Annotated in this window: 47 protein-coding genes (2 of these 47 running past the window's edge); 18 read left to right on the top strand and 29 right to left on the bottom strand. The window is 63.9% G+C overall.

Going from position 1 to position 57,671, the window contains the following annotated elements:
• The 4 genes in view from CBW66_RS00970 to CBW66_RS00955 are tightly spaced (at most 32 nt apart) and all read right to left on the bottom strand, a layout consistent with a single transcriptional unit that may run on beyond the window.
• On the bottom strand, positions 1 to 847 hold the 5' portion of the coding sequence (locus tag CBW66_RS00970) for an FAD:protein FMN transferase (RefSeq protein ID WP_086136236.1). It extends 182 nt beyond the left edge of the window; the window shows 847 of its 1,029 coding nt (coding positions 1-847); the start codon lies at positions 845 to 847; the stop codon falls past the left edge of the window.
• 26 nt (positions 848 to 873) lie between these two features.
• The gene (locus CBW66_RS00965; protein WP_086136235.1) at positions 874 to 1,698 is read right to left on the bottom strand and encodes a DUF4198 domain-containing protein; all 825 of its coding nucleotides are present in this window, start codon (positions 1,696 to 1,698) and stop codon (positions 874 to 876) included.
• A gap of 12 nt (positions 1,699 to 1,710) precedes the next feature.
• Entirely contained in the window at positions 1,711 to 2,226 is a 516-nt protein-coding gene (locus CBW66_RS00960; protein ID WP_086136234.1) for a DUF2271 domain-containing protein, read from the bottom strand.
• A gap of 32 nt (positions 2,227 to 2,258) precedes the next feature.
• Positions 2,259 to 2,912, bottom strand: a complete 654-nt coding sequence (locus CBW66_RS00955; RefSeq protein ID WP_086136233.1) for a PepSY-associated TM helix domain-containing protein — start codon at positions 2,910 to 2,912, stop codon at positions 2,259 to 2,261.
• A gap of 263 nt (positions 2,913 to 3,175) precedes the next feature.
• On the opposite strand from CBW66_RS00955, the gene CBW66_RS00950 reads away from it, so the two are divergent.
• Together CBW66_RS00950 and CBW66_RS00945 are read left to right on the top strand one after the other, a co-directional pair.
• Positions 3,176 to 3,673, top strand: a complete 498-nt coding sequence (locus CBW66_RS00950; protein WP_086136232.1) for a pyridoxamine 5'-phosphate oxidase family protein — start codon at positions 3,176 to 3,178, stop codon at positions 3,671 to 3,673.
• Positions 3,674 to 3,760: 87 nt separating this feature from the next.
• Positions 3,761 to 4,363 carry a DUF2239 family protein gene (locus CBW66_RS00945; RefSeq protein ID WP_086136231.1) on the top strand — a complete coding sequence of 201 codons (603 nt, stop codon included), beginning with the start codon at positions 3,761 to 3,763 and terminating at the stop codon, positions 4,361 to 4,363.
• A 9-nt stretch (positions 4,364 to 4,372) separates the two neighbouring features.
• Here the strand turns inward: CBW66_RS00945 and CBW66_RS00940 are convergent, their stop codons facing one another.
• From CBW66_RS00940 to CBW66_RS00880, 13 genes are all read right to left on the bottom strand, one after another.
• Positions 4,373 to 4,639, bottom strand: coding sequence for a hypothetical protein (locus CBW66_RS00940; protein WP_086136230.1), 267 nt, complete (start codon positions 4,637 to 4,639; stop codon positions 4,373 to 4,375).
• Between the two features lie 194 nt (positions 4,640 to 4,833).
• The gene (locus CBW66_RS00935) at positions 4,834 to 5,202 is read right to left on the bottom strand and encodes a KGG domain-containing protein (RefSeq protein ID WP_086136431.1); all 369 of its coding nucleotides are present in this window, start codon (positions 5,200 to 5,202) and stop codon (positions 4,834 to 4,836) included.
• 205 nt (positions 5,203 to 5,407) lie between these two features.
• Entirely contained in the window at positions 5,408 to 6,082 is a 675-nt protein-coding gene (gene pdeM / locus CBW66_RS00930) for a ligase-associated DNA damage response endonuclease PdeM (protein WP_086136229.1), read from the bottom strand.
• Complete coding sequence (locus CBW66_RS00925; RefSeq protein ID WP_086136228.1) at positions 6,079 to 8,544, bottom strand: ligase-associated DNA damage response DEXH box helicase; 2,466 nt, start codon at positions 8,542 to 8,544, stop codon at positions 6,079 to 6,081. The genes pdeM and CBW66_RS00925 overlap by 4 nt, the downstream gene beginning before the upstream one ends.
• A gap of 7 nt (positions 8,545 to 8,551) precedes the next feature.
• The gene (locus CBW66_RS00920) at positions 8,552 to 10,183 is read right to left on the bottom strand and encodes an ATP-dependent DNA ligase (RefSeq protein WP_086136227.1); all 1,632 of its coding nucleotides are present in this window, start codon (positions 10,181 to 10,183) and stop codon (positions 8,552 to 8,554) included.
• Positions 10,176 to 11,216: a ligase-associated DNA damage response exonuclease gene (locus CBW66_RS00915; protein WP_086136226.1), complete on the bottom strand. Its 1,041-nt coding sequence runs from the start codon at positions 11,214 to 11,216 to the stop codon at positions 10,176 to 10,178. Before CBW66_RS00915 ends, CBW66_RS00920 begins: the two co-directional genes overlap by 8 nt.
• Positions 11,217 to 11,303: 87 nt before the next feature.
• Positions 11,304 to 12,995, bottom strand: a complete 1,692-nt coding sequence (locus CBW66_RS00910) for an ATP-dependent DNA helicase RecQ (protein WP_086136225.1) — start codon at positions 12,993 to 12,995, stop codon at positions 11,304 to 11,306.
• Positions 12,996 to 13,101: 106 nt separating this feature from the next.
• Entirely contained in the window at positions 13,102 to 13,500 is a 399-nt protein-coding gene (locus CBW66_RS00905) for an MAPEG family protein (protein WP_034750597.1), read from the bottom strand.
• Positions 13,501 to 13,547: 47 nt separating this feature from the next.
• Complete coding sequence (locus CBW66_RS00900; protein ID WP_086136224.1) at positions 13,548 to 16,946, bottom strand: response regulator; 3,399 nt, start codon at positions 16,944 to 16,946, stop codon at positions 13,548 to 13,550.
• Entirely contained in the window at positions 16,943 to 18,067 is a 1,125-nt protein-coding gene (locus CBW66_RS00895; RefSeq protein WP_086136430.1) for a hybrid sensor histidine kinase/response regulator, read from the bottom strand. Before CBW66_RS00895 ends, CBW66_RS00900 begins: the two co-directional genes overlap by 4 nt.
• A 106-nt stretch (positions 18,068 to 18,173) precedes the next feature.
• Entirely contained in the window at positions 18,174 to 18,782 is a 609-nt protein-coding gene (locus CBW66_RS00890; protein WP_086136223.1) for a chemotaxis protein CheB, read from the bottom strand.
• 1 nt (position 18,783) lies between these two features.
• Complete coding sequence (locus CBW66_RS00885) at positions 18,784 to 19,608, bottom strand: protein-glutamate O-methyltransferase CheR (RefSeq protein WP_200899269.1); 825 nt, start codon at positions 19,606 to 19,608, stop codon at positions 18,784 to 18,786.
• 123 nt (positions 19,609 to 19,731) lie between these two features.
• A complete protein-coding gene (locus CBW66_RS00880; RefSeq protein WP_086136222.1) occupies positions 19,732 to 20,724 on the bottom strand; it encodes an aldo/keto reductase in 993 nt (330 codons plus the stop codon).
• Between the two features lie 85 nt (positions 20,725 to 20,809).
• On the opposite strand from CBW66_RS00880, the gene CBW66_RS00875 reads away from it, so the two are divergent.
• Together CBW66_RS00875 and CBW66_RS00870 are read left to right on the top strand one after the other, a co-directional pair.
• Complete coding sequence (locus tag CBW66_RS00875; protein ID WP_230491983.1) at positions 20,810 to 21,700, top strand: LysR family transcriptional regulator; 891 nt, start codon at positions 20,810 to 20,812, stop codon at positions 21,698 to 21,700.
• A gap of 67 nt (positions 21,701 to 21,767) precedes the next feature.
• Complete coding sequence (locus CBW66_RS00870) at positions 21,768 to 22,277, top strand: GAF domain-containing protein (protein ID WP_086136427.1); 510 nt, start codon at positions 21,768 to 21,770, stop codon at positions 22,275 to 22,277.
• Here CBW66_RS00870 and CBW66_RS00865 read toward each other — a convergent pair whose 3' ends face one another.
• Together CBW66_RS00865 and CBW66_RS00860 are read right to left on the bottom strand one after the other, a co-directional pair.
• Positions 22,278 to 22,865: an O-methyltransferase gene (locus tag CBW66_RS00865; RefSeq protein WP_086136221.1), complete on the bottom strand. Its 588-nt coding sequence runs from the start codon at positions 22,863 to 22,865 to the stop codon at positions 22,278 to 22,280. It abuts the gene before it with no gap.
• A 38-nt stretch (positions 22,866 to 22,903) separates the two neighbouring features.
• Positions 22,904 to 23,794: a DMT family transporter gene (locus tag CBW66_RS00860; RefSeq protein ID WP_086136220.1), complete on the bottom strand. Its 891-nt coding sequence runs from the start codon at positions 23,792 to 23,794 to the stop codon at positions 22,904 to 22,906.
• A gap of 95 nt (positions 23,795 to 23,889) precedes the next feature.
• On the opposite strand from CBW66_RS00860, the gene CBW66_RS00855 reads away from it, so the two are divergent.
• Positions 23,890 to 24,669 (top strand): helix-turn-helix transcriptional regulator, encoded by a 780-nt coding sequence (locus tag CBW66_RS00855; protein WP_086136219.1) that lies wholly within the window; start codon positions 23,890 to 23,892, stop codon positions 24,667 to 24,669.
• 81 nt (positions 24,670 to 24,750) lie between these two features.
• Complete coding sequence (locus tag CBW66_RS00850) at positions 24,751 to 27,213, top strand: tetratricopeptide repeat protein (RefSeq protein WP_086136218.1); 2,463 nt, start codon at positions 24,751 to 24,753, stop codon at positions 27,211 to 27,213.
• 137 nt (positions 27,214 to 27,350) lie between these two features.
• Here the strand turns inward: CBW66_RS00850 and CBW66_RS00845 are convergent, their stop codons facing one another.
• The 4 genes from CBW66_RS00845 to CBW66_RS00830 are packed head-to-tail and all read right to left on the bottom strand — an operon-like array spanning position 27,351 to position 29,879.
• On the bottom strand, positions 27,351 to 27,995 hold the full coding sequence (locus CBW66_RS00845; protein ID WP_086136217.1) for an FABP family protein: 645 nt from the start codon (positions 27,993 to 27,995) through the stop codon (positions 27,351 to 27,353).
• A gap of 56 nt (positions 27,996 to 28,051) precedes the next feature.
• On the bottom strand, positions 28,052 to 28,456 hold the full coding sequence (locus tag CBW66_RS00840) for a hypothetical protein (RefSeq protein ID WP_086142913.1): 405 nt from the start codon (positions 28,454 to 28,456) through the stop codon (positions 28,052 to 28,054).
• A 2-nt stretch (positions 28,457 to 28,458) separates the two neighbouring features.
• Positions 28,459 to 29,262, bottom strand: a complete 804-nt coding sequence (gene map / locus CBW66_RS00835) for a type I methionyl aminopeptidase (protein ID WP_086136215.1) — start codon at positions 29,260 to 29,262, stop codon at positions 28,459 to 28,461.
• A 17-nt stretch (positions 29,263 to 29,279) separates the two neighbouring features.
• Positions 29,280 to 29,879: a TetR/AcrR family transcriptional regulator gene (locus CBW66_RS00830; protein ID WP_086136214.1), complete on the bottom strand. Its 600-nt coding sequence runs from the start codon at positions 29,877 to 29,879 to the stop codon at positions 29,280 to 29,282.
• A gap of 124 nt (positions 29,880 to 30,003) precedes the next feature.
• Between CBW66_RS00830 and CBW66_RS00825 the strand changes: the two genes are divergently transcribed.
• On the top strand, positions 30,004 to 31,518 hold the full coding sequence (locus tag CBW66_RS00825) for an AMP nucleosidase (RefSeq protein WP_086136213.1): 1,515 nt from the start codon (positions 30,004 to 30,006) through the stop codon (positions 31,516 to 31,518).
• Positions 31,519 to 31,614: 96 nt separating this feature from the next.
• Here the strand turns inward: CBW66_RS00825 and CBW66_RS29205 are convergent, their stop codons facing one another.
• The 4 genes from CBW66_RS29205 to CBW66_RS00805 form a co-directional block, all read right to left on the bottom strand.
• The gene (locus tag CBW66_RS29205) at positions 31,615 to 32,532 is read right to left on the bottom strand and encodes a serine hydrolase (RefSeq protein ID WP_216356458.1); all 918 of its coding nucleotides are present in this window, start codon (positions 32,530 to 32,532) and stop codon (positions 31,615 to 31,617) included.
• A 444-nt stretch (positions 32,533 to 32,976) separates the two neighbouring features.
• Positions 32,977 to 33,963, bottom strand: coding sequence for a hypothetical protein (locus tag CBW66_RS00815; protein WP_086136210.1), 987 nt, complete (start codon positions 33,961 to 33,963; stop codon positions 32,977 to 32,979).
• A 527-nt stretch (positions 33,964 to 34,490) separates the two neighbouring features.
• The gene (locus tag CBW66_RS00810; RefSeq protein ID WP_086136209.1) at positions 34,491 to 34,961 is read right to left on the bottom strand and encodes a DUF1854 domain-containing protein; all 471 of its coding nucleotides are present in this window, start codon (positions 34,959 to 34,961) and stop codon (positions 34,491 to 34,493) included.
• 2 nt (positions 34,962 to 34,963) lie between these two features.
• Positions 34,964 to 37,246, bottom strand: coding sequence for an ABC transporter ATP-binding protein (locus CBW66_RS00805; protein WP_086136208.1), 2,283 nt, complete (start codon positions 37,244 to 37,246; stop codon positions 34,964 to 34,966).
• A 467-nt stretch (positions 37,247 to 37,713) separates the two neighbouring features.
• Here CBW66_RS00805 and cphA (CBW66_RS00800) point away from each other — a divergent pair, with 467 nt between their 5' ends.
• Positions 37,714 to 39,891, top strand: a complete 2,178-nt coding sequence (gene cphA / locus CBW66_RS00800) for a cyanophycin synthetase (RefSeq protein ID WP_086136207.1) — start codon at positions 37,714 to 37,716, stop codon at positions 39,889 to 39,891.
• Positions 39,892 to 40,072: 181 nt separating this feature from the next.
• Entirely contained in the window at positions 40,073 to 42,643 is a 2,571-nt protein-coding gene (cphA, locus tag CBW66_RS00795) for a cyanophycin synthetase (protein ID WP_086136206.1), read from the top strand.
• 59 nt (positions 42,644 to 42,702) lie between these two features.
• On the opposite strand, the gene CBW66_RS00790 is transcribed toward cphA (CBW66_RS00795), so the two are convergent.
• Positions 42,703 to 43,140, bottom strand: coding sequence for a YbjN domain-containing protein (locus CBW66_RS00790; RefSeq protein WP_086136205.1), 438 nt, complete (start codon positions 43,138 to 43,140; stop codon positions 42,703 to 42,705).
• Positions 43,141 to 43,443: 303 nt separating this feature from the next.
• Here CBW66_RS00790 and CBW66_RS00785 point away from each other — a divergent pair, with 303 nt between their 5' ends.
• The 8 genes from CBW66_RS00785 (at position 43,444) to CBW66_RS00750 (ending at position 56,330) form a co-directional block, all read left to right on the top strand.
• A complete protein-coding gene (locus CBW66_RS00785) occupies positions 43,444 to 46,101 on the top strand; it encodes a TonB-dependent receptor (protein WP_230491985.1) in 2,658 nt (885 codons plus the stop codon).
• A gap of 299 nt (positions 46,102 to 46,400) precedes the next feature.
• Positions 46,401 to 46,673, top strand: coding sequence for a hypothetical protein (locus tag CBW66_RS00780; protein WP_139841526.1), 273 nt, complete (start codon positions 46,401 to 46,403; stop codon positions 46,671 to 46,673).
• Positions 46,674 to 46,717: 44 nt separating this feature from the next.
• The gene (locus CBW66_RS00775; RefSeq protein WP_086136203.1) at positions 46,718 to 47,605 is read left to right on the top strand and encodes a MurR/RpiR family transcriptional regulator; all 888 of its coding nucleotides are present in this window, start codon (positions 46,718 to 46,720) and stop codon (positions 47,603 to 47,605) included.
• Between the two features lie 83 nt (positions 47,606 to 47,688).
• Positions 47,689 to 49,011: an aspartate aminotransferase family protein gene (locus CBW66_RS00770; protein ID WP_086136202.1), complete on the top strand. Its 1,323-nt coding sequence runs from the start codon at positions 47,689 to 47,691 to the stop codon at positions 49,009 to 49,011.
• Positions 49,012 to 49,378: 367 nt separating this feature from the next.
• Positions 49,379 to 51,598 carry a serine/threonine-protein kinase gene (locus CBW66_RS00765; RefSeq protein WP_086136201.1) on the top strand — a complete coding sequence of 740 codons (2,220 nt, stop codon included), beginning with the start codon at positions 49,379 to 49,381 and terminating at the stop codon, positions 51,596 to 51,598.
• Between the two features lie 29 nt (positions 51,599 to 51,627).
• A complete protein-coding gene (locus CBW66_RS00760; protein WP_139841525.1) occupies positions 51,628 to 52,152 on the top strand; it encodes a hypothetical protein in 525 nt (174 codons plus the stop codon).
• 444 nt (positions 52,153 to 52,596) lie between these two features.
• Entirely contained in the window at positions 52,597 to 55,290 is a 2,694-nt protein-coding gene (gene mutS / locus CBW66_RS00755) for a DNA mismatch repair protein MutS (RefSeq protein ID WP_086136199.1), read from the top strand.
• Positions 55,287 to 56,330 (top strand): hypothetical protein, encoded by a 1,044-nt coding sequence (locus tag CBW66_RS00750; RefSeq protein ID WP_086136198.1) that lies wholly within the window; start codon positions 55,287 to 55,289, stop codon positions 56,328 to 56,330. The genes mutS and CBW66_RS00750 overlap by 4 nt, the downstream gene beginning before the upstream one ends.
• A 308-nt stretch (positions 56,331 to 56,638) precedes the next feature.
• Here CBW66_RS00750 and CBW66_RS00745 read toward each other — a convergent pair whose 3' ends face one another.
• Entirely contained in the window at positions 56,639 to 57,184 is a 546-nt protein-coding gene (locus tag CBW66_RS00745; RefSeq protein ID WP_086136197.1) for a peptidylprolyl isomerase, read from the bottom strand.
• Positions 57,185 to 57,277: 93 nt separating this feature from the next.
• Here CBW66_RS00745 and CBW66_RS00740 point away from each other — a divergent pair, with 93 nt between their 5' ends.
• A protein-coding gene (locus CBW66_RS00740) for a cupin domain-containing protein (RefSeq protein ID WP_086136196.1) crosses the window boundary here: on the top strand, positions 57,278 to 57,671 show its start. 728 nt of this gene lie beyond the right edge of the window; the window shows 394 of its 1,122 coding nt (coding positions 1-394); it begins with the start codon at positions 57,278 to 57,280; its stop codon lies off the right edge, out of view.

Here is a 57,671-nt window from a genome sequence, read left to right as displayed (position 1 = left end):
TGACGGAAGCGAGTTGATTGGCGATCGGCATGCCGCTGCGCGGATCGATCGTGTGCGAAAAGCGCGCCGTGCCATCCTGAAAGAAACGCCGGTAGTCGCCCGACGTCGCCACGGACAGGCCGTGCAGCGCCAGCAGCATTTCCGCCGGATGCTGATCCGCATCGGCGCCATCGACCTGTTCCAGCATGACCCACCAGGGCTGGCCGTCGGGCTTGCTGCCAGCGCCGCGCAGCTCGCCGCCCACTTCGACCAGGTAATGGCCGATGCCCTGGCTGTCGAGGTAGCGGGCCAGGCGGTCCACGCCATAGCCCTTGGCAATGGCCGACAAATCGAGCTGCAAGCCACCCGGCTGGCGCGCGCGGCGGGCCGGCAGGTCCAGTTCCAGGCGGCGGCGCTGGCGCTGTGCCAGCAGCAGGGCCACTGTATCGTGCTTGGGAGGAAGAAAACCGGGCTCGTCGTAGCGCTTGCGCGGACCGAAGCCCCACAGGTTAACGAGGGCGCCCGCGCACGGATCGTAGGCGCCGCCCGACGCGTGCGCCACGTGCATGGCAAAGCCCAGCACCTCGCAAAACGCGGCGGACAGACTGTGCCAGCTGCCGGGCTCGGCGCGGTTGAAGCGGCCCAGATCGGACTCGTCGCTCCAGTGGCTCATTTGCGCGACGACAATATCGAGCTGCTGCTGCAAGCCCAGCTGCAAGTCGGCGCTGCCCGCGCGTCCCGGCATGGCGGACTCCAGCAGGCGCACCGACCAGCTGGTGCCCATCGTCATGCCGCGCAGATCCCGGATCGCGGCGCCGGGCGGCGCGACCTGGTCGGAAATATGCTGCGGCAGCAGGACCCGGCGCATCGAAGCTCTCGCGTAGGGGCCGCCGCTTACTGCGGCAGCACTTCCACGGTGGCCGCGTACGTCATGCGGCGCTCGGGCATGGCCGGCGGCTGGCCGGCCACGGCCGGTGCGGCCGCTGGCCAGGTGCTGCTCAGGTAATACATGCCGGCCGCGGGCAAGGTGAACGTGATCTCGCCCTTGGCATCGGTGCTCTGGCGGATTTCCCCCAGCACGCCACGGTAGCGCACGCCGCCCGGCACCAGACTGAAGGCCTGGTTGGCCGCCGGCTTGCCATCGACCAGGAAGCGCCATGTGGCTTTTTCGCCCGCGCGCAAGTCGTTCGGATGGGTGACGGGCACGAATTCCAGGCCCACGCCCGTCGGCTTGAACACTTCCGTGCTGGTTTCGCCATTGCTGAAGAAGGTTTCCAGACGGCTTGCCGTGCGCGTGACTTTTACGTCTTGCGCATCGGCCGGCACGTCTTTCTTGAACGTCTCTTCGTTGCCGCGGAAGCGTTTCTGCTCGCCGTTGAGCTTGTAGCTGGCCATCACATTCTGCGACACGATGGCAGCCTTGTACGTGCCCGGCTTTTCCATCTTCACATCGAACACGCTGCGCAAGCGGCCCGTGACCGTATTCGCCGGCGTCACTTTCGCGCCATCCGGGCCGGTCACTTGCAGCGCATCCAGGCGCAACGGCTGGTGGTCGATCTCGAACAGGCCATCGGAGACGGCGGCATCCACCGTCACCCAGGCGTCCTTGCTTTCCACCATCGTGCTCGACGGCACCATCCAGCCCCGGTGGGCATGGGCGTTCATGGCCAGGCCGGCCAGCGCCAGGGCGATCAGCGGTTTATTCAGTTGCTTCAACATGGTAGAGGCGCCTTAAGGTTTGAGTTGGACGACGACATTGCCGAGTTCTTCCTTGCCCTTGCCAGGAACGGACTGGGCCGATTTCAGCGGCCACTGGAACGGCACACGCACCAGTTCGCGTCCGCCCGCTTCGCGCGCCGCCTCCACCACCACCTGGTATTCGCCGGCCGGCAGCTTGTCGAGCAAGGCCTTGGCGCCAGGGAAAGTCAGCGTATGCTCGCCCGGCGCGCGCGTGGCGCCGCTGACGCCGTCCACGGGCATGGTCAGGTCGCGGCCGCTCTTGCGCCACCATTGACGCATATCCTTCAGCCATTTCTCGCCCGCCTTGTCCTTCTTTTTCACGTCATACAGCACAGCCAGATTGCCAACGACCTTTTGATCGGCCGTTTCCAGCCACGCCGCCACGTAGGGGCGGTGGTATTCCGCCACGTTCAGTTGCGGAATTTCAATCTTGAGGGACAAGTCGGCAGCCATCGCCGACGTACCGATCAGGGGAAGGCCAAGCGCCAGGGAGTAGCGTAATTTCATGGTGTGCCTGTAAAAAGGAAAAATAAAAACGATCAGTGGATAAACAACAAGGCGATCGCGCAAGGTATCAGAATACCGAGGCCAACCATCGGCCAGGTAAATGGCCGGTTGGCCGCGTGGAAGTTCAAAATCAATAGCCCCGTCAGGCAAAACACGATGCAGGCGCCGGCAAAGATGTCGATGAACCAGCTCCAGGCCACGCCCGTGTTGCGGCCCTTGTGCACGTCGTTGAGCCAGGACACCCAGCCCCGGTCCGTCAATTCATATTCGGCGGCCCCGTCTTCCAGGCCGATGCGCACCCAGGCGTCGCCGCCCGCCCTGGGCAGGGGCAGGTAGACTTCGTCGATCGACCATTCGGCGGCACGCCCGCCCGCATTGAGCGACCACTGCTGCTTGAGCCAGGTTTCGGCGGCGGCCGGCATCGGTGCGTTGGCGCCGTCATGCCCGGCGGCATACGCGGCCAGTTCCTTGATGAGCGGTGCCGGCAACTGCGCCTGCTGGCGCGTGATCGACGGCTTGGCCTCGATCTGGCCGGCGTGGTTCAGGGTGATGCCGGTGATGGCGAACAAAAACATGCCCAGCAGGCAAAGCGCCGAGCTGATCCAGTGCCATTGATGCAAGTTCTTCAGCCAGACGGCGCGACTGGCATTGTTCCTGGCCTTGTCCGCGGCGCCCGCCTTACCCATAGCCCGCTCCCGGCAAGGAGCGGGCCAGCTGGCGCGACAAGTCAGTGTGCTTCATTCCCATCCTTCAATCAAAGTGCATGCCGATATTTTCAAACAAATGATAATGATTATCATTTATTAAGTCAAGACATGGGGCGCCCCGCCGGGCCGGCGTTTTGTAACAGCTTTGAAACAAAGCTCCCCAGCTACGTAAGCTGCCGTACAGAGCCGCATGCAGCAAGCGCCTATGCTGGTTGTTCAGGACAACCAACAAGGGAGCACCCATGCAATCGTATTCCAGCGAACAACTGGCCAGCATCGCGGCCAAGATCAAGGACGTCAAATTCGGCATGCTGACCACCAGCGACGACATGCGCATCCTCACCAGCCGGCCGTTGACGCAGCAACAGGTCGATAACGAGGGACAGATCTGGTTCTTTGTTTCCGACGAGGCCAGCTATACGCGCGACTTGGCGAACAACCCGCAAGTCAATGTCAGCTTCGTCGACACGGGCGACAGCCTGTACGTGTCCGTCTGCGGCCACGCGCAGCTGCTGAAGGACCGCGCCAAGGCGGAGGAGTTGTGGAATCCGCTGGTCAAAGCCTGGTTCCCGGGCGGACTCGACGATCCGAAACTGTCGCTGATCAAGGTGACGATCCAGTCGGCCGAGTATTGGGATAGCAGCGCCAGCAAGATGATGCAATTCTATGAAATGGCCAAGGCCGCGATCACGGGCGAGCCGCCGAAGGACATGGGCGAACACGGCCGGGTCGATCTGTAGCAGGCTTGCCCCATTTTACCCGGGTGATATTGACTTTCCATTTAACCCGGGTAAAATTAACTGCATAGGGACTCATTGGAGCAAGCTATGCACGCCCCCACCCAACTGACCGCCTTTGCCGGCCCACGCAAAGTGGCCGCAGGCACATTGCATGCCGTGGCGCACACACTGAAGGAACTGGTGACGCGCGATCCCGATGCGCAGATCCTGATTTTCGACGATGCCAGCGGCAGCCAGGTCGACCTGAACCTGCACGGTAGCCTGGCCGAGGTGCTGCAGCGCCTGCCTCGCGCAGCAACGCCGGCGCCGCAGGACGACGCTCCCGCCCCTGCGCGCACGGCCGGCCGGCCGAAGCTGGGCGTCGTGGCGCGCGAAATCACCTTGCTGCCCCGTCACTGGGAATGGCTGGCGACACAGCCGGGCGGCGCTTCCGTGGCCTTGCGCAAACTGGTGGAACACGCGCAGCGCGGCAACAAGGCGCACGATGAACAGCGCCATGCGCGCGAAGCGGCCTATAAGGTCATGAGTGCGCTGGCCGGCGATGCGCCAGGCTTCGAGGAAGCGAGCCGCGCCCTGTTCGCTGGCAAGCAAGCAGCGTTTCTCGCGTGCGTACAGGAATGGCCAGCGGACGTGCGCGAACACGTCTTGCAACTGGCCCAGCGCGGGTGGTTTGAGAGCGAAGAAAGATAGGCGGCCAGATCAGACGCCGGTACTGCCCGTCGTATCAGGCGCATCGTCAGCGCTCTGCCGGCTCTGCCCGGCGGAGCCTGACTGGTGGTGGGGCAAGCGGTCGGCGCGCCGCACCTCGCCGATGGAAAACAGATCGTCGCCGATATCGAGGCCCTGCCCGCTATCGACCAATACAAAGTTCTCGCCCGAGTCGCCCGTGCTTTGCTTGCTGCCAGCCGTGGACGGCGTGCCGCCCTGGCTATTGCCGGCTTGCGGCGTAGTGGAGTTGCCCATCATCTTCTCCCTGATCGTGAGTGCGATTTGACTGCGTTGACTGCGCGTGGACCGTGGCCGGCGCAGCTATTTCATCATAGTCCATGCCTGCTGCATTGCATCAAAATTTTGCGGCAGCCAAATAAGCGTGGCCCTGACCGGCGGCGTGCCTGCTTCCCGCTGGCCAGGGCCACTTGCGACTTGCTACTCAGCTAGCGCTACTTGTTGCGCGACCCGGAGCTGGAACCGGACCCGCCGCTTTGCTTGTTGCCACTGTCGCGGTTGCCTTCCTGGTTCATGCTGGCATTGTCGCGCGAACCGCTGGAGCTGGAGGCGCTTTGCCGGTTGGCATCGTTCTTGTGGCTTTGGCTGCCTGCGCGGCGCGCCTCTTCCGACGTGAACTCATGCGCCGTGCCTTTTTCGTGCGCGGCACGTCCGCCCTCGCTGGCGATTTCACGCTGCTGGGCAGGGTCCATGGAAGCGAAACCCCGTTTGCTGGTATCGCTTTGCTTGTTGCCGCCGCTGCCGCCGCTGCTACCGCTACTGGTTTTACTACCTTGCTGTTTATTGTCGCTCGATGTGGCCATGATGATCTCCTTGATCGATGGAATCAGAAACAATGCAAAAAACAATGCAAACCATGCAATTCTTCCCCCTCGCATGGCAAGGGAATCGTCATCTTAGTGCGCGCATGGGGCACAAGAAATAGGAGGATGGCAAGAGCGCATGTAGGATGAGTCCCGCCCACGGTAGCGCAGTTACTTTTAGTTTTCCACCAAAAGTACCAGACACTCAGCAGTTAGCGGGCAGCGGAAAAATCGCCGCGTCCGCCGTCACGTAGACGCGCTCGCCTGCGCCTGGCCGCACCGCATGGCCGCCCGTAAAGGCGCCAAACGAGGGCAGGATGGCGCGCTCGCGGCCCAGCAGGAAACACGGCAGGCGCAAGCCGCCCCTGTCCGCGCGCAAGTGAAACACGGGATGCACGTGGCCGGCCAGCACATAGCCGGACGCCACGGTGTCCGGGTGATGGCAGAACGACAGCTTGCCCACCTGATGCGGTTCATCGACCATGCGGATGCCCAGCGCGGCGGCCGGATCGCCCGCATGCGCGTCGTGGTTGCCGCGCACCACCGTCAGGCGCACGTCGGGATGGCGCGTGCGCCAGGCCAGCATGGCCGCCAAGGTGGCGGGGGCATGGGCGGCGCGCGCATGCAGAAAATCGCCGAGAAAGACGATTTCCTCGCAGGCGTAACTGGCCAGCAAGGCGTCGAGCGCCAGCAGGTTTTGCGTGGTGGTGCCGCGCGGCACGGGCACCCCGAGCGCGCGAAACGCGGCCGCCTTGCCGAAATGGATGTCGGCAATGATCAGTATCCTGCGCGCCGGCCAGTACCCGGCCTTGTGCGCCAGCAGCCAGACCAGCTCGCCATCCAGTTCCACCGCGCAGTGCGCTTGCTCCTGTCCCTTCATGCGGCCGCCTTTTCCAGCGCCAGCACCAGCCGCGCCACCCGGTCCGACAGTTTTTCCGTCGTCAGCTGTTCGCGGAAACGCTCGACCATCAGGCCGAAGGCAAATGGCGAGGCGCGCTCCAGCGCTTGCAGGCAGATGCTGCGTCCATGCAGCTCGCGCAAGGTGGTGCGCAGGCGCGTCAGTTCCAGTTCCTGCTCCAGCACTTCGCGCTGCGCCTGCGTGAGCAGCAAATTGGCCGCGTCGTGCTTGCGGAACACTTCAAAAAACAGCGAGGACGACGCCTGCAGCTGGCGCGCGCTTTTCGGCTGGCCCGGATAGCCCTGGAACACGAGACCGGCGATGCGGGCGATTTCACGGAAGCGCCGCTGCGACAACTCCGTCGCGTTCAGGCTGGCCAGCACGTCTTCCAGCAGGTTGTCCGTGCTGAACAGGGGAAGATCGGCACCGCTGGCGGCCGTCAGCAGCGGCGCAAAATCGATATCGTCCGCGCCCAGCAATTCAAAGCCGTAATCGTTGACGGCGATCGACAAGGTGGCCGGCTGCACGCGCGCGATGCGATACGCCAGCAGGGACGCCAGGCCCAGGTGCACGGAGCGGCCCGCGAACGGATACACGAACAGGTGCCGGCCTTCGCGGCTGGACAAGGTTTCGAGCAGCAAACTGGCGCGCGTGGGCAGGCTGGACCATTTCTGCTGGATCGCCAGCAGCGGCGCCAGTGCGCGCATTTCCGGCCCGCTGGCACGGCCCTCCTGCGCCAGCTGCAGCTGGTCCAGCACGGCGTGCGCCAGTTCCGACGACAGCGGCATCTTGCCGCCCTGCCAGCGCGGCACGGCACCGCGGCTGCCCGTGGCGCGCCGCACGTAGGCCGTCATCTCGTGCACGCGCACGAATTCCAGGATGCGCCCGCCAAACAGAAAATGGTCGCCCTGCTTCAGGCGGGCGATGAACGATTCCTCGATGCTGCCGATCCGTCCCCCGCCGAGGAATTTGACCTGGATCGCCGCTTCCGAGACGATGGTGCCGATGCTCATGCGGTGGCGCCGCGCCAGCGCCACGTCCGGCACGCGGTAGATGCCTGCATCGTCAGGCAGCACTCTGCGGTATTCCGGGTACACGGTCAGGCTTTGCCCGCCGCGCGCGACGAAATCGAGCGCCCATTGCCACTCGTCCGATGTCAGCTGGCGATACGACCAGGCCGCGCGCACTTCCGCGTACAGCGCCGGCGAGTCGAAACCGCCGCCCAGCGCGATCGTCACCAGGTGCTGCACCAGCACGTCGAGCGGCTTGTCCGGCACGGGCCGCGCTTCCAGGTGGCCCTGCGCCAGGGCGGCGCGGGCGGCGGCCGCTTCCAGCAATTCCAGGCTGTTGGTGGGCACCAGGGTGACGCGCGACATGCGCCCCGGCGCGTGGCCGCTGCGCCCCGCCCGCTGCACCAGGCGCGCGATGCCTTTCGCGCTGCCCACCTGCAGCACCCGTTCGACGGGCAGGAAATCGACGCCCAGGTCCAGGCTGGACGTGCACACGACGGCCTTCAGCTCGCCCGTCTTCAGGTGCTGCTCGACCCATTCGCGCACTTCGCGGTCCAGCGAACCGTGGTGCAGGGCGATCAGGCCCGCCCAGTCGGGGCGCGCATCGAGCAAATGCTGGTACCACAGCTCGGCCTGCGAACGCGTGTTGGTGAATACCAGGGTGGTGGCGCTGCCCTCGATCTCGGTAATCAAAGGCTGCAGCATCTGGATGCCCAAATGCCCGCCCCAGGGAAAGCGCGTGGGGTTCACAGGAATCAGACTGTCGACGAGGATGCGCTTTTTGACTTTGCCTTCCACCAGCACGCCGGTGTTTTCCTCGCCCAGCAAGACATCCTGCGCCTGCCGCAGATTGCCCAGGGTGGCCGACAAGCCCCACGTCATCAGCTTGTCCTGCCAGCGGCGCAAACGGGCCAGGGCCAGCTGCACCTGCACGCCGCGCTTGCTGCCCATCAATTCGTGCCACTCGTCGACGATCACCGTTTCCAGCAGGCTGAAGCGTTCCTGCGCGTCCGCCTGGCTCAGCATCAGGGACAGGCTTTCCGGCGTCGTGACGAGCACCTCGGGCCACGCTTTCGCCTGCCGCGCCCGCTGCGCGGCACTCGTATCGCCCGTGCGCGCTTCGATGCGCCAGCCGGGCGCCAGCGTTTCGCCGGACGCCTGCAGCGCGCGCACGGTGTCGGCCGCCAGTGCCCGCATGGGCGTGATCCACAGCACGCGCAAGCCCTGCTTCCTGCTCGTGCGCGCCTGGCGCTCGGCGCGCAGCAAGGCGCCGAACCAGACGGCATACGTCTTGCCGGACCCCGTGCTCGCGTGCAGCAGGCCCGATTGTCCCTGCGCGCCAGCCCGCCAGACGGCGCGCTGGAATGGAAAGATCGTCCAGCCACGCCCCGTGAACCAGGCATCGATGCGCTGCGCCAGCGCGCTTTTGCTCATCACCTGCTCATGCGGCGCTCGCCAGCATGGCCTTCAGGGTAGCCAGGGAGTCGGCGTCGGCGACTGTCTTGTCTGCACGTCGGCGCAGGATGCGGGGAAAGCGCACGGCGATGCCCGCCTTGTGGCGGCTGGACGCGGCGATGCCTTCGAAGCCGATCTCGAACACCATCGTCGGCTGCACGCTGCGCACGGGGCCGAATTTTTCGATCGTCGTCTTGCGGATGGCCGCATCGACTTGCGCGATCTCCGCATCGGTCAAGCCCGAATACGCCTTGGCGAACGGCACCAGCTTGCGCTCGCCCTCCTCCACTTCATCCCACACGGCGAACGTATAGTCCGTGTACAGCGACGCGCGCCGGCCGTGGCCCGCCTGGGCGTAGATCAGCACGGCGTCAATGGCATATGGATCGATCTTCCATTTCCACCACGTGCCCACGTCTTTCGTGCGGCCCACGCCATACGCGGCCGACGCGGCCTTGAGCATCAAGCCTTCCACGCCGCGCGCGCGCGACTCCATGCGGATGGCGGCCAGCGCGTCCCAGCCTGCCGCTTCGATGCGCGGCGACAGGCGCAGCGCGGGAGCGTGCACGCCGGCCACCACGGTCTCCAGCAGCGCGCGGCGCTCGAGCTGGGGCAGCTGGCGGACGTCCACGCCATCGAGTTCCAGCACGTCGTAGGCCACCAGCACGGCGGGCAGCTCGGCCAGCAACTTGGGCGAAACGGTTTTGCGGCCCATGCGTTGTTGCAAATCGGCAAATGGCGCCGGCACATCGCCCGGCTGCCAGATGAGGATTTCGCCATCGAGCACGGTACCCTCGGGCAAGGCCAGCTGCGCCAGTTCGGGAAAGCGCTCGGTGATCAATTCCTCGCCGCGCGACCACAGCCAGTTCACGCCGTCGCGGCGCAGCAGCTGGGCACGCATGCCGTCATATTTCCATTCGACCAGCCAGTTGGCGACGCCGCCCAGCGTTTCCGGCGCCGCCTGCAAAGGATGGGCCAGGAAAAACGGATACGGCTGGCCGCCGCGCAGCGCATGTTCGCCCTCCGACTGCGCGGCGATCAGTTGCAAAAATCCCGCGCCCGTGGGGCTGACCTTGCCATCGGTCCAACCCATCAGGCGCTGGGCGATCAGCTTGCTGTCGACGGCGGCAATCGACGCCAGCGCGCGCGTCACCAGCAGCTTCGACACGCCCACGCGAAAGCCGCCGCCGATCAGCTTGATCAACAGGAAGCGTTCGCGCGTTTCCAGCTCGTCCCAGTAGGCCAGCAGAGCGGCGCGGATGGCCTCGGGCGCCGCGCCACGCAACGGCGCGATGCGCCGCTCGACCCACTCGGCCAGGCCGATGTCGCTGCGTTTGACGGGCGCGGGCAGGATCAGGGCGATGGTTTCGGCCAGGTCGCCCACGGCGTGATAGGCCTCGTCGAACAGCCAGGCATCGAGGCCCGCGCGTTCGGTCGCGTATTCGCGCAGCAATTTGGTGGGCACGGCCTGGCGCGGCTTGCCGCCGGCCAGGAAATACACGGCCCAGGCCGCGTTCTCGGGCGAGGCGCCGCGAAAATACGCTTGCAGCGCCGCCAGCTTGCGGCTGGTGGAGGTCGTCTCGTCGAGTTCCGCGTACAGCCGGGCAAAGTCACGCATGGCTGACGTCCTCCGCCGCCGCGGATGCGGCCGGCGCACCGTCATCGGCCTCGTCATCGCCATATTCCGTCTCGAAGCCGCCCGCCTGCCAGCCGTTCTGCCGCAGCCAGCGCACCATCACGGGAATCGATCCGTGCGTGACGATGATGCGTTCGGCCTGCGTGGCCGTGATCGCCTGCATCAGGCCGGGCCAGTCGGCGTGGTCGGACAGCACGAAACCCCGGTCCACGCCGCGCCGCCGGCGCGCGCCGCGCAGCAGCATCCAGCCGCTGGCAAACGCATCGCTGTAGTCGCCGAAGCGCTTCATCCACGGCGAACCGGCGGCCGACGGCGGCGCGATCACCATCGCCGTCTTCAGGGCGGCCTTGTCCGCCAACTCGCTCACCATCACGGTGGCGGGCAAGGCCACGCCCGACTCGCGGTAGACCTGCGTCAGGGCTTGCGCCGCGCCATGGCAGATGATGGGGCCGATGCTGGCATCGAGGCCGGCCAGGATGCGCTGCGCCTTGCCGAAGGCATAGCAGAACAGCACGCTGGTGCGCCCCTCGGCCGCATTCCTGCGCCACCACTGGTTGATTTCATCATTAATTTCCTGCGGCGCCTGCCAGCGGTAGATGGGCAGGCCGAACGTCGATTCCGTGATGAAGGTGTCGCAGCGCACGGGCTCGAACGGTACACACGTGGGGTCGGGTTGCAGCTTGTAGTCGCCCGACGCCACCCACACTTCGCCGCCCACTTCCATGCGCACCTGGGCCGAACCGAGCACGTGGCCGGCCGGATGCAGAGACACTCGCACGCCGTGGTGGTCAATGCTGTCGCCATACGCGAGGCCCTGGATGGACACGGGGCCCAGGCGCGCGCGCAGCACTTGCTCGCCGGGCGCGGCGCACAGGTAATGCCGGTGCCCGACCCGCGCATGGTCGGCGTGCGCATGCGTGATGATGGCGCGCTCAACGGGGCGCCACGGGTCGATATAGAACTGACCCGGCACACAGTACAAGCCTTCCTTGCGCACCACTACCATGTCTGCCATGCCCTGCCCCCTGCGTTAACACGCGTTGGAATGGACTGATTCTAGCGCGCTTGCGCCAGATCATCTGTCAGACAGCGCACACTGGGTTCACGCCGGTGCGACAAACTCGGCCATGAAGGTGCGCGTGGTGTTTTCCGGAAAAGCAATCGTGACCTGGTCGCCCGCCACCGACAGCACGGTGCCGATCTGGTAACGGGGCACGCGCACGCGGCTGCCGACGGCGATCTGCGGCGCTGGCGGTGGCGATGGCGCTTGGGACGGGACCGGGGGCAACTCGTCGAGGGAAATGGGCGCGGCCAGCGCGGGCGGCGACAGGCAATTGTCGCAGCTGCAGCAACGCTCGAAATCGCCGGCATCGCCAAAGTAATCGAGCAGCAGTTTCCAGCGGCACAAGCCGCTTTGCGCATACGCCACCATCTGCTCGAGCGCTTGCTTGTCGCGCTCCTGCTTGTCGACATAGATCTGCGCCAGTTGCGCATACGAGGGCGAGCTGGCCGAGGGCGCTTTCAGGCTGTAGCCCAGCTTGCGGTCCTGGCGCAGCAGCTTGCCGTCTTTCAGCAGTTTCAGGCACACCTTCAGGTGGCCGTCGGAAAAATCGGGCAAGCCCGCTGACAGCGCGGCAAAAGTAAACGTGGCCGGCAATTCTTGCGCTGCCGCCACGATGGCGGCCAGTTCCTCGGCCGTGGGGTAATGCTTCGCCAGAAAAAATTGCTGGACCCGCTTGTCTTCCTGGAAGTACAGCAAGGTGCAGTCGGCAGGCAAGCCGTCGCGCCCTGCGCGACCCGATTCCTGGTAGTACGCTTCCAGGTTGGCCGGCACCTGCAAGTGAATGACGAAGCGCGTGTCGGGCTTGTCGATGCCCATGCCAAAGGCGTTGGTGGCCACCATGATGCGGCGCTCGCCATTCATGAACAAGTCCTGGTTGTGCTTGCGCTCGCGCGCCGCCAGCTTGCCGTGGTAGCAAATGACGCTCTCGCCCAACTCTTCCAGCCGCGCCGCCAGGTCTTCGACGGCCTTGACGGTGGCCGCGTACACGATGCCCACGCCCGGCGTCTCGCGCAGCAGGCGCAGGACTTCGTCCTGTTTTTCTCCCGCATTCGTGACCTGGATCACGCGGTAGCGCAAATTGGCGCGGTAGATGCCCGTATTGATGACATTCAGCTTGCGCGCTTCGAGTTGCGTATCGATATCGTCCATTACTTCCCCGGTGGCCGTGGCCGTCAACGCCAGCACGGGCGGGCGGCCCAGCGCGCGCAGGGCGGCCGCGATTTCCAGGTAGGCGGGACGGAAGTCATGGCCCCACTGCGAAATGCAATGGGCTTCATCGATGACGACCAGGCTGGGCGGCGCGCCGGCCAGCAGGGACAGGAAGGCGGTATTGGTGAGGCGTTCCGGCGTGCAAAAGATGATGAGTCTGCCGCCCTGGGCGATGCGGGCGATGGCGTCGTCTTCCTCGGCGCGCGACAGGCTGCTGTTGAGCTGCACGGCCGTGATGCCCAGTTCGTGCAGCTTTTCCAGCTGGTCCTTCATCAGAGAAATCAGCGGGGACACCACCACGGTGGCGCCGGGCAACAGAGCGGCGGGCAGCTGGTAGCACAGCGACTTGCCGCTGCCCGTGGGCATGATGGCCAGGGTGTCGCGCCCGGCCAGCACGCTCTCGATGACGTCCTGCTGGCCCGCGCGCAGCCGCGCCACGCCAAACACGGAGCGCAGCAGACGCTGGATCTTGCGCTGGCGGGCGCTGCCCGCTTCGTTCACTGCAGAAATGGTAGTCGCCATCGTGGTCCGGTCCCTGACATGCCGGCGCCAATTGCCAGCTTGCCGCCACTTTACGGCCGGGTCTGGCGTTCGACCATAGGACGGCTGCTACAGCCAGCGTAGGAATTCAGGAAGCGAACAGGATGGCCCAGAACAGCATCAGCAGCCCGGCAATCGACACGCACCATACGAGGGTGCGCACGACGGGTACGCCAAACGCGTACAGGGGCAGGTACAGCACGCGCGCGGCCAGGTACAGGGCGGCGCCGTAGAGCGTGAGCGCGCTTTCCTGCGCCGTCACGTGGGCGATCAGCACGGCGGCGGCGAACAGGGGCAGGGTTTCAAACAGGTTCGCCTGGGCCCGCCGCAGGCGGCCCGTGATCTTGCCCACGGGCGGTCCGTCGCCGTCACGCGCGCTCACGTTATAGGCCGTGCCCGTTTCGCGCGTGCGGAACAGCGCCGGCAGCAGGATTTGCACCAGCGCCAGCACCAAGGTACAAGCCAGCATCGTCAGTTCAGGGGTCATGCCTTACCTCTAGTGTGAGACGGGCGGGCCGAAGCGGCGCGTGCCCGTCAAGGTTGGTCGAGTGCCGCTTGCAACTCCATCAAATCATAGGGCTTGCGCAAGACGCTGGCGGAAAAACCCAGCTCATCCATCGATTCCTTGCCATAGCCGGTGGAAAAGATGATGCGCATGGCCGGTTTATCGCGCAACACCATGCGTGCCAGTGCGATGCCGGACATGCCGGGCAGGCTGACATCCGTAAACAGGATATCGAAGTCTTGCTCGTTGAGCAATTTCCACGCCGCCTCGCCATCGGACACGCCGCTGACCGTATGGCCCAGCATGCCCACCAGTTCGCACACCATCAGCTGCGAATCGAGGTTGTCTTCCACCACAAGTATTTTCATCGATGTCGGCATGTCCCCCTGCGGTTCCGGAGCATGGCCCGTCAAGTCCAGTCCCGGCGTGTCACTTCCCAGCACGCTGGCCGCCGCACTGCCGGCCGGCAGGATGCCGGCCACCGGCGCGCCGGACCGTTCAAACTGACGCGCACGCATTTGCTGCTGGCGGTTGGCCAGTACATGACGCAGCTTGCGCGCCAGCTCTTCGCGCCGATACGGCTTGCTGAGCAATTCCACTCCCGCGTCGAGACGCCCCTCATGCACGATGACATCCTGCGCGTAGCCCGACGTAAACAAGACGGCGATATCGGGCTGCAACTCGCGCGCCTGGCGCGCCATCTCCGTGCTGCTGACGGGACCGGGCATGATCACGTCCGTAAACAGCAAGTCGATCTGCGCGCCGCTATGCAGCACGGCCAGCGCGCTTTCGCCATCCTCGGCCTTGAGCACCTTGTAGCCCAGCGCGCCCAGCATATCGACCACGGTGGTGCGCACGCCCACATCGTCTTCCACTACCAGCACGGTTTCCGTGCCGCCCGTGACGACGCCGCTCAATTCCAGTTCCTCGTCCGCTTCGGCCATCAGGGATCGGGGCAAATAGATTTTGACTCCCGTGCCCACGCCAGGTTCACTGTAAATGCGGATATGGCCGCGGCTTTGCGTGACGAAGCCATACGCCATCGACAGGCCCAGGCCCGTGCCCGCGCCTTCCGGCTTGGTGGTGAAAAACGGCTCGAACGCCCGCTGCAGCACGGCGCCGCTCATGCCGCGGCCCGTGTCCGTCACCGACAGCATCACGTACTGGCCCGCCGGCACGTCGACCAGGTTGTGCACATACTGTTCGTCGAGCACGACGTTGCCCAGCTCGATGGTCAGCTTGCCCACGCCATCCATGGCGTCGCGCGCATTGATGGCCAGGTTGAGGATGACGTTCTCGATCTGGCTGCGGTCGATCAGGGTATTCCACAGCCCGCCGCCGCCCACCAGCACGATGTCGATCGCTTCGCCCAGCGCGCGCCGCAGCAGCGCATCCATGTTGCGCACCACGCGGGCCAGATCGGCCACCACGGGTTTCAACGGTTGACGCCGCGCAAAGGCCAGCAGGTGCGACGACAATTTGGCGCCCCGCTCGACGGCGGCAATCGCCGTGTCCAGGCGCTGGCGCATAAGGCCATCCGTGCCCGCCAGATGCTGCAGCAAGTGCAAATTGCCGGAAATAATTTGCAGCACATTATTGAAATCGTGCGCGATGCCGCCCGTCAACTGGCCCACGGCCTCCATCTTTTGCGCCTGGCGCAAGGCGTCTTCGGCCTTGGTGCGCTCGCCGACTTCCTGTTCGACCCGGTGCTCGAGCGTTTCGTTCAATTCATGCAGCGCTTTTTCCACGCGGCGCCGGTCCGTGATGTCCGTCTTGACGGCGATCAGGGAACGCGTATGACCCTGCTCATCGACGAGGCGGCTGACATTGCTCGACACCCACACTTGCGTGCCGTCGGGCTTCAGGTAGCGCTTTTCCAGCGAAAACGACTCGCCCGTTTCCACCAGACGCTGGAACAGCACGTTGTTGCCTGGGACGTCCGCCGGATGCATGATGTCGTTCATGTTCAGGCTCAGCAGTTCTTCGGCGGAACGCCCCAGCATGCAGCACAGGGCGCCGTTAACGCGCAGGAAACTGCCATCGAGGCCCAGCTCGGACAAGCCCACGGAAGCCTGGCCGAAAATGGCCGCCATGCGCTCCTGGCTGGCGTTCAGTTCATCCTCGATCTGGCGCCGCTCCGTCACGTCGAACGACACGCCCACGTAGCGGCGCTGGCCCGGCAAGCGGCCGGCCACCACCTCGCCCTGGCGCGCGATCCAGCGCAGCGCGCCATCGGCGGGACGGCGGATGCGGTACTCGACGTATTCGAGGGGATTGGGCGCGACGTCAAGTTTGCTTGGTCCGACCTTTTGCTGGTCGCGCGCATCGACCAGGCTCACCAGCAGGCGTTCCGTCACTTCCACCTCGTCGGCAATGCCCCACAGGCGGCGGAAGGTGGGCGACACCACCATCGCGCCCGTCTCGGGGAACCATTCGAAGGTGCCGATGCCGCCCGCCTGCTGGGCCAGGCGCAGCCGCTCCTCGCCTTCCATGCGCTCGGTCACGTCGATGCCTTCAACGAGGATGCCCGTCACCACGCCCTCTTCATCCTTGATGGGCTGGTAGACGAAGTCGATCTGGCGCTGGCCCGTCTGCCCGTCCGCCGCCTGCAAGTCCACCTTCACCTGGCGCCCCTCGTAAGGTTCGCCCGTGCGGTAGACCTGGTCGAGCAGCTCGATGAAACCTTGTTCCTTGACTTCAGGCAAGGCCGCTTCGACTGTCTTGCCCAGCAGATCTCGATGACCGACCAGGCGCAGATAATGTTCATTCGCCAGCTCGAACACGTGCTGCGGGCCGCGCAGCAGGGCCATGAAACTCGGCGCCTGCTGGAACAGGGCACGCAGCAGCGCGCGCTCCTCGCCCAGGCGGCGGTTGGCCGCGCGCACGGCCTCGCTCTCGGCTTGCAAGGTGGTATTGAGTTCGCCCAGTTCGGCCGTGGCCAGCCTCAGCTGGCGCCCCTCCTCCATGCGCGCCGTCAATTCCAGCGCCGTGCACAGCACGCCGTCCACCTGGCCGCCGGCGCCATGTACGGGCGTGTAGAACAAGTCGAAACAGACGTCCGTGCGCTGTCCGCCGCGCAACAGCGGCAAACAGCATTCGCGGTGCACCTGCGTCTCGCCGCGCAATCCCGCTTCGAGGATGCGCGCGTTCCAGTCCCAGATTTCGGGCCAGATGCCCGGCACCGTACCGCCCAGCGCCGCCGGATGGCGCTCGCCTGCGATCTGGATGTAGTCGTCGTTGTAAATCATGACGTGCTGCGGGCCCCACATCAGCACCATCGCCATGGGCGAATTGAGCACGATGTCGACGCTGGTGCGCAAATTGGCGGGCCAGCCATCGACGGCGCCCAGGCTGGTGGCGGACCAGTCGCGCTGGCGCACCAGTTCCCCCATGCCGCCGCCGCCGCGCGGCCAGGCTGGCCCGCTCATGGCGCCAGTCCCGCTTGCACGCACACCTGGCACTGGCGCGGAATGCGCACGGTCGCCAGCGTGCCCTGCGCTGCCGTCGAACTGAGTTCGAGCGTGCCACCATGAGCCTTGACGAACATGTTTGCCGTGTACAGGCCCAGTCCCAGGCCCTGCCCAGTCCGGCGCTTCTCGCCCGCCTGCTGGAACGGTTCGAACAGGGTCGGCAGCAAGGTGGCGGGAATGACGCCACGATTGGCGATGCGCAATTCAATACTGCCGGCGTCCCGTCCGTCGAGGGCCAGTTGCACGGGCGCGCCCGGCTCGCCATGCGTGATGGCATTGTTTAACAGATTCGAGATGACTTGCGACAGCAGGCCCGCGTCGCATTGCCCGTGCAGCTCGCCCACGCTGCTGACTTCGACCAGCGGCGCCTGACCGGCGGTCTCGCATTCCTCGACAATGGCGCGCGCCAGCGCCAGGTAGTCGTGCATGCTGCCGCGCAACTCCATCGTGCCGGAACGGATGCGCGCCAGGTCCAGCAACTGGTCGACCATGCGCGCCATGCGCTTGGCGCTGCTTTCGATGCGCTGCGCCGTGACGATCACCTTCGGGTGGTCGCTCATCATCGGCAACAGCATGGCGCCGTTCATCACCACCGACAAGGGCGTGCGCAAGTCGTGGCCCAGCACGGCCGTGAACAGTTCATTCAGGTGCAGAGCGTGCTTGAGTTCGTCGAGCTGGGCCGACAATTCGCGTTTCTGCTGGTGTAGCTGGACCAGCACCGCCACCTTGCTTTGCAAGGCTTTCACATCGATGGGCTTGTAGAGAAAGTCGACGGCGCCCGCCTCGTAGCCGCGGAAACTGTAGCTCGGCTCGCGCGACGCGGCCGTGAGGAAAATCAGCGGGATGCTGCGCGTGCGCTCGCTGCCGCGTATCAGCTCGGCCAGCTCGAAGCCATCCATCTGCGGCATTTGCACGTCGATCAGGGCCAGCGCCACTTCATGCGTCAACAGCAATTCCAGCGCTTCCGCGCCAGAGTTTGCCTTCAGGATAACAATGCCGGGCCGTGCCAGCACGGCTTCGGCGGCGACCAGGTTTTGCGCGATGTCGTCAACGACGAGGATATGAATAGGGGCGGTCACGGAATCATCTTCAGGCATCGCAACGGCAAGACGCCATCGTATTTCGATATGGACATAAACATTGTTTCAATTCTCACATATATTACACGCACTACACTATTCCCATTCACTTGTGTTCTCCATCGCCGAGCAATGCCAGGCTGGCGGCCATTTGCGGCAAATCGAGTACGCGGTCGGCGCCGGCCAGCTTGAGCGCGGCGGCCGGCATGATGCCACAACTGGCCCGCTGCGGGTCTTGCACCCAGGCGCTGCCGCCCAACTGCCGCACGCGCGCCAGGCCCGCCGCGCCGTCGGCCGAGGCGCCTGTCAGGATGATGGCCAGCATGGCGCGCCGGTAGGCATACGCGGCCGTTTCCAGCAAGACATCGATCGATGGGCGCGAAAAATACACGGGCGCTTCCTGCGACAGGGAAAAACAGCCATCGGGCTCGACTTGCAGGTGGTAGTCGGGCGGCGCGAAATACACGACGCCGGGCTGCAGCGGCTCCTTGTCCTGCGCTTCGCGCAAGGGCAGCTGGCAACGTTCCGCGTACAGCTGCGGCAACTGGCTCGAGCGGCCCGGCGCCAGGTGCAGCACCACCACCACGGCCGCGCGGCAGGTGGCGGGCAAGGCGCGCAGCACGATGCCCAGCGCCTCCACGCCGCCGGCTGAAGCGCCCATGGCGATCAGGCGCAGGCCGGACGGCGGCGGCGCGACGGCGGAGCTCGGTAGCATGTCAGGCACGCTGGAAGATGCGTTCGGCCGGGCTCAGCTCGTTAAAGCTGTCCGCATGGCGGCTGAAATGCAGGCTTTCCTTCATGCCCAGGCCCAGGAAGCCCCGGTTCACCAGCGCTTCGTGGAACAGGCCCAGGCTGCGGTCCTGCAAATCTTTATTGAAATAAATCATCACGTTACGGCAGGAAACCATGTGCACCTCCGAAAACACGCTGTCCGTCGCCAGGCTGTGGTCGGCAAAAACGAACTGGCGCCGCAAGCGCCGGTCAAAGATGGCGCCCTTGTAGGCGGCCGTGTAATAGTCGGACAGCGAGCGCTTGCCGCCCGCCAGCTGGTAATTCTCGCTGAACTGGGCGATGCGCTCGACCGGATAGATGCCCGCTTCCGCGGCGGCCAGCGCTTCGACGTTGATGTCGGTCGCGTAGATCATGCTGCGCTCGAGCAAGCCCTCTTCTTCCAGCAAGATGGCCAGCGACCACACCTCTTCGCCGCTGCTGCAGCCGGCGACCCAAATCTTGATCGACGGATAAGTGTGCAGGATGGGCACGACTTTTTCGCGCAAGGCGCGGAAATACGCGGGATCGCGGAACATCTCGCTCACCTGCACCGTAAAAAATTGCAGCATCTGCGCAAACATGGCCGGCTCGTGCAAGATGCGGTCCTGCAATTGCGACAGGCTGGCGCAGCCGAAGCGCTCCATGGCCTGGCGCATGCGCCGGCGCAGGGACGCCACGGAATAATCGCGGAAATCGTGCTGATACCGCAGCAATATTCCCTCAAGCAATAATTTCAGTTCTATATCGAAAATATCGTCATCTAACAACATCCACCTCATCGGATACCTGACCGTTGAACACGGTGCAACCTACCAAATGCTAGCAGATCGTCACCGATTATCCCGCAGGAAAAGCGTCAGTTAGGTACGCTGGCGTACGCTGGAGCCACTTTTTCAGGCATCCACGCCCTTCATGCCTTCCTCCGTATAGCGCGCGCCCGACGCCATGCCCAGGGGAAAGGCCGCGTTCATCGCCGCCAGCTCCGCCCCGTCCAGCCGCACGGCCAGCGCGCCAAGGTTGTCGTGCAGGTAGGCGATGCGCTTGGTGCCGGGGATGGGAATGATGTCGTCGCCTTGCGCCAGCAGCCAGGCCAGCGCCAGCTGGGCCGGCGTGCAGCCTTTGGCGCGCGCGATGTCCCTGACCTGCGCGACGATGGCCTGGTTATGCGCCAGGTTCTCGGTGGCAAAACGGGGGTTGAAGTGGCGAAAATCCCCCGCGTCGAGACTGGTCGCATCGGCGATGGCGCCCGTCAGAAAACCGCGTCCCAGCGGGCTGTAGGCAAAGAAACTGGCGCCCACCTCGCGGCAGGCGGCCAGCACGCCCTGCTCCGGTTCGCGCGTCCACAGTGAGTATTCGCTCTGCACGGCCGCCACGGGGCAGATGGCCGCTGCGCGCCGCAAGGTGGCGGCGCTCACCTCGCACAGGCCCACGGCGCGGATCTTGCCCTCTTGCCGCAGTTGCGCCAGCGCCCCCATCGACTCGGCCAAAGGCGTGTCCAGGTTCAGGCGGTGCAGGTAGAACAGGTCGATGCTCTCCACGCCCAGGCGCGCCAGCGACGCCTCGCATGCCTGCCGGATGTAGGCGGGAGAATTGTCGATGCGGCGCGCATAGCTGCCCTCCTCGCGCGCCAGGCCGCACTTGGTGGCGACCAGGGCCTGGCCCGGGTGGCGCGCCAAAAAGCGCCCCAGCAATTGCTCGTTGTGGCCGAAACCGTAGGCGTCGGCCGTGTCGAACAGGGTCACGCCCGCCGCCAGGGCCGCTTCCAGCGTGGCCATCGATTGCGCCTCGTCCGTGGCGCCATAGAATTCCGACATGCCCATGCAGCCCAGGCCCAGTGCCGAGCTGTTCAAGCCGCTATGACCGATCCGTCGTTGTTGCAGTTGCATGTTGATCTCCCTTCAGTGTCAAAGCGGCCAGTCTGCGCCGCGCCGGCCGGCAAGGGAATGCGCAATTTCGTGATACCTTTCTGGTATGAGAGCCCTCGACACCCATGCCCTGACCCTGTTTTGCGCCGTCGCCCGCTGCCTGAATTTCCGCCAGGCGGCCGAGCAATTGCACATGACCCAGCCGCCCCTGTCGCGCGCCATCAAGACATTGGAGGACAAGCTGGGCGCGCGATTGTTCGAGCGCGACACGCAGGGCGTGGCCCTGACGCAGGCGGGCCGCACGCTGCTGCCGCAGGCGCTGCACATCCTCGCTTCGCTGGACGCGGCGCAAGCGTCGCTGCAGAGCGATGCCGCCCCGGCACGCCTGCGCCTGGGCCTGACGAGCTCCGTGGCGGCCGGCCTGTTCCGTCCGCTGGTCGCGGCGCTGGAGGCGCAACTGGGCAATATCCGCCTGGAACTGACGGCCGCGCCCTCGCCGCGCCTGGTCGCGGCCGTGCGCAAGGGCCAGCTCGATGCGGCCCTGTTGGCCTTGCCCAGCGCCACCTTCGAACTGGCCGTGCAGCCGCTGGCGCGCCAGCCCATGATGCTGGCCCTGCCCGCAGGGCACCGGCTGGCGAAGAAGCGCAAGCTCAGCCTGACCGACATCGCGGCAGAATCGATTTACTGGTTCGAACGGGCGCGCCAGCCCGCCTTCTTCGACCATTGCCAGCAGGTGTTTCGCCGCCATGGCTTCGCGCCCGCCTTCCTGCGCGAGGCGCCCGACCACCATGTGCTGCTCGGCGACGTGGCCGCCGGCAAGGGCATGGCGCTGCTGGCCGATTCGTTCCGCGCATTGCGCCTTGCCGGCGTGGCCTACCGGCCATTGCTGGAGGGCGAGGAACTGGCGGCCGGCATCGGCCTGGCCTGGCGGGAAGAGCACGGCCATGCGGCCCTGCCCCTGCTGCGCCGGCTGGCGCAGGAACACCTGCAAAAATGAGGGCCGCACGCGGATGCGCCAGACGCGCTACCATGACGCCTTCCCCATTTCGCGCCCCACCACGACCATGACGTTTACCCTCAGCGACGCCGCCTACGCCACCGATACCCCCGCCGCCAAGCAAGCCATGTATGCGGACCTGCGTTCGCAGCTGCAAGGCTTGCTGTCGGGCGAAACCGACTTCATCGCCAATACGGCCAACTTCAGCTCGCTGGTCTTCAATACCATGCCAGGTTTGAACTGGGCCGGGTTCTACTTTCTGAAAGGCGAGGAACTGGTGCTGGGACCGTTCCAGGGCAAGCCGGCCTGCATCCGCATCAAGAAGGGCCGCGGCGTATGCGGCACCACGGTGGTCGAAGGCAAGTCCATCGTCGTGCAGGACGTGCACGCTTTTCCCGGCCACATTGCCTGCGACGTCAATTCACGTTCGGAACTGGTCGTGCCCGTGTTTGCGCACGGCCAGATCATCGGCGTGTTCGACCTCGACAGTCCCTTGACCGGCCGTTTCGACGAGGTCGACGCGCAAGGTGTCGAATCGCTGGTGCGCGTGCTGGAAGCGGCTATCGTCGCAGCGTAATTAATTGCCCGCCTTGACGGCGATGAATTCGCCCTTGCCGACAGTCGCCAGGCACGTCGTATAGCGGCTGTCGGCGCCGATGGCGTCAAGGAACTCCGCCATGTCCGCATAGTGCGAACTGGCGTTGTCGACCACCAGCACGCCGCCGGCCGCCAGCACGCGGTCCAGCTGCGGCCACCACTGCGCGTATTGCTGGCGCGCGGAATCGAGGAAGATGAAATCGTAGGCGCCGTCGCCCGCATCGCGCAGCACGTCGCCCGCGTCCGCCAGCAGTTGCCCGATCACGCCCTGCAATTGCGCGCGCACAAAGTTGTCGTGCGCCATGTCGAACTTGTCCTGCGCCTTTTCCACCGTCACCACGCTGCCGCCCAGCGCCTGCGCCGCGCGCGCCAGCCACAGGGTCGAGTAGCCGTTCGAAGTGCCGATTTCCAGCAGCCGGCGGGCGCCGCGCGCATGCACGAGCACGGCCAGTAATTCGCCCGTGTCGCGCGTGATGTTGAGCATGCGGCTGGCGCGTTCCGTGTGCGCCGCATCGTTGCTGCTACCGAAGGCTTCCAGTTCACTCAACAGGGTATCGATGTCCGGCATGATGGCTCCTTGCGTAAAACACCAGCATAGCAAAAAAACTAGGCGATGGCGCGGCGCAGGGGACGCTTCAGGGTTTGCACCATCACCACGCCCAGCAAGGTGACGCCGCCGCCGATCACATCATAGCTGTGCAAGGTTTCACCGAGAAACAGCATGGCGATGATGACGGTGAACACGGGCAGCAGATTCATCAAGGTGGTGGCGCGGCTGGGGCCCAGTTTGGCCAAGCCATGCATCCATAAAAACGGCGCGATGATGGACGCGGGGATGCCGGCAAACAGCACCAGCGGCAAGCCGGCGCCGGTGACGGGCGGCGCGGACTGGCTCAGGTAATACACAAACAGCACGGGCACGGCGCACCAGACCTGGATCAACAATGAGTGCCAGTTATTCAGGGGAATCTTCCAGCGCTTGAGCAGCACGCCGTAACCGGCATACGACAGGCAGGCCAGCAGCATCAGGGCGTCGCCCAAGGCCGCGCCATGGGAGATCAGGGCGGCCGGGTCGCCATGGCTGAGCAAATAGCCGAGTCCCAGCAAGGACACGATGCCGCCAAACACGCCGCCCACGGTAGGCGCCTCTTTCAATACCAGCACGGACAGGCCCACGGCCAGCAGCGGCATCATCGACGCGAGGATACCCATGTTGGTGGCCGTCGTCGTTTGCGCGGCGATGTAGGCGAGGCACTGGTACATGACCATGCCTAACATGCCCAGCACGAACAGTTTGCCCAGATACGGTGTTACCACGGACCGCTGCTTCCACACGGGACGGGCAAACACGAGCGCCAGCAGCACGCCGGCCAGCAGCCAGCGGTAGAACGAGATGGCGGCCGGATCGATCACGCCGACAGCCAGCTTGCTGACGATGGTATTGATGGCCCAGATCAGCACGGCGATCACGGGAAACAGGTAGTGCCTGGTTTGCATGCGAAGAACTCCAATTTTCAATACCGCCATTTTCGCATGGTCCGATTCCATGGATATAATGCATACCGGACAAACGATGCGAAGAACAGGACAAGATGGCCAGCAACCAGCATTTCCCCGCCGTGTCCGACGCCCTGCCCTACCCCGTGTACTTTCGTCTCGACGACTATCGCGCGCACCAGCAATTCGATTACCAGAGCCATCCCTGGGGCCAGCTCACGTATTGCAGCACGGGCGTGATGGAAATCATGGTGGCTGGCCAACGCTACCTGTCGCCGCCCCAGTACGCCGTGTGGATACCGCCAGAAACCCTGCACGACGGCTATATCCGCCAGGATGTCGTGTTTCATTCGGCCTACATCGATGCCAGCCTGTGCGCGCAGCTGCCGGCGCAGCCGTGCGCGCTGGTCCTGAGTCCCTTGCTGAAAGCCATCCTGGCCGACTTCGCCGAAAGGAACGTCACCACGCCCGCCACCGAAGCCGACCGGCGCCTGGCGCAGGTGCTGGTCGACCAGCTGCAGCTGGCGCCGTGCAGCCGCAACTACCTGCCCGGCAGCGACGATCCCGTCATCGCGGCGCTCTTGGCCGCGCTGCAGGCGGAGCCGGGAAGTAATCGCTCACTGGCCGACTGGGCCGCGCACTTGCACGTGACCGAGCGCACGCTGGCGCGCCGCTGCCAGCGCGAGCTGGGCATGCCCTTCGGCGAATGGCGCCAGCGCCAGCGCTTCCTGGCGGCCCTGCCCCTGCTGGAACGGGGCGACACCGTGCAGGCGATCGCGCTGGAACTGGGTTACAGCACGGCCTCCGCCTTCATCGCCATGTTCCGCCGCCAGAGCGGCGGCACGCCGGACCAGTTCCGCCGCGGCCTGCGCTGAAAAAGCGGGTCCGCCTTGTCATGCTTTGTCATATGAGGATGCTAAAATTCAAACATCTTTCCAGAGAGCAAAAGGACGCGCATGAACCCCAGCACCGAGACGGCCCATGAAACCCCAGGCGGCGAGGATGCGCCGCAGGTGACAGAGACTGCCGTCACGGCGCCAGCACCCGTCAAGCTCGGCAAGGAAGACATTCCCACCGTATTGGGCAAGCTGCGCACCCTGGTGCAGGACAAGACGCGGTTCGAGCCGCAGGACATCACGCCGCTGGACGAGGAAGACGTGCTGCAGGAGTTTTCCTTGCAGGCAAACTATGCGCTCGAGGCGCGCTTCGAGCAGCGCGTCATCAACGGCTATTTCGCGCCGGCGGGCAACGACTGCCGGGGCGCCTCGCACGAGGTGGGAGCGCTCGCTCACGCGCAAGAGAAGGAACGGCTGCGCCGCGCGGCGTCCAAGCTCGACGCCGCCCTGTGCCAGGCGGGCCATGCCTACAACGGCGTCGAGGCGGGCGTCTACCTGCCGCACGCCGTCAAGTACTGGCACCTCGATACCTGCAGCCCCTGTTCCGGCCACGGCCGCGTCAGCTGCCACACCTGCCACGGCGCGACAACGGAAACGTGCTGGAACTGCCACGGCGGGCGCACCGTCAGCTGCGACGGTTACGGCTGCTACGGCAGCGGCAAGGTGTCGTGCTCGTATTGCAGCGGCAGCGGCACGGTGGCCGAGCAAGTCACCGATTACATCACGGTGCAAGTACCCACTACCACCTACAGCAACGGCAGCTCCCATACGAGCTACCACAGCGAAACGCGGCCCCAGTACCGCACCGAATACCGCTCTTGCTACCATTGCAGTTTCGGCAAGGTCAGTTGCAACACCTGCCACGGTTCCGGCAACATCAATTGCGGCACCTGCCGCGCCAGCGGCAAGGTGACGTGCCGTACCTGCAGCGGCGTGGGCGACCTGCGCTGCAACCCCTGCGACGGTTCCGGCAAGGTGGGCACGGCGGCCTGGATCGACGTGCACGTGGCGCCCGGCTACAGCGTCAGCCTGCCCAAGCAGGCGCCCGACGACGCGCGCCGCATCCGCGACAAGGAGAGCGTGCACTCACTGGCGGCCATTGCCAGCAGCCTCAGCTTGGCAAAAGTGAGCATTTACAATGAAGACCAGCCGCAGGAAGTCGACGCCCTGTATGCCGGCAAGCTGCGCATCGTGCGCCTGGACGCCGCGTGCAACGCCGAAAAACACCACCTGGTGGCGTATGGCACGGACTTGCGCTGGCTGACCCTGGACGACATCGTGGAAAAGCTGCTGCGCGGCGACCTCAAGGCGCTCAGCGATGCGCTGGCCGGCAGCTTGGATGACGGCCTGTTCTCGGCCCACGTGCAAGGCTTGCTCACGCCGCTGCGCGACGTGGCCGCCTCGGAGCTGAATGCGGACGTGATCGAGTCGGTCCTCAGCGGCGACGCGGACCATGCGCACGTCGACGTCGTCTCCGCCGAGTATGCAAACAATGTGCGCACCTGCGTGCTCGGTGCGCTGCGCCAGGTCTACACGCGGCTGGCCAAGCAATTCTGGTGGAAAAGCGCGCTGGCCGCGCTGGCCGCCGCCATCGCCGCCTGGTTCTTCGCCGGGCGCGGGGCCGCCGCCGTCGCCGGCCTGCTCGTCACGGGCGCCGGCTACTGGCTGTTCAACCGCAAGGTCAAAGCCGTGCTGAGCGAAGCGCTGGGCGGCGAGCAGCAGGCCGAGCGCGCCATGGGCATCGCCGGCAAGGGCCGCCGCAACCAGCTGGCGCAAGTGCTGATCCTCGCGCCCGCCAGCCTGGCCGTGCTGGCCGCCAGCTATGGCTTGCCCGTGCGCGTGCGCCCCGCTGCTCCGCCGCAGGAGGCGGCCATGGCCTCGGTGCCGGTGACGCCACACGCGCCGGCCGTCGTGCCGCCGGACGCAAGTGCCGCCAGAGCCGTCAAACTGTATGAAAATGGCGACAAGGTGCAGGCGCTGGCCATGCTGGAAAGCCTGGTCGGCAAGGGCGATGCGGGCGCGTATGGACTATATGGCTGGATGCTGCTGATGGGCGAAGGCAAGCCCGGCCCCGTCACGGCGCCGACGGCGCAGCAGCGCGCAGCGCGCCAGGTGGCCGCCAAGCCCCTGATCGGCAAGGGCCTGCTGAAGAACGACAGTTATGCCTTGACGGCGAAGGGCGTGATGCTGGCCGAAGGCTGGCAGGAGCCGCGCAACATGGCGCGCGGGCTCGACCTGCTGAAACAGGCAGCCAACAAGGGCAATGCGCAAGCCATGCATCTGCTGGGCCTGTACAACGTGCGCGGCTACCAGATCCCCGTCAACCACAAGGAAGCGCGCAAATGGTTCACCCTGGCCGCCGACAAGGGCAGCGCGGGCGACATCTATAACCTGGGGCTGATGGACTGGGAAGGCGCGGGCTTAAAACGCCCCGACCGCGCCAGCGCCATGCAGCGCTGGAAGATCGCCGCCGCCATGGGCGAGGAACGCGCGATCAAGGCCGTGGCCCAGGGACAGCCTTAAGGAGCACCTGAGAAAAAGCCCAGGGCGTTGTTGCGTTGCCTGGCCGTACGTTCGTACTGCCTGCGGCAACGCGCCTAGCCCTGAGCATTTTTCAGGCGCTCCAGCAGAGCGGCGGCAAGAACCGCCGCTTCCGATTTTTAGGCTGCCGCCAGCGCCTGTAGCGCCATCGGATTCGGCGTCGGCTCGCCGATCTTCGTCAGCAGGTTGCGGTCCGTATGGTGGAACGGTTCATCCTTGCCGCGAATGAGCATGACCGTGTCTTCGTCGTAGCCCCAGGTGCCGTCGGCGTGGATGTCGACCTTGATGCGGTATTCGACGGTGGTGAACGCGTGTTCGAGGAAAGGGTTCGAGCAGATGCCGTAGGCCGTCGAATCGCGCTTGGCCACCAGTTCGAAGCTGGTGGCGTCCGCCGCCGCCGTGCCCGAGGCCATGGCGATCTGGCCGCGCGGGATGGCCAGGGTCTGGATCACGGCGCCCGTGGCCGGCTCCCACAGCCAATAGCCGACCTGCTCATGATACGTTTTGACCTGGTCCGGCTTGGTGATGTGGATGTAGTAGCGCAAGCCGTAGAACAGTTGCGGGCCATTGGTGACGGGGTCGATCGGCTGCAGCTCGATGCGCTCGACGAAGGCCTGCTTGCGCGGACCGTCCGCTTTCGGCTTGACGTCCAGGCCGCGCGTGCCCGTCCAGATGCCGGCCATGCCGGTCAATGGGCCCAGGTTGTTCAGGGTATGCACGTCGGCGGACGGCTCGGTGTAGATATCTTCGGGAAAATCGCTCATGCGGGAGTCTTCAAAATGGGGCAACAGTGCTTGCCGCCATTGTAAGACGCAGGCCGCTATCTGGGAAAGAGCGCGATGTGGCGTTCGATGAACAGCAAGGCCGCAGCGGCCAGCGCGGGGCGCTGCGCTTCAAACACGGCCGCATCGCGCGTTTGCAGCAGATTGGCGGCCGCGCCGGGCAGTGCCAATTCACCGGCGACGAACGCCGCCACCGCGTCGATATTCGCGTACAGGGCGCTGTCGAAGCCTTCCCAGTCCACGTAGGCCAGCCACTCGGCCAGCATCACCACGCCGGCGACGGGCGGCGCCAGGGCCGCGATGCGCTCAGAACGCAGCACGCTGTCGTCGCGGATGCCCTCCTGCTGCAGCACGGCCAGCGCCACCTGCTGCAGCGCGTCTTCCGCGTCGCGCCGGTGTTTGTTCAGCAGGCGCTGCGTCAAGCTGGCACTGGCCGCATCCATGCTCAAACCAGCGGCTCGGTCGAACCGGTCAGGGTAAAGATTTCAAAACCCGTTTCCGTCACGGCCAGCGAATGCTCGAACTGCGCCGACAGCGAGCGGTCCTTCGTCACCGTCGTCCATTTGTCGGGCAAGACCTTGACCTGGTAGCTGCCCACGTTGAGCATCGGCTCGATCGTAAAAATCATGCCCGGTTCGAGCACGATGCCCGTGCCGGCGCGGCCATAGTGCAGCACTTGCGGCGTGTCGTGGAAGACCTGGCCCACGCCATGGCCGCAGAAATCGCGCACCGAGGAAAAGCCCTGCGCCTTGGCCACCGCCTCGATGGCGGCGCCCACGTCGCCCAGAGTGGCACCGGGACGCACGGTGTGGATGCCGGCCATCATGGCTTCATACGCCGTGTTGACGAGGCGGTTGGCCAGGATGGAGACGGCGCCCACCTTGAAGGTGCGGCTGGTGTCGCCGAACCAGCCGTTGAATTTCGGCGTCACGTCGATGTTGAGGATGTCGCCCACTTTCAGGATCTTGGTTTCGGACGGGATGCCGTGCGTGACCACGTGATTGACGGAGATGCAGCTGGCGTGCTTGTAGCCATGGTAGTCGATGGTGCCGGGGATGGCGCCGGCGGCGCGCATGAATTCCTCGCACAGGGCGTCGAGTTTGGCCGTCGACACGCCCGGTTTGACGAAAGGAGCGATGTAGTCGAGCGTGTCGGCGGCGATGCGGCCGGCGGCGCGCATGCCGATGAAACCTTCTTCGTCGTGCAGGGGGATTTTCTTGCCGTGTTCAAGCTGGGTGGAATAACGCATGGGGATTCTTTTCTTTGTCAGTGTGTGATGGTTTGGGTCGCCCAGCCGCGCACGGCGTCGTGCGAGGCGCGCAGCATGGCATCGACGCTGGCAGGTATCGGCCGCTCCTGGGTCAGGTAAGGCTTGACGACGGCCACGGGCGCGTCGATCAGCACGAATTTGAGCAGCATGTGACCGATGTCCAGCTCCGTGGTGGCAGGCATGGCTTCGGCGCAGCGCACAAAGCAGGCGTCGAGCGCCGCCTGTTCCTCTTCGACGGCGGCCAGCAACTCCTCGCTGAGGCCACCGCTGAAATCCGGACTGTCCGCGCATTGCAGCAGGAAGCGCGCGTACACGGGCTTGCGCCGGCACCAGTCCAGCAAGCCGTGCACGCCGGCCCAGGTGTCGCCGCCCAGCCAGCGGCTGGCCACCTCCTCGCGGAAGTCGCTTTTCACGCGCAGCCAGGCGCGCGCCAGGATGGCGTTGCGCGAATCGAAGCGGTGGTACACGGAACCGATGGGCGCACCGGCCTTGACGGCGATGGCGGCCATCGACACGGCGCCCACGCCGCACTGGGCGGCGACGGCGATGGCGCTGTCGATGAAGTTGTTTTCGTTGAATTTGGCAAGTCTGACCATTCAAATAGAATACAGATTCTATTTGAATTCGTCAAGCGGCCCGGCCTGCGCCCACACGAGCGGCAACATGAGTTGCCCGGCTGCCTTACAATGGTATGCACGAACCGCTACCAGGAGAATCCGCTTGCTTACGCCCCCCTTCATCGCCTCCTCCCGCTTCGACGATCCCCGCCTGGCGTTGGAACAGGTGCAAGCCATTTACCGCAGCAGCATCGAACACTTGCGCGACGCGTTGCAGCGCTTTGTCGCCGGCGAAGACATGCACGAACGGGTGCGCGCCTGCTACCCCTTCGTGCGCATCCAGACCGACACCGTGGCGCGCGCCGACTCGCCGCTGGCCTACGGTTTTGTCGCCGGCCCCGGCGTGTTTGAAACCACGCTGACGCGCCCCGACCTGTTCGGCGATTACTACCTGGACCAGTTTACCCTGCTGCTGAAAAACCATAACAGCGGCCAGAAGGTCCTGCTGGAAGTGGGCGTCAGCGCCCAGCCCATCCCCGTGCATTTCTCGTTCGCCGAGCATGACCATATCGAAGGCAATATGGATGCGGGCCGCCGCCTGGCCATGCGCGACCTGTTCGACCTGCCCGACCTGTCGGCCATGGACGACGGCATTGCCAACGGCACGCACGAACCGGCGCACGGCGAAGCGCAGCCGCTGTCGCTGTTCACGGGACCGCGCGTCGATTACTCGCTGCAGCGTCTGCGCCATTACAGCGGCACCTCGCCGCAGCATTTCCAGAACTTCGTCCTGTTTACCAATTACCAGTTCTACATCGACGAATTCATCCGCCTGGGCCACGCCATGATGGACCGCGCGCCCGATGCGGCCGCGCCCTCGGACGACGACGGCTACGTCGCCTTCGTCGAACCGGGCAACGTGGTCACGCGCCGTGTGGGCCAGACGGTCGAGAGCGAGGATGCGCTGGGCGCCGCGCCGCCGCGTTTGCCGCAGATGCCCGCCTACCACCTGCTGCGCGCCGACGGCAGCGGCATCACCATGGTCAATATCGGCGTGGGACCGGCCAACGCGAAAACCATCACCGACCATATCGCCGTGCTGCGCCCGCACGCGTGGCTGATGCTCGGCCATTGCGCGGGCCTGCGCACCACGCAAAGCCTGGGCGACTACGTGCTGGCGCATGCGTATGTGCGCGAAGACCACGTGCTCGACGAAGACTTGCCGCTGTGGGTGCCGATCCCGCCGCTGGCCGAAATCCAGCAGGCGCTGCAAACGGCCGTGGCGGAAATCACCCAGCTGACGGGGCATGATTTAAAGCACATCATGCGCACGGGGACCGTGGCCAGCACGGATAACCGCAACTGGGAACTGCTGCCGCAGCGCACGCCGGAGCGCCGCTTCAGCCAGAGCCGCGCCATCGCGCTGGACATGGAAAGCGCGACGATCGCCGCCAACGGCTTCCGTTTCCGCGTCCCCTACGGCACCCTGCTGTGCGTGAGCGACAAGCCGCTGCACGGCGAAATCAAACTGCCCGGCATGGCCAACCATTTTTACCGCGAGCGCGTCGACCAGCACCTGCGCATCGGCATCCGCGCCGTGGAACTGCTGCGCCGCCAGGGCGTGGACCGGCTGCACAGCCGCAAATTGCGCAGTTTTGCCGAGGTGGCGTTCCAGTAAGCGCCACCTTCACCAATGCCAGCCGCCCTTGCCGGGCGGCTTTTTTTTGTTCAGCACGGATGTCATGCGGATGAAAAAATGCTGCAGGCAGCGGTTTTAGGAAGACCAAAACCGCCACGGTGAGTGAGCAGGCACCTCGCCAGCACATTCAGGCATGTTGCTGGCGGCCAGGGCTAGCATCAGACCCGCGGCACAAGGATTTTCAATACAAGGACAGGGCCAGAATTGCCGTTGGCCGTAGTGGGCATAGGCGGCATTGAGCTTCGCCGGCGTGGCGTGTGCCGTGAAATCCTGCAAGATGGTGTTCACCTGCAATGGCAGCATGCCCGGCATGGTGCTGGTGTGCGTGATCAAATGGCGCAGTCGCACTGACTGCCCCTGCGACTGCAGGTTCGGGTACGCGGTCGGCAGATATTTTTGTATGGGATCGTCGAGCGCCGCCTTCCCATCGAGCACGGCGCTCGCCAGCAGCAGGCCGGCAAACGTTTTGCTGACCGAGCCGATTTCATACAGCGTCGTATCGTTCGGCGCATTGGCTTTGCCCGTCTCCAGCTCGCCTTGATGCAGTATGAATTCCTGGCCGCGATACACGACAGCAATCGAGGTCGCATGCAGCAATGTCGATTGCAGCAGGGGNCCCTGCGACTGCAGGTTCGGGTACGCGGTCGGCAGATATTTTTGTATGGGATCGTCGAGCGCCGCCTTCCCATCGAGCACGGCGCTCGCCAGCAGCAGGCCGGCAAACGTTTTGCTGACCGAGCCGATTTCATACAGCGTCGTATCGTCCGGCGGATTGGCTTTGCCGGTCTCCAGCTCGCCTTGATGCAGTATGAATTCCTTGCCGCGATACACGACAGCAATCGAGGTCGCGTGCAGCAATTGGGACTGCAGCAGGGTGGTCGCGGTCTGGCGCATGGCCGCAGGAATGTCATGCGCAGGCGCGGTGGCCGCGGGCTTGCAAGCGGCCAGCACGAGTGTCATTCCAGTCACGATTGCGGCGAGTTTGGTCGTCATGCGCACCATCGAAGGGGGATGGGCATTCTCGCACAATGGATTTAGCGGCGGCAGAAAAAAGTCACGTGTATGGTTTTTCCGGAGAGTGGACGGCGCTGTGTGAAAAAAGAAAACGCCACCCGTAGGTGGCGTTTTATTCCTGGCGGCCTGGAGCGGAATCGGACCGCCGGCACAAGGATTTTCAATCCTCGCGTCATCACAGTTGCCGACTAAGTTTGCACGGCTTTTGCATGTCGCTTAGCGAAAACAAGGTCCGTCGCACAAACGACAGCTTCTTAGTCGCAGAATGATGGCAACGACAATGAATGCCAGACACCGCGTGCGACCGAAAAAATTCCCGCTCACGCACGTTGGCAGGCTTCACGACACATCACGGCGCATCGCTTGCATAGAATGCAACCATCGTCCAATATCATCGCGGCACGGTCTAACGCTACGATGAGATCATGGAATATTGCAATCGGTTCCATACCTGCCGCCGCACTTCTTATCCCAAATCCACTGCAAATCGTCTTGCTCCTGCAAATCCACAGAAAATGAAATGGCTGGCGAGGTCAGCGTCAATTTCACGAGATTGGCGGTAGCGGACCACTTGGTCTCATCAGTCAAATCGGACAAGATAACGCCTTTGTCTATCTGCATGGTGATTTTACTGTTCGCCAACAAATAAGCCAGATTATCCTGGATATATTGACCGATAGGAAAACTTCCTCCGCCAGGCAAAACCACTACCTTATCTCGTGCGATCAAATTGCTTAACGCAGTTAGATAGTTCTGATCAGGCTTGAAAAATGGAATCGCGACACCTGCAATGGCCTGGTTCAAGCCAGAGATGATGGCGCCATCAATCTTGGAGCTGCCCAGGTTTACGATATAGTCCCCGATCACCGGCAATATCCAGCTGAGATTGGAATCACAATCTGTCGATGACGATGGATTTCCGGACACACCAGTTCCTGGCAATATTTGGCCTGCGCCTTGTGGAGATCCCAGCTGGGCATTGATGGTGAAATTATCGATGGCGGCAGTATTAGTGCAGCGAAAACTAATGCCATATCTCTTGCCGGAATAACCCATCAGAGTTTGATAACGCGGCGCCTGCACGGTAATACCGACGGTACCATCCGCGGCCGGTGCCAGCGTGAAGAGCAGACTGCCCGTCACTTTTCCGGAGTAAAACTGCACGCCATTATTAGTCGCCTGCTGTTTCAAAAACGTGTTCAGCGTCGTTTCCACACTATAGGGCCCGCCGGTAACCTGGTCTGCAAATCTGGTGAGAGGTCCTCGCTCAGCCTGCTTCTCGGCATAGGAGATACTACCACCCGCATAATGGACCGTGGCGATGTATGTGGTGGCAGTCACCCGCGGCACCCACGTAGCATGCGCACTGCCGGCAATGAGCAGACAAGATAACAAAGCATATTTCTTCATTCAATTTCCTCACGTTGAAAATTTCATGGATTCGGGCCACCATTCGCTGGGGGCATAGAACACGAAAACAGCACTTTTTGCATGACCCGGGAAGATGTATCACGCACAACTTTAATGAATTGATACTTAATTCAAAATTGAAATGTATCATGAAAAAATTTTTTTTCGTCTTTTTTTGTGTCTGCCTACTTCGATGCACATCAGTGAAACACCGCTCGCTAACAAAGCGATATCGTAAAAAAGGCTGGACTCCGCATAAACAGAATCCAGCCGCCGTGATTATTTTTCAGAAAATCGCTTCCACCTCATGCGGCGGAATGCACATTTTGCACTTATATCTTGCACACCTTTGATATTTATCAATACTCAACTTGCGAAACAATCCGCGCATGCTCGCACTTGTATGCACGAGCGGCCGCAGCAGCGGGCAGCGTTTTAGTCACACTTGGCGGCACATGAGCCCCAAAAAAGTATCAACGCCCAAATTCCGGTCATTGATGCTCTCGCTCAGGCAGTCTATTTAAATACTACAAAAAGCGGTCGAGTATCTTTTTCGTCGTCTTGTCGATGTTGAACATGTCGCGGATCAAGAAGTGGATGCCGTGGTTGTCGGCGATCAGCAGCGACGCGGCGCCGATGCGGCGGATGTCTTCCTCGCCCTTGAGCACGAACTGCGTCTCGCCGCGGTCCGTGTCGACGTACCAGGTGCATGGCGTGGCGAAGCTGGAGACGCTTTTCACGCGCGATATCTCGGGCATGAATTCGCGCCCTTCCAGCTCTTCCTGCAGCAGGCTGCGCGCCGGCTCCGGCAAGGCGTCGAGGCGGTCGATCCACGCCACTTCCTTGCCGTCGCCCAGCACCAGCGAAATGCCTTCGCCGGGCGACTGGATGGGGAAGGCACGCACGGGCGCCACGCCTTCGAAGACCTGGCCGTGGGCATCCGTCATCACCAGCTTGCCGAAAGGGTCGCGGTGCAATGTAAAAGTTGTACTGGCCATGCTTATTCCTTGTCATCCAGGGCGAGTTCGTTGTTGCGCGCCTGTGCTTCGTAGAGGCGGAAATAGGCGCCCTCTTTCGCCATCAATTCATCGTGACTGCCCACTTCGACCACCTGGCCGCGGTCCAGCACCACCAGGCGGTCGGCCCGGTGCAGCGTCGACAGGCGGTGCGCGATGGCGATCGTCGTGCGGCCCTGCACCAGGTTGTCCAGCGCCTTCTGGATTTCCTTTTCCGTTTCCGAATCGACCGACGATGTGGCTTCATCCATGATCAGGATGCGCGGGTCGATCAGCAGCGCGCGGGCGATCGAGATGCGCTGGCGTTCGCCGCCCGACAAGCCCTGGCCACGCTCGCCCACCATCGAATCGTAGCCCTGCGGCAGGCGCAGGATGAATTCGTGCGCATGCGCGGCGCGCGCGGCGGCGATGATCTCCTGGCGCGTCGCGTGCGGCTTGCCGTAGGCGATATTTTCCGCGATGGTGCCGAAGAACAGGAACGGCTCCTGCAGCACCAGGCCGATGTTGCGGCGGTAGTCGGACACGGCAAACGAGCGGATGTCGACGCCGTCGAGCAGGATCGCCCCTTCCGAGACGTCATAGAAACGGCAGATCAGGTTGACCAGGGTGCTCTTGCCCGAACCGCTGTGGCCCACCAGGCCGATCATCTCGCCCGCCTTGATGTTCAGGGTGATGCCGCGGTTGACGGCCCGGTTGCCATAGCGGAAACCGACTTCGCGCAAATCGATCCTGCCTTCGATCTTCTCCAGTTTCACCGGTTGCGCCGGTTCCGGCACGCTCGACACGTGGTCGAGGATGTCGAAGATGCGCTTGGCGGCCGATGCCGATTTCTGCGTCACGGAGACGATGCGGCTCATCGAATCGAGGCGGCCGTAGAAGCGCGTGCTGTAGGCGATGAAGGCGGTCAGCACGCCGACGGTGATTTCGCCGCGCGACAGCTGCCAGATGCCGAAGCACCAGATGACCAGCAAACCCATCTCCGTCAGGAAGGAAACGGTCGGCGAAAACAGCGACCAGACCTTGTTCAATTTATCGTTGACGGCCAGGTTGTGCGCGTTGGCGTCGCGGAAGCGGGCCGCTTCGCGTTTTTCCTGCGCAAACGCTTTCACCACGCGGATGCCGGGTATCGTATCGGCCAGCACGTTGGTCACTTCGCTCCACACGCGGTCGATCTTTTCAAAGCCCGTGCGCAAACGGTCGCGCACCAGGTGGATCATCCAGGCGATGAAGGGCAGCGGCGCCAGGGTCATGATGGCCAGCCACGGGTTCATCGACCACAAAATGACGCCCGTCATGATGATCATCAGCACGTCGGACGCGAAATCGAGCAAATGCAGCGAGAGGAAGACGCAGATGCGGTCGCTGCCGCTGCCGATGCGCGCCATCAGATCGCCCGTGCGCTTGCCGCCAAAGAATTCCAGCGACAGCTTCATCAGGTGTTCATACGTGGCCGAGCGCAAATCGGCGCCCATGCGTTCGGATACCAGGGCCAGCACATACGTCTTGCCCCAGCCCAGCAGCCAGGCCAGCAGGGCCGAACCGAGCAAGCCGCTCATGTAGTAGACCACCAGCCACGGGTCGATATGCTTGCCGTTCTGATACGGGATCAGCACGTTGTCCATCAGCGGCGCCGTCAGGTAGGGCGGAATCATGTGCGCGGCCGTGCTCAGCAGCATCAAAATGAATCCCAGGGCCAGCTGGCCACGGTAGGGGTGGGCGAAGCGCCACAGGCGGAACAGGGTCCAGGTCGATGGCGGCGTATGCAGCACCTTGGCGCAGATCGGACACTCTTCCTGCTCCGGCTCCAGAGGCGCTTTGCAGCTGGGACAGACTTCCTGCTCCGCTTCCAGCACGGGCTGGCCCGTCAGGTGGCTGTCGAGGCGTTCGACGAACTGTTCCAGCACGCGGATCGCATGCAGGTTCTGGCCCAAAGTAAAGCGCCACGACGCCAGGCGGCCGTGGTCGTCGAACAGTTCCAGGTGGCCGACACCGGCGTGGTCATGGTGAGTCAGGCGCAATCCGTGGCGGAAAGACCAATGTTTCCACTCTTTGTCGCCCGGCGCGCGGGCCAGCAAACGCTTCTCTGTGACAACAATTATGCCTTTTGTGAAACGTAATCGCGCATCGAGGTCAACCTCAACGCTACTTAAAACGTTCTCCCCTGGAGAAAGCTTGCTTTCCACTTCCGCCAGCCAGGTTTCCGGCACGGTCGCCGACGGCGAAGTGGGGGGAATAGTTGTTGCAGGAACACTCAGTTCAGTTGTCATCGTAAAGCATACTCCGGCTCGAGGCCAAGCCCTTCAGGGCGGGATTTGGGGGATGGGGCAGTCGCCCGATCAATGTTTGTGTACTGCGCGATGGCGAGGTGGATGCACCAGTGGCAATTTCCTGTATTGTATCGAATGGATGCCTGCAGGTAATGAATGATGGCAAAACGGAGCAAAAAAAGGCGCGTCCATCGTACAGGGGCAAGTATACAACAGCCCGCTGTTGCGCAAATGCTCCAGCTTAGCCCGGAGTCGGTAACTTTATAACAAGTATGGCAACAATTAGTAACAATTAGAATGACAACACCAGCAGAATACGAGAAGCAAACGCGACAAGAGGCCGCTAAAAGTGGCACACTGCGCATACCCGGGATAAAGAACCAAGCACGAGCCTGAAAAGACTCTGTAAAGCCAACATAAAGTATCTGGCGCCCAGACGCCTGGCTTGTTATCAAGAAACCACTTACATGATCAAGAAGAAGAACATCGAATTCGTCCGCGTCACCCACTTGCGCGGCCCCAACATCTGGACTTACCGCCCGGTGATTGAAGCCTGGGTCGACATCGGCGAACTGGAAGACTATCCATCGAATACCCTGCCCGGCCTGTACGAGCGCCTGGTGGCGTGGCTGCCAGGCATGATCGAGCACCGCTGCGGCGTGGGAGAACGGGGCGGCTTTTTCGAGCGCCTGCGCGAAGGCACATGGTCGGCTCATATCCTCGAACACGTGGTACTGGAACTGCAAAACCTGGCCGGCATGCGCACGGGCTTCGGCCAGACGCGCTCGACCAGCCAGCGCGGCGTCTACAAGATGGCCTTCCGCACGCGCGAAGAGCATGTGGGCCGCGCCGCCCTGGCCGCCGCACGCGAACTGCTGATGGCCGCCATCAACGATGAAGCCTACGACCTGGAAGCGGCATTGGCGCCGCTGCGCGACATGGTCGATTCGCGTTGCCTGGGCCCGAGCACGGCCAGCATCGTCGATGCGGCCACCGAGCGCAGCATCCCTTCCTTGCGCCTGAACGACGGCAACCTGGTGCAGCTGGGCCACGGCGCCGCGCAGCGCCGCATCTGGACGGCCGAAACGGACCGTACCAGCGCGATTGCCGAAGGCATCGCCAGCGACAAGGATCTCACCAAATTCCTGCTCAAATCGTGCGGCGTGCGCGTGCCTGAAGGCAGCCTGGTGCGCAGCGCCGAAGCGGCCTGGGAAGAAGCGCAGGACATCGGCGTGCCCGTCGTCGTCAAGCCGTACGACGGCAACCACGGCCGCGGCGTGTCGCTGAACCTGATGACCGAAAGCGACGTGAAGGCAGCCTACGAACTGGCCGCGCGCAAGGGCGACAGCTCGGCCGTGCTGGTGGAAAGCTTCATCACGGGCGACGAGCACCGCCTGCTCGTGGTCGGCAACAAGCTGATCGCGGCCGCCAAGGGCGAATCCTTGTGGGTCGACGGCGACGGCGTGTCGACCGTGCTGGAACTGGTCAATACGCAGATCAATATCGACCCGCGCCGCGGCGAAGGCGAGGATTTCCCGCTCGGCACCGTCAAGCCGCATGAATCGGGCGAAATCATCCTCGAACTGCAGCGCCAGGGCATGACCGCCCTGTCCGTGCCGCAGGCCGGCCAGAAAGTGCTGATCCAGCCGAACGGCAACGTCGCCATCGACGTCACCGACGACGTGCACCCGTCCGTCGTGCATGCGGCCCTGCTGGCCGCGCGCGTCGTCGGCCTGGACATCGCCGGCATCGACCTGGTCACCACCGACATCACGCGTCCGCTCGAAGAGCAGCGCGGCGCCATCATCGAAGTCAATGCCAGCCCCGGCCTGCTGGCGCACATCAAGCCGGGCGTGGGCCAGCCCCGCCCCGTCGGCGCGGCCATCGTCGACCACCTGTTCGCGCCCGAGGAAACGGGCCGCATTCCGCTGATCGGCGTGACGGGCACGCGCGGCGCCAGCCTGATCGTGCGCATGCTGTGCAAACTGCTCAACCTGTCGGGCCTGCACACGGGCGCCGTCTGCAGCGAAGGCATGTATCTGGACCAGCGCCGCGTCGTCAGCAGCGATTGCGTGAACTGGGACGCGGGCCAGCGCCTGCTGCTCAACCGCACCGTGCAGACGGCCCTGTTCGAGAGCAATCCGCGCATGATCCTGGCCGAAGGCCTGGCTTATGATAAATGTCAGGTCGGCATCGTCACCGACATGGGCAGCCTCGAGAGCGTCAAGGATTTCGACGTGCTCGACGAAGCGGGCCTGTACAAGGCCGTGCGCAGCCAGGTCGACGTGGTCGTGCCGACCGGCGTGGCCGTGCTCAATGCCGCCAACGCGCACGTGCTGGAACTGGCCGAACTGTGCGACGGCACGGTGACCCTGTATGCGCAGGATGGCGGCTTGCCGGCCATCGCGACGCAACTGGCCGCCGGCCAGCGCGCCGTGTTCGTGCGCGGCAACCACATCGTGCTGGCCGAAGGCGGCATCGAAACGGTCTTGCTGTGCCTGGACCTGCTGAAACCGGCCACGGCCGGCAATGTCGACAGCGTGCTGGCCGTCGCGGCTGCCGCCTGGGCCCTGAACCTGCCCGTCGACCTGATTTGCGCAGGCTTGCGCACCTTTGACGCGGCCCCCGGCTGCATCGGGAACTGAAAACCAGAGACGTCAAACCAAACCTACTGCGCGTCGCGATTTGCGGCCTCCGATGCTCACTGTGCATCCGCACAGCTCCGCGTCTCGGCCACAACTCCCATCCGCTCGCTACGGTTTAATTTGACGTAAAAGCCCGGCTACGGCCGGGCCCACAAGAACACAACAGGATTACGGTTTAATTATGGAAGTATCTCGCGTACGGGCCTTGCGGGGCCCTAACCTCTGGAGCCACGACACCGCCGTGGAAGCCATTGTTTCCTGCACCACGCAGGAACTCGACATCGCCCAGCTGCCCGGCTTCGAAGCCCGCCTGCGCGCCCTCTTTCCGCAACTGAGCCCGCTGCAACCGCTGGGCAATTACAACGCCGCGCCGATGGCGCAGGTGCTGGAACTGGCGGCGCTGGGCCTGCAGGCGCAAGCCGGCTGTCCCGTCACCTTCAGCCGCACCACGCCGACCCTGGAAACGGGCATCTTCCAGGTCGTCGTCGAATACTCGGAAGAAGCCGTCGGCCGCCTGGCCCTGGAACTGGCGCAGCAACTGTGCCGCGCCGCGCTCGACGACGCGCCGTTCGACCTGGCCGGCGCCCTGCACCAGCTGCAGGAACTCGATGAAGACGTGCGCCTCGGTCCATCGACGGGCGCCATCGTCAACGCCGCCGTGGCGCGCAACATCCCGTTCCGCCGCCTGACCGAAGGCAGCCTGGTGACGTTCGGCTGGGGCAGCAAGCAGCGCAAGATCCAGGCCGCCGAAATGGACGGCACCAGCGCGATTGCCGAAGCCATCGCGCAGGACAAGGAACTGACGAAAAAACTGCTCGATTCGGCCGGCGTACCCGTGCCGCAAGGCCGCGTCGCCATCGACGCGGACGACGCCTGGGCCGCCGCCTGCGAGATCGGCCTGCCCGTCGTCGTCAAGCCGAAGGATGGCAACCAGGGCAAGGGCGTCACCGTCAATGTCACCACGCGCGAGCAGCTGACGGCCGGCTTCCTCGCGGCGCAGGAATTCCGCGACGACATCCTCGTCGAACGCTATCTGCCGGGCCACGATTTCCGCTTGCTCGTCATCGGCAACAAGATGGTGGCAGCGGCCCGCCGCGACCCGCCGCAAGTGGTGGGCGATGGCCAGCACACGGTGCGCGAACTGGTCGACCAGGTCAACCTGGACCCGCGCCGCGGCAGCGGCCACGCCACCTCGCTGACGAAAATCCGCTTCGACGACATCGCCCTGGCCAGTCTGGCCAAACAGGGCTACGTGGCCGAATCCGTGCCGCCCGTGGGCCAGCGCGTCATCCTGCGCAATAACGCCAACCTGTCAACGGGCGGCTCGGCCACCGACGTCACTGTCGACGTGCATCCGGAAGTGGCGGCGCGCGCCGTCGCCGCCGCGCACATGGTGGGCCTGGATATCTGCGGCGTGGACGTCGTTTCCGACAGCATCCTGAAACCGCTGGAAGAACAGAACGCCGGCATCGTCGAAGTGAACGCCGCGCCGGGTCTGCGCATGCACCTGGCGCCGTCGTTCGGCAAGCCGCGCCCCGTCGGCGAAGCCATCATCGCCGCCATGTTCTCCGAGGGCGACGATGGCCGCATTCCCGTTGTCGCCGTCACCGGCACCAACGGCAAGACCACCACCGTGCGCTTGATCGCCCACCTGCTGACCACCTCCGGCCTGCGCACCGGCATGACGAATACGGATGGCGTGTACATCGAAGGACGCCAGATCGACAGCGGCGACTGCAGCGGCCCGCGCAGCGCGCGCAACGTGCTGCTGCACCCGGACGTGGACGCGGCCGTGTTCGAGACGGCGCGCGGCGGCATGCTGCGCGAAGGCCTGGCTTTTGATCGCTGCCAGGTTGCCGTGGTGACGAATATCGGCGCGGGCGACCACCTGGGCCTGAACTACATCACCACCGTGGAAGACCTGGCGGTATTGAAGCGCGTGATCGTGCAGAACGTGTCCGACAGCGGCGTGGCCGTGCTGAACGCCACCGATCCGGCCGTGGCCCGCATGGCCAAAAATTGCAGTGGAACGGTGACCTTCTTCGCCGCCGACAAGACGCATCCCGTAATGGCCACGCACCGCGCGCAGGGCAACCGCGTCGTGTACGTGGAAGACGGCAAGCTGGTCGCGGCGCAGGGCAAGGAACGCCACGAAATCGCCCTGTCGCAGGTGCCCATCACGCGCAACGGCGCCATCGGCTTCCAGGTCGACAACGTCATGGCGTCGCTGGCCGCCGCCTGGGCCGTGGGCCTGGACTGGAAAACCATCGCGCTGGGCCTGAAAACCTTTGCCAATGAAGCCGACAATGCGCCGGGCCGCTTCAACGTCTTCGATTACAAGGGCGCCACCCTGATCGCCGACTACGGCCACAATCCGGACGCCATCCTGGCGCTGGTGCAGGCTGTCGAGAGCATGCCGGCCAAGCGCCGCTCGGTGGTCATCAGCGGCGCCGGCGACCGCCGCGACGAAGACATCCGCCAGCAGACGGAAATTCTCGGCGCCGCCTTCGACGACGTGCTGCTGTACCAGGACCAGTGCCAGCGCGGCCGCGCCGACGGCGAAGTGGTGGCCTTGCTGCGCCAGGGCCTGAACGGCGCCAAGCGCACCAGCCATATCGATGAAATCAACGGCGAATTCGTCGCCATCGACAAGGCCCTGGCGCGTTTGAACGAAGGCGATCTGTGCCTGATCCTGATCGACCAGGTGGAAGAAGCGCTGGCGCACATCGCCAAGCGCGTCGCCGAAGCGTAAGCGCTGCATCACTGCGCACGGGGCGGCCTGCGGGTCGCCCTTTTTTTCATACCTGTCCGTCAGTCGGCGCCGGCTTTTTCGATCGCCTGCGCAGCCAGCGCGCCGGCCCGCATCTCGCTGGCAAACAGCGACGCCGCGTGCGCCATCGCGCGCGTGGCGCGCGCCAGGAAATGCGTCCAGTGCTGCTGCTCGAGCAGCAGCATCTCGATGCAGAACCACACCTGGCCGCGCTGCACATGGCCCTTCACCAGCTTGACGCGGCGGTTGACTTCATCGAGCGCGGCACGCACGCGCAGCAACTCTTCCGGACTATCGATAGACCACACATTCGGCAGCAGCAGTTTGCCAAATTGCCCATCATCGGCGTCAAAGCACAAGACATAGCCCATGCCTTCGAAACGGAAAACAATATCGCCGTCGCCGTCCGTCCGCGCCTGGTAGCCCTCGGCCGTCAGGTACTGGAGCAGGAAGTCGGTGGCGTTGGTGTGGGTAGACATGGAATTTCCTTTCAATGAGAGTGATGGCCGCGCCCATCCTTGGTGCCGCTGCATCACTGCTTCAACGCAGCCGCCCGCGCAAAATACAAAACTATTTTTCTGTGCATGCGGCGGCAAGGCAGGCCAGCGCTTGCCGCCAGCGCGCATGAATGCAGCAGGGATACCGGAATTGATATGGAGTTCGAAAAAGAAGTCATTTGTGGGGCAAAGTCATTCCCCCTACCATGCTTCCTGAGCAAGTTTCAGCTCCGGCGGCGACTGCCGCAGCGTTCTCAACATAACTAAAATACAGGTGGAGACAAGATGAAGCAATCGATGGCAACGGGTACCCGCACGTCCCGGCAAAACACACGGCTGACCTTGAAGGCCACGGTGGCCGCGCTGGCCGGCGCAGGCCTGCTGAGCAGCGCTTCCGTCTGGGCGCAACAGGCGCCCGCCGTGGAAATACCAGTGGAAGAAACGGTGCCGGCGGCAGCGCCAGCCGACAGCGGCATCGCCGTCGTCGCCGTCACGGGCGTGCGCCGCGCGGCGCAAAGCGCGCAGATGATCAAGAAAAACAACGACCAGGTGGTCGACTCCATCGTCGCCGATGAAATCGGCAAATTCCCCGACAAGAACGTGGCAGAAATCCTCGGCCGCGTGACGGGCGTGCAGATCCGCCGCGAAGGCGGCGAAGCCGGTTCCGTCATCATCCGCGGCTTGCCCGGCGTCGTGACCCTGCTCAACGGCCGCGAAATGTTCACCTCCGTGGGCCGCAGCCTGTACCTGGCCGACATCCCGACGGCGATGCTGCAGCGCGTGGACGTATATAAATCGCAGGGTGCCGACATGGTCGAAGGCGGCACGGCCGGCGTGGTCGATGTGCGCACCAACCGCCCCTTCGATTTCAAGGGTTTTACCGCATCGGGCAATGTGCGCGCCGAGCACCGCGACAAGTCGGGCTCGACGGACCCGAACGTCAGCGGCATGGTCTCGAACCGCTGGAAGACCCCATACGGCGAATTCGGCGCCCTGCTCGGTCTGTCCTACCAGCGCAGCAAATACTATGACGAGACGATCTGGAACGCCGAACCCGTCAAGCGCCCCGAAGCGGGCAATATCACGGGCCCCGACTCCGTCGGCATGATCCCGACCGTGGGCGACCGCAAGCGCTACGCGGCGAATGCCGCCTTCCAGTGGCGCCCGAACTCGCAGGTGGAAGTGTATGCGGAAGGCATGTCGACCCTGATCAAGCATGCGTTCGACAGCCAGTTCTTCGTCGGTTCGCTGCCCTGGGGCCAGAACCCGGACATCACCCTGATCCCCGGCACCAGCCAGGCGGCCACGGTGGGCAAGATCGACGGCCCATGGTCGCCGTTCACGCTGGGTTCAACCCAGGCGCGGCGCGACCGCTCGATCGGTTCGCAAGGCGCCATCGGCGCGCGCTGGGACATCACGCAGCAGCTGCGCGCGACCACGGAACTGGCGCGCACGGTGAGCAACTTCGAGCGCGAATTTCCCATCCTCGACTTTCTTGCCCATCCGACCAGCGTGATCGGAAGCACCAACGTCAACGGCGGCGCGCAGATCAGCTACCCCGGCTACAACATGCTGGACCCGAAGAACTATACGCTGCTCGGTTTCTACGATAACCACAACCACGACGAAGGCAGCTCGACGGACTGGCGCGGCGACATCACCTACGACATGGACAGCACGGGCTTCTTCCGCGAATTCTCGGGCGGCGTGCGCCTGGCCAAACGCAAGGCCGAATCGATCCGCGAAAAAAATGGCCAGGGCGGGTTGACGTCGACCATGACTGCGGACGCGATACCCGGCCTGGCGTGCGCCTCGCACGACAACACGGGCAACTTCGGCCTGCAAAGCTGGCTCACGCCATGCCGCGACTTCATGCTCAACAACACGGCCGCGCTGCGCCAGCTGTTTACGGGCAGCAGCGAACGCAGCCCGGACGATCCGATGACCCACTACAAGGATGTGGAAAAAACCAATGCCGTCTACGGCAAGGCGCGCATCGGCTTTGAGCTGGCGCAGGTGCCGGTCGATGGCACCGTGGGCGTGCGCGTGGTGCAGACCAAGCAGGACTTGCAAGGCAATTCCTCGCAAAACGGCATCGTCACGCCGGTGCGCGTGAAGACGTCCGATACGGACGTACTGCCCAGCCTGACCCTGAAAGCCCTGCTGCGCCAGGACCTGATTGCCCGCCTGACCGCCGGCAAGGCCGTGCAGCGCCCGAACTTCGCCGACTTCAATCCTGGCGTAAGCCTGGGGCAAAGCCTGGAAATGGTGCGCCCGACGGGCAGCGGCGGCAATCCCGACCTCAAGCCCGTGGAAGGCAAGAACCTCGACGCCGCGCTGGAATGGTATTTCGCCCAGACGGGTTCCGTCACGGCCACCGTGTTCCGCCACAACTTCAAGAATTACATCCTGTCCGGTTCTGCCAAGGAAACGTACGGCGGTATCGAGTACGATATCACGCGTCCGCGCAACACCTCGAAGGGCCACCTGCAAGGCATGGAAATGGCCTACCAGCAGTTCTACGACAAGCTGCCCGGCTGGATGAGCGGCCTGGGCCTGCAGGCCAACGCCACCTACATGACGGGCGAGCTGGAAGAACTCAATGGCAGCGCGCACCCGTTCACGGGCATGTCGAAATGGTCGGCCAATATCGTCGGCCTGTACGAGCAGGGACCGTGGTCGGCGCGCCTGGCCTACAGCTGGCGCGACAAGTACGTCGACGACTACAACTACCGCGGCAAGGGCATCCACCTGACCGTGGCGCCAACCAAAACCCTGGACGCGTCGGTCTCGTACAAGCTCAATGCGCACACCACGGTGACGCTGGACGCGAACAACCTGCTCGATTCGACCTACCGCGACTACCACGACACGCCGGACTATGTGCGCGATGTGCGGCGCTATGACAAGGTTGTCGGTTTATCCGTACGCTGGAGCTTGTGATGGACACCTGAGCAAACCGGCTGCGCGGCGCGCTTTGCGGCCGGCGATGCTCACGGCACGACAGTGCCGCTGCGCTTCTCGGCCACAAATCACCGCCGCTCGCGATGGTTTTGTCAGGCGTCGATACGTCGTTGGAATACATGTCTTCTTCCTTGAGGAGTTTCAGCGCCAGCCGGCAACGGTTGGCGTTTTTTTTGCATTGAAGAATTTATCCGACAGAGGAAGTGATTTGGCGCAAAGTGGCGGCGCCGGGGCGCTTTTATGCTGGCAGCTTGACCAGCGAACCCGGCGGGGACAACATGCGCGATGCACGGCACGTCGATATACAGTTATTTCAACCCGACATCCCGATGCGGCTCGACATGCGCACGGCGACGCTGGTCGAACATGCGCTGGCCTTGCAGGAAATGGCCGGCACGGGCGCCGCCGCCCTGTTCCTGCACTGCCACGACGTGCCGCTGCCCACCGCCCTGCGCGTGCTGACGACGGGACCGCGCCGCCAGCCGGCCGGGCCGCACCTGTTTGCCCGCCTGCGTCCGCGCACGGCCGCCCTGCCGCTACCGGCGCGCTGACGAATCCTGTACCATCGCCGCAACCGACTAAATGAGGCACGGCGATGCAGGCAGCGACACCCCACGATTCCTATGCGGCACTGATGGACCTGATCAAGGCGCGCCATGCGGAACTGAGCCCGCAATTCCAGGCCGGCGCCCGCTACCTGGCCGACCATCCTGACGAAGTGGCCGTGTCATCGATGCGCAGCATCGCCGCGCGCGCGCAAGTCCAGTCGGCTGCCCTGGTGCGCCTGGCGCAGCAGCTGGGCTTTGCCGGCTGGCCGGAACTGAAAGCCATCTTCGTCGAACGCCTGCGCGCGGGACCTGCCGGCTATGCGGCAAAGGCGGGCGCGCTGGCCGGCAAGCAAGGCAGCCTGGTCACCGAAGTGTTCGCGGTGCAGCAGCGCAACCTGGCCGCCACGGAAAGCGACAACCACGCCGCCCTGGAGGCGGCCGCCAGCCTGCTGCAGGCGGCCCCCCGCGTGCACGTGGCGGGCTTTCGCGCCGCCCACCCCATCGCCTACACCCTGCACTACCTGTACCGCTTGCTGCGCCCCAGCGTGCAGCTGCTGAGCGGCCAGGGCGGCACCCTGGAAATGGACTTGCGCGCCCTGCAGGCGGGCGAAGCCGTCGTCGTCATCAGCTTCGCGCCGTATTCGAGCGAAGCGCTGCTGGTGGCGCAGGCGGCGCGCCATGCCGGCTGCCAGGTGGTCGCCATCAGCGACAGCGCCATGTCGCCGCTGGCCCTGCAAGCCGATGCCAGCATCGTCATCGCCGTCGACAGCCCCTCGTTCTTCCCCTCCATCGTGGCCGGCGTCGCGGCCGTGGAAAGCCTGGTGGAATTGCTGGTGGCGCGCGCGGGACCCGATGCTGTCGCGGCCATCGGCGCGGCGGAAAGCCAGCTGAGGGCGCTGGGCGCCTATGCAAAAACATCAAATGGTGTAAATTAAATACAAATACATCAATCGTTGCAATACAGCTCCACGCATCCTATAATCGGCCATTCCCCCTTTGCCGATAAGAAAGCGATGCTATGAGTCATGTCTTCCACCGCAGCCTGACCGCCACCTACCCTGTCGCCGTGGGCGGCGATGGGCCTTACCTGATCGACGCGGACGGCAAGCGCTACCTGGACGCCTGCGGCGGCGCGGCCGTCTCCTGCCTCGGCCATTCGGATGCGGCCGTGGCCGCCGCCGTGCAGCGGCAGATTGCCACGATGGCGTACGCGCACAGCTCGTTTTTCACCAGCGAACCGATGGAGCAGTTGGCCGATTTCCTCGTCGCGCGGGCGCCAGACGGCATCGACAGCGTGTATTTCGTCTCCGGCGGCTCGGAAGCGGTGGAAAGCGCGCTGAAACTGACGCGCCAGTATTTCGTCGAGCGGGGCCAGCCCCAGCGCCGCCACGTCATCGCCCGCCGCCAGAGCTATCACGGCAACACCTTGGGCGCGCTGGCCACGGGCGGCAACGCCTGGCGCCGCCAGCAGTTCGAGCCATTGCTGATCGGAGTGACCCACGTATCGCCCTGCTATGCCTGGCGCGAGCAGCAGGCGCATGAAACGGATGCCGGCTACGTGGCGCGCCTGGGCCAGGAGCTGGAAGACAATATCGCCGCACTGGGCGCGGAGAACGTCATGGCCTTCATCGCCGAACCTGTCGTCGGCGCCACGGCCGGCGCCCTGCCCGCCGTCGCCGGCTATTTTGCGCACATGCGCGCCATCTGCCAGCGCCACGGCATCCTGCTGATCCTCGATGAAGTCATGTGCGGCATGGGGCGCACGGGCAGCCTGTTCGCCTGCGAGCAGGAAGCCATCACGGCCGACCTGATCTGCATTGCCAAGGGCCTGGGCGCCGGCTACCAGCCCATCGGCGCCGTGATGGTGTCGAAAGACATCCGCGAGACCATCCGCGCCGGCACGGGCTTCTTCCAGCACGGCCACACGTATATCGGCCACGCCACGGCGTGCGCCGCCGCCCTGGCCGTGCAGCGGCAGATCGAAGAGCGCGGTTTATTGGCCAACGTGCGCGCCATGGGCGGCTTGCTCAAGCAGCGGCTGCAGGCGCGTTTCGGCGAGCACCCGCACGTGGGCGACATCCGCGGCCGCGGCCTGTTCCTGGGCCTGGAACTGGTGCAGGAACGCGCCGGCAAGCAGCCGTTCGACCCGGCCCGCCGCCTGCACGCGCGCATCAAGGCGCAAGCCATGCACAACGGACTGATGTGCTATCCCATGGGCGGCACCATCGACGGCCTGCACGGCGACCACATCCTGCTGGCGCCGCCCTACATCATCGACGCCAGCCACGTCGATGAAATCGTCGACAAGCTGGGCACGGCCATCGACGCTTGCCTGGGCTAACCGCGCCGGCTGTTGCCCACGGTCGACATCAGGCTGGCGCCGCAGCGGCTCCGGTGCCCGTCCAGCGCGAGGGGCACGCCAACAATGGCACTGTGCTGTGCGGCGCCGCGCACACACGCACACCATATCGGGCGCCATGAGCCAGTCATCATCGCGTTCCGGCATATTGACAGCATGCCCGCCGCCGAAAAATCAATCGCCATCCAGCTGCACTTTTGTTCACTCCTTGTCAATACCAATTGACTTATTCGAAACAATCGTTTTAAATCAGGAAGTTACTCAAAATCAATCATTTTGCGCACACAGCCATCGCAATTCCCTCTCCGATGCCTGATGCGCACCTTGATGCACTCTGAAGCCAAGGTATATGGAACTGCTCGACTCCCTGCGTCAGCCCCCGTCGCAAGACGACACGATCAGCGGGCACTATGAAGTGCGCCGCTTGCTGGGCGAAGGCGGTTTCGGCCATGTGTTCGAAGCCTGGGATGCCAAGCTGTGCCGCAGCGTGGCGCTCAAGCGCCTGAAGCCGCAAGCCGATGTGCTGCATCCCGAAAAACTCATCAATGAAGCGCGCCTGGCCGCCTCGCTCAGGCATGCGGCCTTCGTGCGCATCTTCGCCATCGAGGGCCAGGGCACGAGCCAGTCTATCGTCATGGAATTGGTCGAAGGCCAGACCCTGGGTCAATTCATGCACAGCGGCAAGGCTGACCTGCAGTCTGCGCTCGACATCGCTTACCAGATCGCCGACGCGATGGACGAGGCGCACGCGATGGACCTCGTGCACGGCGATTTGAAACCGTCGAACCTGATGCTGGAAGCAAATGGCAAGGTGCGCATCCTCGACTTCGGCCTGGCGCGCCACATCGACCCGCAAGCGACGCAAACGACCACACTGTGCGATTTGCAGGGCACGATCGCCTACATGGCGCCCGAGCGCCTGATGGGCCGCCTGCCCGACACGCGCGGCGACGTGTACGCCTTGGGCGCCATGCTGTACGAAATGCTGGCCGGCCAGCGCCACTTTGCCCACCTGAACGGCTTGGCCCTGGCCGCCGCCCACATGCAGGCGACGGAGCCGTGGCCCGACCTGCCGGAAACCGTGCCGCCCGCCATCAACGCCCTCGTGCGCGCGATGACGGCGCACGACCCGGCCCAGCGGCCGCGCACCATGCGCGATGTGCGCGAGGCGATCGGGGCGCAGAGGACACTGGCGGTGCAGGCTCCAGCACTAGCCTCCGAGACGGTTCCCGCCAAGCCGCCAGCCTCGATTGCGATCCGCCTGCAGGTGCCTGTCAAGCGCGCTGCGGTGGCCGCTGGCGCCGTTGCTATACTGGCTCTGGCAGCGTGGCAAGGCCCTACTCTGCTTGCAGCTTTGCGTGGTCATTACTCCACAGCGCAGTTTTCGGAAATGGCTGCGATGAAGGCTGGCATGGCTGCATTACGAGCATTTGACCTCGACAGCAGCCAAAAAGTACCCATTGAGCAGTTTACTGCCGTGCTACAGCATAATCCGAGCAATGCGAGTGCTGCCGCAGGACTATCCATTGCTTCGGCTTTACGCTACCTGGGCGATGGCCGCGATGAGACGTGGCTACAGCGGGCGGAAGTTAATGCGAAACAGGCACTGGCTGCAGATGACCAACTGGCACTGGCCCACGTGGCCCAAGCCTGGGTTCACGAATACCATGGCAAGAATGAGGATGCGCTGCGCGAAGCAAGTATTTCATTGAATCTGGAACCAAATAATTTCTTGGCACTGTACGGCAAGGCACGCCTACATATCGTCAGTTACAAGTTTGAGCAGGCCAAGCAAGTATTAGACCAGGCCATCCTTGCCCATCCGCAGGAGTACTTGCTCATTACATTGCTCGGTTACATGCACTACAAGAAAGGCGATTATGTTGGTGCGGAACAAGCTTTCCGTCAAAGCATACGCATGAACCCACGCTCCCCCGCTACCTACGCCTACCTGAATGCAGCCCTGCTACGCCAGAATCGCGATGACGAGGCCTTGCAAGTGCTGCAACAAGGACTGCAAATCAGCCCCTACTGGGAACTCTATTCAAATCTGGGTACATCCCTATTTGCAAAAGGTGATTATCTGGGCGCAGTCCAAGCGTTTGAGAGTGCCGTATCGGAACGAAAAGGCGGGCCTGGCATCTATTTATTGTGGGCTAATCTGGCCGACGCCCAACGCTGGGTCCCCGCCCAAGTGCAGGCATCAAAACAATCGTATCGGCGTGCCATCGCCCTGATACAGCCGATGCTTAAACGAATGCCAAACGACATCACACTGAATTCACGAATGGCGCTCTATCAGGCCTATGCAGAGGAAAAGCAACAGGCGCTTACAGGAGTACGGCATGCGCTCAGCTTGGCGCCACAAGTAGCGGATGTGCAATTTCGCGCCGCCCTTACGCATGAACTGATCGGCAACCGTAGCGAGGCGCTTGATGCCTTGCTCACGGCCAGCAAACTTGGCTACCCACGCAACCTGATCGAATCCGCCCCCGATCTTTTGAACCTGCGGCGTGATGCTCGCTATCAACAACTTCTTATTAACCTGGAAAGTGACAGTAAAAAATGACGCCTGTAAGCCCTTGGATGAAGTTATCCGTGCATTTTGATGCAGATCAGATTACCAACCAGCTCGACTACAGTTTCACCTCGTGCGACGGTACGGCCGATCCTCGCCATGGCCCCTACATGGGCGGTGTGCACTTCCAGAAGGGCCAGCATGTCTATCTCGACGTTACTTGCTGCGGCTCCAAAGACAGTGGCTTCACCTCGTTCCAGATCGTCGACTGCTGCATCATTACGGTACCTCAATTGACGCAGATCGGTCCTAAAGTACCGACTATTTATTCTCCACCATCGCCATTTTTGCAAGCCGTTGGCGCCACCTATCAGCTACCGCTGGACTTCGAAATCCAGCAACTACTGGGTGAACCAGAACGGCCGAACCTGCACCATATTCGCCAGGAATGGAAACACAACCTGGACGTGGGTTACGCAAGCGGCCGCTGGGAGTTGTCGTTTGTCATGACCGTACGAATCATGCGAGGCGAAGACGTCCAGCCAGAGCTGCGCGTGTTCTCCTTCGACCCGGAAAGCTCAGTCGGAGGCAACGGCAGCCTGTAAGGCTGCCAGTATTCCATCCCGGCCCGGCAACACCTTGTCCAGGCCAGGATGTCTGTACTTTCTCCTCGAAGTCTCCTCGAAGCATGCCTGCTGAATCAGACAGGGGGAACTGCGCATCCGCAGTCGCAAGCGCGCAAACCGCGGTTCATGGCAGCAATGCATAAACGACCTTGATCTTTGACCGTGCCCTCCCTGCCACGCTGCCCTATTGCCTGCCACCCGGGGCCACCAAGGCAATTCCGCTTGCCTGACGGCTCAACGGCAGTGCCGCAACATGCTGCTTGCTCACCGGCGCACGCAATACGCCGCCCCGCCCGCCGAAAGCGGTAAAATGACGGCCTTGAACCCAAGCTCCGCCCTCTGGCGCAGCCTGGCACGCACACAGCACCACACACAGCCCGGCAGGCATGCGTTTCCTGCCGCCGGACCAACGACAAAGAACACATGACCACCGTCCCAAAAGAAATCAACGCCGCCGCGGCAAAGAAAAATTCCGCTGAAAAACTTACGCCCATGATGCAGCAATATATGGCCATCAAGGAAAATCACCCGACGATGCTGGTCTTCTACCGCATGGGCGATTTCTACGAGCTGTTTTTCGAGGACGCGGAAAAAGCGGCGCGCCTGCTGGGCATTACCCTGACGGCGCGCGGCGTGGCCAGTGGCAACCCGATTAAAATGTGCGGCGTGCCGTTTCATTCGCTCGACGGCTACCTGGCCAAGCTGGTCAAGCTGGGCGAGTCGGTGGCCATCTGCGAACAGATCGGCGACCCGGCCACCAGCAAGGGTCCGGTCGAGCGCAAGGTCATGCGCGTCGTCACGCCCGGCACCCTGACGGATGCGGACTTGCTGCCGGAAAAGGCGGAGCGCCCGCTGCTGGCCATGTGCAGCATCACGCAGCGCAAGACAGTGACGACGGGCCTGGCCTGGCTGTCGCTGGCCAGCGGTGCCTTGAAGCTGATGGAGTTTTCCGGCGATGCGTCCACCGTGGCCGTGCGCCTGCAACAGGAGCTGGAACGCATCGTGCCGGCCGAAATTCTCAGCGGCGACAATGGCAACCTGTTCGATGACTACGCGGGCACGCATGTGAACCGCGTGCCGGACTGGCATTTCGACGTGGTCGGCGGCCACAAGGCCCTGCTCGACCAGCTGGGCGTGGCGACCTTGACGGGCTTTGGCGCCGACGGCCTCGGCGCCGCGTTCGGCGCGGCCGGCGCGCTGCTGCGCTATGCGCAATCGACGCAGGGACGCGGCTTGCAGCACGTGCGCTCTTTGATCACGGAAACGGAAAGCGAATTCATCGGCCTGGACGCGGCTACGCGGCGCAACCTGGAATTGACGGAAACCATCCGCGGCCAGGAATCGCCGACCTTGTTCTCCCTGCTGGATCATTGCCGCACGGCCATGGGTTCGCGCATGCTGCGCCACTGGCTGCACCATGCGCGGCGCGACCAGAACGTGGCGCGTTCGCGCCATGAAGCGATTGCCGCGCTGGCGCAAAGCGAAGCGGCCGGCCCGCTCGCCGCGACGCTGGCGCAAGTGCCCGATATCGAACGCATCACCACGCGCATCGCGCTGCTGTCGGCGCGTCCGCGCGACCTGGCCGCCCTGCGCGATGGCCTGCTGCAACTGCCGGCCCTGCGCGGCGACGTCGTGCGTTGCTATGGTCCTGGCCAGGGCGGCGAAAGCGGTTTGTTGACCGCCATCCATACTGCGCTGGCCACGCCTGTTGCCTGCCTGGACTTGCTGGTGCGCGCCGTGGCGCAGGAACCGGCCGCCATGGTGCGCGACGGCGGCGTGTTCGCCACCGGCTTCGACGCGGAACTCGATGAATTGCGCGCGCTGTCGGAAAACGCGGGCCAGTTCCTGCTCGACCTGGAAACGCGCGAACGCGCACGCACGGGCATCGCCAACCTGCGCGTCGAATACAACAAGGTGCACGGCTTCTATATTGAAGTCACGCACGGCCAGACGGACAAGGTGCCGGACGACTACCGCCGCCGCCAGACCCTGAAAAACGCCGAGCGCTACATCACGCCGGAATTGAAGGTGTTCGAAGACAAGGCCCTGTCGGCGCAGGACAAGGCCCTGGTGCGCGAAAAAATGCTGTACGACCTGCTGCTGGCCGACCTGGCGCCGCACATCGGCACCTTGCAGACGATTTCGCAGGGCCTGGCCCAGCTCGACACCCTGAATGCGCTGACAGAACATGCGCAGCAGCACAACTGGACGGCGCCGCAACTGGTCGACGAACCGTGCATCAACATCGTCGAAGGCCGCCACCCGGTGGTGGAAAAGCAGATCGAGCGCTTCATCGCCAACGACTGCCGCCTCGTCAACGAGCGCCGGCTGCTGCTGATTACCGGTCCGAACATGGGCGGTAAATCGACCTTCATGCGCCAGGTGGCACTCATCACCCTGCTGGCCTATGTGGGCAGCTACGTGCCGGCCGCGTCCGCCACCATCGGCCCCATCGACCGCATTTTTACACGTATCGGCGCCACCGACGACCTGGCGGGCGGACGTTCGACCTTCATGGTCGAAATGACGGAATCGGCGGCCATCCTGAACGGCGCCACCGAGCATTCGCTGGTGCTGATGGATGAAGTGGGCCGCGGCACCTCGACCTTCGACGGCCTGGCCCTGGCCTGGGCCATCGCGCGCCATTTGATCGACAGCAGCCGCAGTTTCACCCTGTTCGCCACGCATTACTTTGAGCTGACGCAACTGCCGGAAAGCCACCCGAGCGCCGCCAACGTGCACCTGTCCGCCGTCGAGCACAAGGACAGCATCGTCTTCCTGCACGCCGTGCAGGCCGGTCCCGCCTCGCAAAGCTACGGCTTGCAGGTGGCGCAACTGGCCGGCGTGCCGCAGCCCGTGATCAAGGCGGCGCGCAAGCACCTGGCGCGCCTGGAAGCGCAGGCGCTCGACGCCACGCCGCAGCGCGACCTGTTCTCGCTGCCCTCCGCCGATCCGTATGCGCAGGAGGAAGAAGAGGCAGCGGCGGCGCCGCTGGCCGCGCTGAACGCGGCGCAGCAAGCCTTGCTCGACGCCATCGCCGACCTCGATCCCGATGCGCTCACGCCGCGCGATGCGCTGGAGCAGCTGTATCAGTTGAAACGGCTGGCCGCCGCATGACGATCCGGCGCGGCACGATCCGCCTGCTGGCCGCCAGCGTGCTGGTCGCCTGCCTGCCCTGGCAAGCGGCGCTGGCCGCCCCGGGCGACCAGGCCGGCTTCGAGTTCGCCGTGCTGGGCCATTCCTTCAACGCGGGACCCGACGACGGTCCCCTGAAAAAAGCCATCGCGGACACCAGCGCCTTCAACGCGTCCTTCGTCGTGGCCACCGGCATCAAGGCCGCCAGCGAATCGTGCAGCGACAAGCTGTACAGCCAGCGCAAGGACTTGCTCGACGCCAGCGGCCCGCCGCTGATCGTCTCGCTGTCGGCCAGCGACTGGGCCAACTGCCGCAATTCGCGCGGCCGCATCAACGCCATCGAACGCCTGAACCGCTTGCGCGACGTGTATTTCGCCGACGACCAGAGCCTGGGCCAGCGCAAGCTGACCCTGTCGCGGCTGTCATCGACGGCGAAATTTCGCAGCTATGCGGAAAACGCCCACTGGGAATACGGCGGCGTGCTGTTTGCCACCATTAACCTGCCCGCGAATAACAACCATTTCCTGCCAGAAGCGGGACGCAACAGCGAATTCGAAGACCGCCTGGTGGCCAACCGCTCCTGGCTGCAGCGCTTGTTCGCCATGGCGCAGCGCAAGAAACTCGACGGCATCGTGCTGTTTTCCGATGGCGACGTGGGCGTGCTCGAAGAAGACGACAATTCGCTGCTGCCCAGCTTCAGCTACAACATCAAACAGGATGGCTTTGCCGGACCGCGCAAGCAGATCCGTAGCCTGGCGAAAAAGTTCAGCGGCAAGGTGTTGTTGGTCGATACGCAGCGCGAAACCGACGCGGACGGCAAGGAAGGTAAAAGCAAGAAGGCCGCGGCCAGCGCTGGCGCGCCAAAAATCAGCTGGAAAGGCAACCTGGGCCACGTCAGCATCGACAACGACTGGTCCGCCATCGCCGTACGGCCCGGCAAGACGCCATTCTTTGAGGTGCGCCAACGCGCCACCCGCCCATCGGCGCAGGCGCGCACCAGGGCGTCGACCGTGCGCAGATAAAAAATAAGGCCGACGAAGTCGGCCTTTATTCATTCAATCCACCAGCGTCACGACGCCTGACAAAACCGTCGCGAGCGGCAGTGATTTGTGGCCGAGAAGCGCAACCGTACTCTAGTACGGTGAGCATCGCCGGCCGCAAAGCGCGCCGCGCAGCAGGTTTGGTCGGGTGTTACCCACCAGCGTCACGACGCCTGACAAAACCGTCGCGAGCAGCTGCGCGGCGTGGCCGAGAAGCGCAACCGTACTTAAAGTACGGTGAGCATCGCCGGCCGCGCCCCGCTGCGCGCAGCAGGTTTGGTCAGGTGTCCTCAGTGAATAGGGTGGGTGCGAAAGTGATCGCCCTCTTCGCCTTCATCTTCATCATCGCCATGGTCATGGCCGTGTGCGCCATGCACGTGGCCGTGGGCGATTTCTTCGTCGGTGGCGGCGCGCACGTCAGCGACGGTCAGCGAGAAGCGCAGCGCGATGCCGGCCAGTGGATGGTTGCCGTCCAGTACGACTTTGTCGTCGGCGATATCGGTGACCGTGAAGATCATCGCTTCTTCGTCAGGCGAGTCGCTTTCCGGCATGCCTTCGAATTGCATGCCCACTTCCAGCGGCTCAGGCAGGCGATTGCGCGGCTCAACCTTCACCAGGGCTGGATCGTATTCACCGAAAGCATCATCCGGTTCGATCTGGATCGTGTTGGAATAGCCGACTTCCTTGCCGTCGAGTTCTTCTTCGATCTTCGGCAGGGTGTTTTCATAATCACCGTGCAGGTAGACCATCGGTTGACGGCCGTCTTCGATCAGATTGTCTTGCGCGTCTGACAGTTTGTAGTTGACAGTCACGACCGTATTTTTGGCAATCTTCATTATGCTTCCTTTCATTGTATAAGCTGGCAAATTATACCTTCACGCCGCCAACGGCAGGCGCATTCCTGCATTTCCGGTTGTTATAATGGGCGCATGAAAAAATTAACTCTCCTCGGCGATATTACGCCGGCGCAATTCCTGCGCGACTACTGGCATAAAAAACCCTTGTTGATCCGTCAAGCCGTGCCTGGCTTCAAGGCGCTGTTCGATGTCAAGGCCCTGGCCGAGCTGGCTACCCTCGACCACGTCGAATCGCGCCTGGTCAGCCATGCGGATGGCCACTGGAACATGCAGCAAGGTCCTTTGAGCAGCCTGCCCTCGCTGAAACAGAAGGAGTGGACCTTGCTGGTGCAGGGCGCCAACCTGCACAGCGCCAAGGCCGACGCCCTGCTGCGCCAGTTCCGCTTCCTGCCCGACGCGCGCCTGGACGACCTGATGGTCAGCTTCGCCACCGATGGCGGCGGCGTGGGCCCGCATTTCGATTCCT

The organism is Janthinobacterium sp. GW456P (genome assembly GCF_002127655.1).
GTDB lineage: Bacteria > Pseudomonadota > Gammaproteobacteria > Burkholderiales > Burkholderiaceae_D > Janthinobacterium.
This window is presented reverse-complemented; position numbering and strand designations above follow the sequence as displayed.

Excerpts from the sequence above, each read along its gene's own strand:
- CBW66_RS00750 (WP_086136198.1), top strand. The coding sequence starts at position 55,287 with ATGACGATCCGGCGCGGCACGATCCGCCTGCTGGCCGCCAGCGTGCTG.
- CBW66_RS00855 (WP_086136219.1), top strand. The coding sequence starts at position 23,890 with ATGGCCAGCAACCAGCATTTCCCCGCCGTGTCCGACGCCCTGCCCTAC.
- CBW66_RS00815 (WP_086136210.1), bottom strand. The coding sequence starts at position 33,963 with ATGAAGAAATATGCTTTGTTATCTTGTCTGCTCATTGCCGGCAGTGCG.
- CBW66_RS00955 (WP_086136233.1), bottom strand. The coding sequence starts at position 2,912 with ATGGGTAAGGCGGGCGCCGCGGACAAGGCCAGGAACAATGCCAGTCGC.
- CBW66_RS00790 (WP_086136205.1), bottom strand. The coding sequence starts at position 43,140 with ATGTCTACCCACACCAACGCCACCGACTTCCTGCTCCAGTACCTGACG.
- CBW66_RS00885 (WP_200899269.1), bottom strand. The coding sequence starts at position 19,608 with ATGTTGTTAGATGACGATATTTTCGATATAGAACTGAAATTATTGCTT.
- CBW66_RS00940 (WP_086136230.1), bottom strand. The coding sequence starts at position 4,639 with ATGATGGGCAACTCCACTACGCCGCAAGCCGGCAATAGCCAGGGCGGC.
- CBW66_RS00900 (WP_086136224.1), bottom strand. The coding sequence starts at position 16,946 with ATGAGCGGGCCAGCCTGGCCGCGCGGCGGCGGCGGCATGGGGGAACTG.
- CBW66_RS00860 (WP_086136220.1), bottom strand. The coding sequence starts at position 23,794 with ATGCAAACCAGGCACTACCTGTTTCCCGTGATCGCCGTGCTGATCTGG.
- CBW66_RS00850 (WP_086136218.1), top strand. The coding sequence starts at position 24,751 with ATGAACCCCAGCACCGAGACGGCCCATGAAACCCCAGGCGGCGAGGAT.
- CBW66_RS00875 (WP_230491983.1), top strand. The coding sequence starts at position 20,810 with ATGAGAGCCCTCGACACCCATGCCCTGACCCTGTTTTGCGCCGTCGCC.
- CBW66_RS00780 (WP_139841526.1), top strand. The coding sequence starts at position 46,401 with ATGCGCGATGCACGGCACGTCGATATACAGTTATTTCAACCCGACATC.
- CBW66_RS00745 (WP_086136197.1), bottom strand. The coding sequence starts at position 57,184 with ATGAAGATTGCCAAAAATACGGTCGTGACTGTCAACTACAAACTGTCA.
- CBW66_RS00775 (WP_086136203.1), top strand. The coding sequence starts at position 46,718 with ATGCAGGCAGCGACACCCCACGATTCCTATGCGGCACTGATGGACCTG.
- CBW66_RS00945 (WP_086136231.1), top strand. The coding sequence starts at position 3,761 with ATGCACGCCCCCACCCAACTGACCGCCTTTGCCGGCCCACGCAAAGTG.
- CBW66_RS00905 (WP_034750597.1), bottom strand. The coding sequence starts at position 13,500 with ATGACCCCTGAACTGACGATGCTGGCTTGTACCTTGGTGCTGGCGCTG.
- mutS (WP_086136199.1), top strand. The coding sequence starts at position 52,597 with ATGACCACCGTCCCAAAAGAAATCAACGCCGCCGCGGCAAAGAAAAAT.
- CBW66_RS00840 (WP_086142913.1), bottom strand. The coding sequence starts at position 28,456 with ATGGATGCGGCCAGTGCCAGCTTGACGCAGCGCCTGCTGAACAAACAC.
- CBW66_RS00925 (WP_086136228.1), bottom strand. The coding sequence starts at position 8,544 with ATGAGCAAAAGCGCGCTGGCGCAGCGCATCGATGCCTGGTTCACGGGG.
- CBW66_RS00765 (WP_086136201.1), top strand. The coding sequence starts at position 49,379 with ATGGAACTGCTCGACTCCCTGCGTCAGCCCCCGTCGCAAGACGACACG.
- CBW66_RS00950 (WP_086136232.1), top strand. The coding sequence starts at position 3,176 with ATGCAATCGTATTCCAGCGAACAACTGGCCAGCATCGCGGCCAAGATC.
- CBW66_RS00880 (WP_086136222.1), bottom strand. The coding sequence starts at position 20,724 with ATGCAACTGCAACAACGACGGATCGGTCATAGCGGCTTGAACAGCTCG.
- CBW66_RS00770 (WP_086136202.1), top strand. The coding sequence starts at position 47,689 with ATGAGTCATGTCTTCCACCGCAGCCTGACCGCCACCTACCCTGTCGCC.
- pdeM (WP_086136229.1), bottom strand. The coding sequence starts at position 6,082 with ATGAAGGGACAGGAGCAAGCGCACTGCGCGGTGGAACTGGATGGCGAG.
- CBW66_RS00845 (WP_086136217.1), bottom strand. The coding sequence starts at position 27,995 with ATGAGCGATTTTCCCGAAGATATCTACACCGAGCCGTCCGCCGACGTG.
- CBW66_RS00965 (WP_086136235.1), bottom strand. The coding sequence starts at position 1,698 with ATGTTGAAGCAACTGAATAAACCGCTGATCGCCCTGGCGCTGGCCGGC.
- cphA (WP_086136206.1), top strand. The coding sequence starts at position 40,073 with ATGGAAGTATCTCGCGTACGGGCCTTGCGGGGCCCTAACCTCTGGAGC.
- CBW66_RS00830 (WP_086136214.1), bottom strand. The coding sequence starts at position 29,879 with ATGGTCAGACTTGCCAAATTCAACGAAAACAACTTCATCGACAGCGCC.
- CBW66_RS00810 (WP_086136209.1), bottom strand. The coding sequence starts at position 34,961 with ATGGCCAGTACAACTTTTACATTGCACCGCGACCCTTTCGGCAAGCTG.
- CBW66_RS00890 (WP_086136223.1), bottom strand. The coding sequence starts at position 18,782 with ATGCTACCGAGCTCCGCCGTCGCGCCGCCGCCGTCCGGCCTGCGCCTG.
- CBW66_RS00935 (WP_086136431.1), bottom strand. The coding sequence starts at position 5,202 with ATGGCCACATCGAGCGACAATAAACAGCAAGGTAGTAAAACCAGTAGC.
- CBW66_RS00960 (WP_086136234.1), bottom strand. The coding sequence starts at position 2,226 with ATGAAATTACGCTACTCCCTGGCGCTTGGCCTTCCCCTGATCGGTACG.
- CBW66_RS00865 (WP_086136221.1), bottom strand. The coding sequence starts at position 22,865 with ATGCCGGACATCGATACCCTGTTGAGTGAACTGGAAGCCTTCGGTAGC.
- cphA (WP_086136207.1), top strand. The coding sequence starts at position 37,714 with ATGATCAAGAAGAAGAACATCGAATTCGTCCGCGTCACCCACTTGCGC.
- CBW66_RS00805 (WP_086136208.1), bottom strand. The coding sequence starts at position 37,246 with ATGACAACTGAACTGAGTGTTCCTGCAACAACTATTCCCCCCACTTCG.
- CBW66_RS00915 (WP_086136226.1), bottom strand. The coding sequence starts at position 11,216 with ATGGCAGACATGGTAGTGGTGCGCAAGGAAGGCTTGTACTGTGTGCCG.
- CBW66_RS00920 (WP_086136227.1), bottom strand. The coding sequence starts at position 10,183 with ATGCGTGACTTTGCCCGGCTGTACGCGGAACTCGACGAGACGACCTCC.
- CBW66_RS00910 (WP_086136225.1), bottom strand. The coding sequence starts at position 12,995 with ATGGCGACTACCATTTCTGCAGTGAACGAAGCGGGCAGCGCCCGCCAG.
- CBW66_RS00785 (WP_230491985.1), top strand. The coding sequence starts at position 43,444 with ATGAAGCAATCGATGGCAACGGGTACCCGCACGTCCCGGCAAAACACA.
- map (WP_086136215.1), bottom strand. The coding sequence starts at position 29,262 with ATGCGTTATTCCACCCAGCTTGAACACGGCAAGAAAATCCCCCTGCAC.
- CBW66_RS00870 (WP_086136427.1), top strand. The coding sequence starts at position 21,768 with ATGACGTTTACCCTCAGCGACGCCGCCTACGCCACCGATACCCCCGCC.